57 protein-coding genes and 1 tRNA gene (2 of these 58 only partly in view) are annotated in these 55,778 nt (G+C 64.5%); 22 read left to right on the forward strand and 36 right to left on the reverse strand.

The window, feature by feature from the left end; all coding sequences use genetic code 11:
• The 3 genes in view from RAD16_RS24655 to RAD16_RS24665 are tightly spaced (at most 54 nt apart) and all read right to left on the reverse strand, a layout consistent with a single transcriptional unit that may run on beyond the window.
• Nucleotides 1-10, reverse strand: the beginning of a protein-coding gene (locus tag RAD16_RS24655; RefSeq protein ID WP_458160443.1) for a molybdopterin biosynthesis protein. Its footprint begins 1,934 nt before the window's first position; only the first 10 of its 1,944 coding nucleotides appear in the window; it begins with the start codon at nt 8-10; the stop codon falls past the left edge of the window.
• Between the two features lie 18 nt (nt 11-28).
• On the reverse strand, nt 29-1,135 hold the full coding sequence (locus RAD16_RS24660; protein WP_458160444.1) for a molybdopterin-binding protein: 1,107 nt from the start codon (nt 1,133-1,135) through the stop codon (nt 29-31).
• Nucleotides 1,136-1,189: 54 nt separating this feature from the next.
• The gene (locus RAD16_RS24665) at nt 1,190-2,023 is read right to left on the reverse strand and encodes a substrate-binding domain-containing protein (protein WP_458160445.1); all 834 of its coding nucleotides are present in this window, start codon (nt 2,021-2,023) and stop codon (nt 1,190-1,192) included.
• 393 nt (nt 2,024-2,416) lie between these two features.
• Between RAD16_RS24665 and RAD16_RS24670 the strand changes: the two genes are divergently transcribed.
• On the forward strand, nt 2,417-3,310 hold the full coding sequence (locus RAD16_RS24670) for a substrate-binding domain-containing protein (RefSeq protein ID WP_458160446.1): 894 nt from the start codon (nt 2,417-2,419) through the stop codon (nt 3,308-3,310).
• Between the two features lie 104 nt (nt 3,311-3,414).
• Nucleotides 3,415-4,629 carry an ABC transporter substrate-binding protein gene (locus RAD16_RS24675; RefSeq protein ID WP_458160447.1) on the forward strand — a complete coding sequence of 405 codons (1,215 nt, stop codon included), beginning with the start codon at nt 3,415-3,417 and terminating at the stop codon, nt 4,627-4,629.
• Nucleotides 4,630-4,700: 71 nt separating this feature from the next.
• Here RAD16_RS24675 and RAD16_RS24680 read toward each other — a convergent pair whose 3' ends face one another.
• Nucleotides 4,701-5,669, reverse strand: coding sequence for a TAXI family TRAP transporter solute-binding subunit (locus RAD16_RS24680; RefSeq protein WP_458160448.1), 969 nt, complete (start codon nt 5,667-5,669; stop codon nt 4,701-4,703).
• 107 nt (nt 5,670-5,776) lie between these two features.
• Here RAD16_RS24680 and RAD16_RS24685 point away from each other — a divergent pair, with 107 nt between their 5' ends.
• From RAD16_RS24685 to RAD16_RS24700, 4 genes are all read left to right on the forward strand, one after another.
• On the forward strand, nt 5,777-6,751 hold the full coding sequence (locus RAD16_RS24685) for a Bug family tripartite tricarboxylate transporter substrate binding protein (protein WP_458160449.1): 975 nt from the start codon (nt 5,777-5,779) through the stop codon (nt 6,749-6,751).
• A gap of 345 nt (nt 6,752-7,096) precedes the next feature.
• Nucleotides 7,097-7,172, forward strand: a tRNA-Ile gene (locus RAD16_RS24690).
• 207 nt (nt 7,173-7,379) lie between these two features.
• A complete protein-coding gene (locus RAD16_RS24695) occupies nt 7,380-9,191 on the forward strand; it encodes an amidohydrolase (protein ID WP_458160450.1) in 1,812 nt (603 codons plus the stop codon).
• An 81-nt stretch (nt 9,192-9,272) separates the two neighbouring features.
• Complete coding sequence (locus tag RAD16_RS24700) at nt 9,273-9,476, forward strand: hypothetical protein (protein ID WP_458160451.1); 204 nt, start codon at nt 9,273-9,275, stop codon at nt 9,474-9,476.
• A 108-nt stretch (nt 9,477-9,584) separates the two neighbouring features.
• Here RAD16_RS24700 and RAD16_RS24705 read toward each other — a convergent pair whose 3' ends face one another.
• Nucleotides 9,585-9,770 (reverse strand): hypothetical protein, encoded by a 186-nt coding sequence (locus RAD16_RS24705; RefSeq protein ID WP_458160452.1) that lies wholly within the window; start codon nt 9,768-9,770, stop codon nt 9,585-9,587.
• A 259-nt stretch (nt 9,771-10,029) separates the two neighbouring features.
• Between RAD16_RS24705 and RAD16_RS24710 the strand changes: the two genes are divergently transcribed.
• On the forward strand, nt 10,030-10,410 hold the full coding sequence (locus RAD16_RS24710) for a hypothetical protein (protein WP_458160453.1): 381 nt from the start codon (nt 10,030-10,032) through the stop codon (nt 10,408-10,410).
• Between the two features lie 613 nt (nt 10,411-11,023).
• Here the strand turns inward: RAD16_RS24710 and RAD16_RS24715 are convergent.
• The gene (locus RAD16_RS24715; RefSeq protein WP_458160454.1) at nt 11,024-11,290 is read right to left on the reverse strand and encodes a hypothetical protein; all 267 of its coding nucleotides are present in this window, start codon (nt 11,288-11,290) and stop codon (nt 11,024-11,026) included.
• A gap of 467 nt (nt 11,291-11,757) precedes the next feature.
• On the opposite strand from RAD16_RS24715, the gene RAD16_RS24720 reads away from it, so the two are divergent.
• Nucleotides 11,758-12,660, forward strand: a complete 903-nt coding sequence (locus RAD16_RS24720) for a polyphosphate kinase 2 family protein (protein ID WP_458160455.1) — start codon at nt 11,758-11,760, stop codon at nt 12,658-12,660.
• A 19-nt stretch (nt 12,661-12,679) separates the two neighbouring features.
• On the opposite strand, the gene RAD16_RS24725 is transcribed toward RAD16_RS24720, so the two are convergent.
• The gene (locus tag RAD16_RS24725; protein WP_458160456.1) at nt 12,680-15,430 is read right to left on the reverse strand and encodes an HAD-IC family P-type ATPase; all 2,751 of its coding nucleotides are present in this window, start codon (nt 15,428-15,430) and stop codon (nt 12,680-12,682) included.
• A gap of 470 nt (nt 15,431-15,900) precedes the next feature.
• Between RAD16_RS24725 and RAD16_RS24730 the strand changes: the two genes are divergently transcribed.
• Nucleotides 15,901-16,128, forward strand: a complete 228-nt coding sequence (locus tag RAD16_RS24730) for a hypothetical protein (RefSeq protein WP_458160457.1) — start codon at nt 15,901-15,903, stop codon at nt 16,126-16,128.
• A 156-nt stretch (nt 16,129-16,284) separates the two neighbouring features.
• Here RAD16_RS24730 and RAD16_RS24735 read toward each other — a convergent pair whose 3' ends face one another.
• The 8 genes from RAD16_RS24735 to RAD16_RS24770 form a co-directional block, all read right to left on the reverse strand.
• Nucleotides 16,285-17,082, reverse strand: a complete 798-nt coding sequence (locus RAD16_RS24735; protein ID WP_458160458.1) for an adenylate/guanylate cyclase domain-containing protein — start codon at nt 17,080-17,082, stop codon at nt 16,285-16,287.
• Nucleotides 17,083-17,183: 101 nt separating this feature from the next.
• Nucleotides 17,184-17,396: a hypothetical protein gene (locus RAD16_RS24740; RefSeq protein ID WP_458160459.1), complete on the reverse strand. Its 213-nt coding sequence runs from the start codon at nt 17,394-17,396 to the stop codon at nt 17,184-17,186.
• Between the two features lies 1 nt (nt 17,397).
• Nucleotides 17,398-17,571 (reverse strand): hypothetical protein, encoded by a 174-nt coding sequence (locus RAD16_RS24745; RefSeq protein WP_458160460.1) that lies wholly within the window; start codon nt 17,569-17,571, stop codon nt 17,398-17,400.
• Between the two features lie 78 nt (nt 17,572-17,649).
• Entirely contained in the window at nt 17,650-17,862 is a 213-nt protein-coding gene (locus RAD16_RS24750; RefSeq protein ID WP_458160461.1) for a hypothetical protein, read from the reverse strand.
• Nucleotides 17,863-18,448: 586 nt separating this feature from the next.
• A complete protein-coding gene (locus RAD16_RS24755) occupies nt 18,449-19,642 on the reverse strand; it encodes an adenylate/guanylate cyclase domain-containing protein (RefSeq protein WP_458160462.1) in 1,194 nt (397 codons plus the stop codon).
• Between the two features lie 113 nt (nt 19,643-19,755).
• On the reverse strand, nt 19,756-20,340 hold the full coding sequence (locus RAD16_RS24760) for a HutD/Ves family protein (protein WP_458160463.1): 585 nt from the start codon (nt 20,338-20,340) through the stop codon (nt 19,756-19,758).
• Nucleotides 20,341-20,384: 44 nt separating this feature from the next.
• Nucleotides 20,385-20,906, reverse strand: coding sequence for a hypothetical protein (locus RAD16_RS24765; protein ID WP_458160464.1), 522 nt, complete (start codon nt 20,904-20,906; stop codon nt 20,385-20,387).
• Nucleotides 20,907-21,169: 263 nt separating this feature from the next.
• Nucleotides 21,170-23,257: an adenylate/guanylate cyclase domain-containing protein gene (locus RAD16_RS24770; RefSeq protein WP_458160465.1), complete on the reverse strand. Its 2,088-nt coding sequence runs from the start codon at nt 23,255-23,257 to the stop codon at nt 21,170-21,172.
• A gap of 307 nt (nt 23,258-23,564) precedes the next feature.
• Here RAD16_RS24770 and RAD16_RS24775 point away from each other — a divergent pair, with 307 nt between their 5' ends.
• The 4 genes from RAD16_RS24775 to RAD16_RS24790 are packed head-to-tail and all read left to right on the forward strand — an operon-like array spanning nt 23,565 to nt 26,109.
• Nucleotides 23,565-23,870 carry a BufA1 family periplasmic bufferin-type metallophore gene (locus tag RAD16_RS24775; RefSeq protein WP_458160466.1) on the forward strand — a complete coding sequence of 102 codons (306 nt, stop codon included), beginning with the start codon at nt 23,565-23,567 and terminating at the stop codon, nt 23,868-23,870.
• A gap of 46 nt (nt 23,871-23,916) precedes the next feature.
• Complete coding sequence (bufB, locus tag RAD16_RS24780) at nt 23,917-24,834, forward strand: MNIO family bufferin maturase (RefSeq protein ID WP_458160467.1); 918 nt, start codon at nt 23,917-23,919, stop codon at nt 24,832-24,834.
• On the forward strand, nt 24,824-25,600 hold the full coding sequence (locus tag RAD16_RS24785) for an HvfC/BufC N-terminal domain-containing protein (protein WP_458160468.1): 777 nt from the start codon (nt 24,824-24,826) through the stop codon (nt 25,598-25,600). The genes bufB and RAD16_RS24785 overlap by 11 nt, the downstream gene beginning before the upstream one ends.
• Nucleotides 25,600-26,109 carry a DoxX family protein gene (locus RAD16_RS24790; protein ID WP_458160469.1) on the forward strand — a complete coding sequence of 170 codons (510 nt, stop codon included), beginning with the start codon at nt 25,600-25,602 and terminating at the stop codon, nt 26,107-26,109. The genes RAD16_RS24785 and RAD16_RS24790 overlap by 1 nt, the downstream gene beginning before the upstream one ends.
• 9 nt (nt 26,110-26,118) lie before the next feature.
• Here the strand turns inward: RAD16_RS24790 and RAD16_RS24795 are convergent, their stop codons facing one another.
• From RAD16_RS24795 to RAD16_RS24805, 3 genes are read right to left on the reverse strand one after another with little or no spacing between them, the layout of a single operon-like run.
• The gene (locus RAD16_RS24795; RefSeq protein WP_458160470.1) at nt 26,119-26,964 is read right to left on the reverse strand and encodes an SDR family NAD(P)-dependent oxidoreductase; all 846 of its coding nucleotides are present in this window, start codon (nt 26,962-26,964) and stop codon (nt 26,119-26,121) included.
• Nucleotides 26,965-26,973: 9 nt separating this feature from the next.
• Nucleotides 26,974-27,525, reverse strand: coding sequence for a carboxymuconolactone decarboxylase family protein (locus RAD16_RS24800; RefSeq protein ID WP_458160471.1), 552 nt, complete (start codon nt 27,523-27,525; stop codon nt 26,974-26,976).
• A complete protein-coding gene (locus RAD16_RS24805; RefSeq protein WP_458160472.1) occupies nt 27,503-28,198 on the reverse strand; it encodes a TetR/AcrR family transcriptional regulator in 696 nt (231 codons plus the stop codon). The genes RAD16_RS24800 and RAD16_RS24805 overlap by 23 nt, the downstream gene beginning before the upstream one ends.
• 166 nt (nt 28,199-28,364) lie before the next feature.
• Here RAD16_RS24805 and RAD16_RS24810 point away from each other — a divergent pair, with 166 nt between their 5' ends.
• The 5 genes from RAD16_RS24810 to RAD16_RS24830 all read left to right on the forward strand — a co-directional run bounded on the left by RAD16_RS24810 (nt 28,365) and on the right by RAD16_RS24830 (nt 32,920).
• Nucleotides 28,365-29,573, forward strand: a complete 1,209-nt coding sequence (locus tag RAD16_RS24810; protein WP_458160473.1) for an ABC transporter substrate-binding protein — start codon at nt 28,365-28,367, stop codon at nt 29,571-29,573.
• A 2-nt stretch (nt 29,574-29,575) separates the two neighbouring features.
• The gene (locus RAD16_RS24815) at nt 29,576-30,469 is read left to right on the forward strand and encodes an MBL fold metallo-hydrolase (RefSeq protein ID WP_458160474.1); all 894 of its coding nucleotides are present in this window, start codon (nt 29,576-29,578) and stop codon (nt 30,467-30,469) included.
• A gap of 12 nt (nt 30,470-30,481) precedes the next feature.
• Nucleotides 30,482-31,450, forward strand: coding sequence for a Bug family tripartite tricarboxylate transporter substrate binding protein (locus tag RAD16_RS24820; protein ID WP_458160475.1), 969 nt, complete (start codon nt 30,482-30,484; stop codon nt 31,448-31,450).
• A gap of 25 nt (nt 31,451-31,475) precedes the next feature.
• Nucleotides 31,476-32,012, forward strand: a complete 537-nt coding sequence (locus tag RAD16_RS24825; RefSeq protein ID WP_458160476.1) for a VOC family protein — start codon at nt 31,476-31,478, stop codon at nt 32,010-32,012.
• A gap of 95 nt (nt 32,013-32,107) precedes the next feature.
• Nucleotides 32,108-32,920, forward strand: a complete 813-nt coding sequence (locus tag RAD16_RS24830) for a class I SAM-dependent methyltransferase (protein ID WP_458160477.1) — start codon at nt 32,108-32,110, stop codon at nt 32,918-32,920.
• Nucleotides 32,921-32,945: 25 nt separating this feature from the next.
• On the opposite strand, the gene RAD16_RS24835 is transcribed toward RAD16_RS24830, so the two are convergent.
• Both RAD16_RS24835 and RAD16_RS24840 read right to left on the reverse strand, forming a co-directional pair.
• Nucleotides 32,946-34,508: a L,D-transpeptidase family protein gene (locus RAD16_RS24835; RefSeq protein WP_458160478.1), complete on the reverse strand. Its 1,563-nt coding sequence runs from the start codon at nt 34,506-34,508 to the stop codon at nt 32,946-32,948.
• 204 nt (nt 34,509-34,712) lie between these two features.
• Entirely contained in the window at nt 34,713-34,931 is a 219-nt protein-coding gene (locus tag RAD16_RS24840) for a hypothetical protein (protein WP_458160479.1), read from the reverse strand.
• Between the two features lie 140 nt (nt 34,932-35,071).
• Between RAD16_RS24840 and RAD16_RS24845 the strand changes: the two genes are divergently transcribed.
• A complete protein-coding gene (locus RAD16_RS24845; RefSeq protein ID WP_337149730.1) occupies nt 35,072-35,251 on the forward strand; it encodes a hypothetical protein in 180 nt (59 codons plus the stop codon).
• Nucleotides 35,252-35,256: 5 nt separating this feature from the next.
• Here RAD16_RS24845 and RAD16_RS24850 read toward each other — a convergent pair whose 3' ends face one another.
• The 15 genes from RAD16_RS24850 to RAD16_RS24920 form a co-directional block, all read right to left on the reverse strand.
• Nucleotides 35,257-36,450 carry a CaiB/BaiF CoA transferase family protein gene (locus tag RAD16_RS24850; protein WP_458160480.1) on the reverse strand — a complete coding sequence of 398 codons (1,194 nt, stop codon included), beginning with the start codon at nt 36,448-36,450 and terminating at the stop codon, nt 35,257-35,259.
• 89 nt (nt 36,451-36,539) lie between these two features.
• A complete protein-coding gene (locus tag RAD16_RS24855; protein WP_458160481.1) occupies nt 36,540-37,745 on the reverse strand; it encodes an ABC transporter substrate-binding protein in 1,206 nt (401 codons plus the stop codon).
• 221 nt (nt 37,746-37,966) lie between these two features.
• Complete coding sequence (locus RAD16_RS24860) at nt 37,967-38,662, reverse strand: ABC transporter ATP-binding protein (RefSeq protein WP_014497636.1); 696 nt, start codon at nt 38,660-38,662, stop codon at nt 37,967-37,969.
• Nucleotides 38,662-39,468, reverse strand: a complete 807-nt coding sequence (locus tag RAD16_RS24865) for an ABC transporter ATP-binding protein (protein WP_458160482.1) — start codon at nt 39,466-39,468, stop codon at nt 38,662-38,664. Before RAD16_RS24865 ends, RAD16_RS24860 begins: the two co-directional genes overlap by 1 nt.
• Complete coding sequence (locus RAD16_RS24870; RefSeq protein WP_458160483.1) at nt 39,465-40,757, reverse strand: branched-chain amino acid ABC transporter permease; 1,293 nt, start codon at nt 40,755-40,757, stop codon at nt 39,465-39,467. The genes RAD16_RS24865 and RAD16_RS24870 overlap by 4 nt, the downstream gene beginning before the upstream one ends.
• Nucleotides 40,754-41,701 carry a branched-chain amino acid ABC transporter permease gene (locus RAD16_RS24875; protein ID WP_458160484.1) on the reverse strand — a complete coding sequence of 316 codons (948 nt, stop codon included), beginning with the start codon at nt 41,699-41,701 and terminating at the stop codon, nt 40,754-40,756. Before RAD16_RS24875 ends, RAD16_RS24870 begins: the two co-directional genes overlap by 4 nt.
• A gap of 117 nt (nt 41,702-41,818) precedes the next feature.
• Nucleotides 41,819-43,051 carry a branched-chain amino acid ABC transporter substrate-binding protein gene (locus tag RAD16_RS24880; RefSeq protein WP_458160485.1) on the reverse strand — a complete coding sequence of 411 codons (1,233 nt, stop codon included), beginning with the start codon at nt 43,049-43,051 and terminating at the stop codon, nt 41,819-41,821.
• Between the two features lie 235 nt (nt 43,052-43,286).
• Entirely contained in the window at nt 43,287-44,411 is a 1,125-nt protein-coding gene (locus RAD16_RS24885; RefSeq protein WP_458160486.1) for a mandelate racemase/muconate lactonizing enzyme family protein, read from the reverse strand.
• A 39-nt stretch (nt 44,412-44,450) separates the two neighbouring features.
• Entirely contained in the window at nt 44,451-45,488 is a 1,038-nt protein-coding gene (locus RAD16_RS24890) for a tagatose 1,6-diphosphate aldolase (protein ID WP_458160487.1), read from the reverse strand.
• Nucleotides 45,485-46,444: a sugar kinase gene (locus RAD16_RS24895; protein ID WP_458160488.1), complete on the reverse strand. Its 960-nt coding sequence runs from the start codon at nt 46,442-46,444 to the stop codon at nt 45,485-45,487. The genes RAD16_RS24890 and RAD16_RS24895 overlap by 4 nt, the downstream gene beginning before the upstream one ends.
• Nucleotides 46,441-47,514: an ABC transporter ATP-binding protein gene (locus RAD16_RS24900; protein WP_458160489.1), complete on the reverse strand. Its 1,074-nt coding sequence runs from the start codon at nt 47,512-47,514 to the stop codon at nt 46,441-46,443. The genes RAD16_RS24895 and RAD16_RS24900 overlap by 4 nt, the downstream gene beginning before the upstream one ends.
• A 6-nt stretch (nt 47,515-47,520) precedes the next feature.
• The gene (locus RAD16_RS24905) at nt 47,521-48,525 is read right to left on the reverse strand and encodes a zinc-dependent alcohol dehydrogenase family protein (protein WP_458160490.1); all 1,005 of its coding nucleotides are present in this window, start codon (nt 48,523-48,525) and stop codon (nt 47,521-47,523) included.
• 7 nt (nt 48,526-48,532) lie between these two features.
• A complete protein-coding gene (locus RAD16_RS24910; protein ID WP_458160491.1) occupies nt 48,533-49,360 on the reverse strand; it encodes a carbohydrate ABC transporter permease in 828 nt (275 codons plus the stop codon).
• A gap of 4 nt (nt 49,361-49,364) precedes the next feature.
• On the reverse strand, nt 49,365-50,252 hold the full coding sequence (locus tag RAD16_RS24915) for a carbohydrate ABC transporter permease (protein WP_458160492.1): 888 nt from the start codon (nt 50,250-50,252) through the stop codon (nt 49,365-49,367).
• Nucleotides 50,253-50,313: 61 nt separating this feature from the next.
• A complete protein-coding gene (locus RAD16_RS24920; protein ID WP_458160493.1) occupies nt 50,314-51,612 on the reverse strand; it encodes an ABC transporter substrate-binding protein in 1,299 nt (432 codons plus the stop codon).
• Between the two features lie 192 nt (nt 51,613-51,804).
• Between RAD16_RS24920 and RAD16_RS24925 the strand changes: the two genes are divergently transcribed.
• Nucleotides 51,805-52,845, forward strand: a complete 1,041-nt coding sequence (locus RAD16_RS24925; protein ID WP_458160494.1) for a LacI family DNA-binding transcriptional regulator — start codon at nt 51,805-51,807, stop codon at nt 52,843-52,845.
• A gap of 10 nt (nt 52,846-52,855) precedes the next feature.
• Nucleotides 52,856-53,590 carry an SDR family NAD(P)-dependent oxidoreductase gene (locus tag RAD16_RS24930; protein ID WP_458160495.1) on the forward strand — a complete coding sequence of 245 codons (735 nt, stop codon included), beginning with the start codon at nt 52,856-52,858 and terminating at the stop codon, nt 53,588-53,590.
• A gap of 7 nt (nt 53,591-53,597) precedes the next feature.
• Here the strand turns inward: RAD16_RS24930 and RAD16_RS24935 are convergent, their stop codons facing one another.
• Nucleotides 53,598-55,034 (reverse strand): lipopolysaccharide biosynthesis protein, encoded by a 1,437-nt coding sequence (locus tag RAD16_RS24935; protein ID WP_458160496.1) that lies wholly within the window; start codon nt 55,032-55,034, stop codon nt 53,598-53,600.
• Between the two features lie 255 nt (nt 55,035-55,289).
• On the opposite strand from RAD16_RS24935, the gene RAD16_RS24940 reads away from it, so the two are divergent.
• Nucleotides 55,290-55,778, forward strand: the 5' portion of a protein-coding gene (locus RAD16_RS24940) for a glycosyltransferase (protein ID WP_458160497.1). Its footprint extends 597 nt past the window's final position; the window shows 489 of its 1,086 coding nt (coding positions 1-489); the start codon lies at nt 55,290-55,292; its stop codon lies off the right edge, out of view.

The following is a 55,778-nucleotide window of genomic DNA, read 5'->3' on the forward strand; positions in this document are numbered from 1 at the left end:
GCGAGATCATCGTCGTGCCAAACCCATATCACGCCCGCATCAGATAGGCATCGACCGGTGTTCCCGCCGCAAATCCCTCGTGGCTGGCGGGAATGAGCAGCCATGCATCCGCACCGGCAATGGCGTGCAATGGCCATTCGCCCACGGCAAGCGGCATCCAGGCACGATGTTCCTCGGCGAGCAGCGCGACTTCCGCGATGCCGACGCTGGATGCGATCTTGCGCGCGAGTGGCAACCTCACTTGCCGGCGTGGCCGGCGTGCCGACAGGCGGTCGATCACCGGGAGCACCAGCGCCAGCCAGACCGCCAGCGCTTGACCCGGCGAGCCCGGCAAGACGATGACCGGAACTCGTCCAAGCCGCCCGGCCGCGGCAGTGCGACCCGGCGCAAGCGCAATGCCATGAGCGATCACGTTGCCGCGCCGAGCCAGCGCAGTGACGGCAGCATCCTGCCGACCGACGCCGCTGCCGCCGACAATCAGGAGCAGATCGCAAGCGGCAACGTCGAGCGCATCCGCAACCGATGCTTCATCGCGCGTGGCAGCCTGATGCGTCTTCACATCAAGGCCGGCGCCGCGCGCGAGGCCGGCGATCAACTGCGTCGTCGCCGTCGCGCCCGGCACATTGACGATGCGCAGCCGCGGCCGCCGCACGCTCAGCCTGTCCATCGCCGCGACATCAGCAAGCAGCAGGTCGGCAGGAGCGACCGGACGTCCCTCCGCGGCGGCGGTCGTGCCGGCGGCGATATCGCTTCCGGCGCGGCGGACGCCCTGTCCCGGTACGCCCTCGGCCAGCACCTGGGCAAGCGGACCCGATATATCGACAGCGTCGGCATCGAGCACACAGTCGCAATCCGCGGGCATGGCATCGCCGGCATCGACCCAGGCCGGCGCTGTCGTCAGGGGGAGCGGTGAATAAGCGGACGCGCCGACGAGATCGTTGGCGTGCAGCGCCCAGCCGTCCGTGGCAGCGAGATCGCGCGGCGGATGGGCCGCAAGCAGCGGAGCCCGCGCCGCAATGCAACCGGCCGCTTCGGTCAACGGCAGCTCGACGGGCGCGAGCGGCGCGAGCGCGTTCAGCAGTGCTGCGAGCGCGACGTCGAGCGATGTGAGCGATGGCGGCAAGCGCTGGATCATGCACCATGATGGACCACGCATCGCCCGGTTTTGCAACCGCCGGCGACGCCGAGATCAGCCGCCCGACTGGGTCGCATTCGGAAAGAACAGCTGCTGCCCGTCGACCTTGTAGCCGGCGATCGCCGCCTGCCCGTCCGACGAGATCAGCCAGTCGACGAAGCTTTGCCCGAGCTCCCGCTTCACGTTCGGGAATTTTTCGGGGTTCACCAGCATCACGCCGTACTGGTTCAGCAACCGCTTGTCGCCTTCGACGATGATGTCGAGGTCGCCGCGCTCCTTGAAGGCGATCCAGCTGCCGCGGTCCGACAGCACATAGGCATTCGCCGTGCGCGCGGCCTCGAGCGCCGCGGCCATGCCCTGTTTGGCCTCGCGATACCAGGCGCCCTTGGCGGCGGCGATGTCGATGCCGGCGACGATCCAGAGCGCGAGCTCAGCGGCGTGGGTTCCGGAGCGGTCGCCGCGCGTCACGAACGGCGTACCCTTGGCCTCGATCGCCTTCAGCGCGGTCGCGATGTCCTTGCCCTTGACGCCGGCCGGATCGTTCTTCGGCCCGATCAGCACATAGTCGTTGTACATCACGTCAAAGCGCTTCACGGCAAAACCGTCGGCGACGAATTTCTCCTCCTGCGGCCGCGCATGAATCAGCACGACATCGGCTTCACCCTTGCGCGCCCCGTCGAGCACTTCATCGGCGCGCCGCGCGATCACCCTGACGTCGATGCCGGTCTTGTCACGGAAGATCGGCAGGAGATGATCGAGCAGGCCGGACTCCTGTGTGGATGTCGTCGTGGCCAGCACGATCGTGCGATCCTGCGCGGATGACATGGCAACGCCCGCGGCGAGACCGCAAAGAAGCGCAGATAGAGCAAGGAGGCGCCGAACGGCCATGACCGGGTTCCCGTCGATATGACGCAATCATGATAACCGATTGCGCCGCACTGATGACGCACGACGCCGATCGGCGTCCGACGGGAACAACAAAGGATTGAGCGGCAGCGACGTCACTACCAGCGGCAGATTTCGCCGCGCGCCTGCGCGGTGCGCGCGGGTACAAGCACTCGGGAAAGTTCGGCAACGCATCGACGCGCATCTCGCCTGCGATCGCAAGGTCCGCACCACTCGAGCGCTGCAGATTGTAAACCCAATGCGCAATCGCTGATCAGCATGTGTTGCAAAGCAGCGAGATGATCGGGCATGGTTCGCGCGGACCGAAATTGAACTGCAGAATTCCACCTGCGACGAACGTTCAAAAAGAAGCAAGAATTTGCATAGGAATGCAGGATGGAATTCCTGACGACCAGTGAAGCCGCTGACTACCTCCGACTTGGCGAACGCAAACTCTACGAACTCGTCACCAACGGCGCGATCCCCTGCACCAAGGTGACCGGCAAATGGCTCTTCCCGCGCCACGAGCTCGATCTCTGGGTGTTGTCGGGCATGGCGCGTCCGGCCGGCATGCTGACGGCAGAGCCGCCGCCTGTGGTGGGCGGCAGCCGGGACGAACTGCTCGACTGGAGCCTGCGCGAATCCGGCTCGGGCCTGGGCTCGATGAGCGAAGGCAGCGCGCGCGGGCTGGAGCGCCTGCAGCGTGACGAGGTGATGGCCGCGGCTGTGCACTTCCACAGCCTCGATGCCGACGGCAACCTTGCCGCCGATGCCAGTGCGACGGCGCTGCGTGACGCTCCGGACCTGCACGATGCGGTGCTGGTCGCGTTCACGCGTCGCGAGCAGGGACTCGTGCTGCCGCCGGGCAATCCGAAACGGCTGCGCGGCCTGTCCGACGTGCTCGCGCTCGGCGTCAGGATGGCGATGCGGCAACAGGGCACGGGCGCGCAGATGCTGCTCGACGTGCTGCTGACGCGGGCCGGCGCTTCGATGCGCGATCTGCGCCGGGTCGAGACGCCCGCGCTCACCGGACCGGATCTCGCCGAACTGGTTCGCGCCGGACAAGCCGATTGCGGTGTCGCCACGCGCGCGGCGGCGCGCTCGGCCGGGCTCGATTTCGTGCCGCTGGTCTGGGAGAATTTTGACCTTGCAATGCGGCAGCGCACCTACTTCCGCCCGCCGATGCAGGCGCTGATCCGGTTCCTCAACGAAAGGCGGCTGCGCCAGCGCGCCGAGGAGCTGACCGGCTACGATCCCTCCCCGGCCGGGCAGATCCGCTTCGCAGCCTGACATTGACGCCAGCCCCCTAATAGTTGCAAAAGAAACCAATTCAGCCGGGCCGTACCCGGGGAAAAGCAACACCGGCCAACGAGCCGGATCAGGGGAGGACAAGCGTGAATCCAGCGAGATTTGGACTGCCGGTCGCGGCCGCCTTGATGGCGGCGCTGCTGCCGGATGCGGCGTCGGCGCAGGTGTCCGACAACGTCGTCAAGATCGGCGTGCTCACCGACATGAACGGTCCCGCCTCCGCGCCGACCGGCCAGGGCTCGGTGACGGCGGCGCAGATGGCGATCGACGATTTCGGCGGCACCGTGCTCGGCAAGCCGATCAGCATCGTGATCGGCGACCACCAATTGAAGGCGGACGTCGGCGGCGCGATCGCGCGGCGCTGGTACGACGTCGACCAGGTCGATCTCATCGTCGACGTGCCGGTCTCCGCCGTTGGCCTTGCGGTGCAGAACATCGCCAATGAAAAGAAGCGGCTGTTCATCACCCACTCCACCGGCACTGCGGACTTCCACGGCAAGTTCTGCTCGCCTTACGCCATGCAGTGGGTATTCGACACCCGCGCGCTCGCGGTCGGCACCGCGGATGCGGTGGTCAAGCGCGGCGGCGACAGCTGGTTCTTCATCACCGACGATTACGCCTTCGGCCACTCGCTGGAGCGCGATGCGTCCAGCGTCGTCACCGCCAATGGCGGCAAGGTGCTGGGCTCGGTCAAGCCGCCGCTGGCGACGCCCGACCTCTCCTCCTTCGTGCTGCAGGCGCAGGCCTCCAAGGCCAAGATCATCGGCATTGCTGCTGGTCCCCCGAACAACATGAACGAGATCAAGACCGGCTCGGAGTTCGGCGTGTTCAAGGGCGGCCAGCAGATGGCGGCGCTGCTGGCGCTGATCACCGACATCCACGGCCTCGGCCTGCAGGCCGCGCAAGGGCTGTTGCTGACGACATCGTTCTATTGGGACATGGACGACAAGACGCGCGAATGGTCGAAGCGCTATTTCGCCAAGATGAACAAGATGCCGTCGATGTGGCAGGCCGGCGTCTACTCCAGCGTGATCCACTATCTCAACGCCATCAAGGACGCCGGCACCGACGATCCGCTCAAGGTCGCTGCGAAGATGCGGGAAAAGCCGGTCGAGGATTTCTTCGCGCGCAACGGCCACTTACGCGATGACAATCTGATGGTGCACGACCTCTGGCTGGTGCAGGTGAAGACGCCGGAGGAGAGCAAGTACCCGTGGGACTATTACAAGATCCTCACGACCATCTCGGGCGAGAAGGCGTTTGGGCCGCCGGACCCGGCGTGTTCGATGGTGAAGAAGTGACGCAGGCGAGTTGCGAGTAGAGAGTAGCGAATGGGGGACGCTCTCATTCGCTATTCGCAACTCACCATTCGCTATTTCATCACCCCGATCTCGCGAAAATACTTCACGACGCCCGGATGAATCAGCTCCGGCTTCGGCGCGGCCGCCACCGTGTTCGACGCGGTGGTCTCGCAGGCCTGCGCGAGCTGCCTGCAGAAGGTCGCTTCGACGCCGTGCAGCGTCTTCGCCAGCCGATAGGCGACATCGTCGGGCAGGTCCTCGCGCGTGAGGACAAAGCTCCAGGAGCCGAGCGAGGCGATCGGTTCGGCCTGTTTCGGATAGGAGCCGGCCGGCACGGTGAGCGGCTTGAGGAACGCATGCTTGGCGCGGATGCGCGTGATCTCTTCGGCACTGGGCGCGATGAAGCGCGCACCTGATGCGCTGGAGGCGACCGCAGCAAAGCCGGGCCAGCCGATGCCGGCGCCCCACAGCGCGGCGGCGCGGCCGTCCTCGACCATTACGGGGCCTTCGCCGGCGCGGTCGAGATAGATCGCCTTGAAGTCTTCGTCCTGCTTGAGGCCGAGGCCATCGAGCACGTAGCGCGCCAGGATCGGCAGGCCCGAGCCCTTTGCGCCGAATGCGACCGGCTGTCCGACGAGATCGCGGATGGTCTTGTAGGGACTGTCCGCCCGCACCACGAACATGCCGGGGTTGGAATAGATCGCGGTCAAAATCTTCAGCCGCACCGGCGCGCGGCCGATGCCGGCAAAGGCTTCATAGGCCGGCTCGCCTGCGACCAGCGCGAGATCGAGTTCGCCCTTCTCCAGCAGCGGAATGTTCTCGTTGCTGCCCTTGGTGTTGCGCGCAACGATGGTGGCTTGCGGATCGGCCGCGTTCATCACCTCGGCAAAGGCGTTGCCATAGAGCGGGAAGCCGCCGCCCGGCGTCGCGGTGCCCAGACTGAGTGTGGTGGTCGGAATGGCCTTGCCTCCGGTTTGAGCAGCGGCGGGGCCGATGAGCAGCAGCGCCGCACTGAAGAGAAGGGTGATTGCGAATCTCATGAATGGTCCCGGCAGGCCTGCGTCAACACCGACTTGCGACGATGTAGGCAGCGGCCCGTTTTTGTGAAAGCATGCAGCCCAACGACAATAGAACAATGGGAGGCGTCATGTTGCGAATTTTGCGTAACGGTGTTTTCGGGCTGGTTTTGCTTTTGGGTCTTTTCAGTGCCTCCCCTCCCGCCTCCGCCGGCTATCCCGACCGCCCCGTGCACTGGATGATCGGCTTCGCCGCCGGCGGTCCGGTCGACATCGTGGCGCGGATCATGGCGCAGGCGCTGTCGGATCGCCTCGGCCAGCAATTCATCGTCGAGAACCGCGCCGGCTCCGGCGGCAATATCGCGGCCGCGGCGGCGATCAACGCCGCCCCGGACGGCTATACGCTCTTGTTCGTGGCGCCCAACAACGCGATCTCGACCTCGCTGTACAAGAAGCTGCCATTCGACTTCCTGCGCGACACCGTGCCGGTGGCCAGCATCATGCAGCTCACCAACATGCTGGTCGTCTCCAACGCGTTTCCCGCGAAGACGGTCCAGGAGTTCATCGACTATTGCAAGGCCAACCCCGGCAAGATCTCCTTTGCCTCGTCCGGCAACGGCACCTCGGTGCACATGTCGGCGGAGCTGTTCAAGGCGATGACCAAGTGCGACATGATCCACGTGCCCTATCGCGGATCAGCGATCGCCTTCCCCGACATCATCTCCAACAAGGTGCAACTGATCTTCGACAATTTGCCCTCCGCGCTTGAGCAGTCGCGCGGCGGCAATGTCCGCGCGCTCGGCGTGACCTCGCCGCAGCGCTGGCCGAGCGTGCCCGACGTGCCCGCCATCGCCGAGACGGTGCCGGGCTTCGAGTCGGTCGGCTTCTACGGCATCTCCGCGCCGAAGGGCACGCCGCCCGAGATCGTCGAGACCCTCAACAAGGCCGTCGGCGACGCGCTGAAGGACCCGAAGGTGATCGCACGGCTGACCGAGAACGGCGGCATCCCCAAGCCGATGACGCCCGCCGAGTTCGGCAAGCTCGTCGCCGACGAGACCGAGAAGTGGAAGAAGGTCGTCGAGTTCGCCGGGGTCTCGGTGGATTAGGCGGCGGCGAGCCTCGAGCTTTCAGTTCGTCAACAAGGCGTTGGCGGGAGCCCGGCGGGTCCCCTCCAGCCAAAAAGTCGAAAAACAACCCCATGCACAGTAGACCAGGCCAGCAATTACAAGGGGTTACGGAAGCGACCAAGCAAGCCCCCGGCGGGCCGATTTGACTCGTCGGGCAAAACAGGACTATAAGGGCATCATCGCCAATTTCGGTTATTTAGAAATCATCCGCAATGCTGCGCCGGCGCTCCATCCCGCCAGAGTCGGCATTGCACCCCCGCCCCCATCCCTGTAAACGAACCGCGCACCGTTGCCGGCCGCACCTTGAGCGGCCGTCTCGCGGCGGGGCCTGTAGCTCAATGGTTAGAGCCGGCCGCTCATAACGGTCTGGTTGCAGGTTCGAGTCCTGCCGGGCCCACCACGCTTCGCCCTGCGGGCTACGCGTGGCGCAGCCACGCGGAGAGCGCAGAGCGAAGCGTGGTGTCCGGCGTAGCTGGCGCGCAGCGGAAGCGAAGACGGACCGTTCGCGAGCTTCGGCTCGGCAAGCCAGCGCCGCACATCAGAAGCGAAGGCTGCCGCGCCGAAGCCCAACCGGCGAAGGCGGGCTGTAAAATCAATGAGTAGGGCCATGACCGGATTTTCCGGTGGACTGGCTGATCTCCTTCGAGACATGATCAAGATCACCACACTCCACGTTGCGACACGCGACGTTCGCGCGTGCATCCGGCGGCGGGTGTGTGGCGCCGCTCCTGCCTCTCTCACGCCTGGCTCTCTCATTTCGGGACTGAACATGCGCAAGCTTCTGGCGATTTTGGTGATCTCGTGCTGGGCCAATTTGGCTTACGCACAAAAGGCCGACCTCATTGTCACGAACGCAAAAATCGTGACGCTAGATCCCGCTTCGACGATCGCGCAGGCTCTCGCGGTCCGCGAAGGCAAGATCGTTGCAGTTGGCGGCAACGATGCCATGGAAGGTCTGATCGGGTCCGCGACGCGCCGCGTCGACGCACGCGGACGCACGATCATTCCGGGATTGATCGATTCCCATATTCACGCCGTGCGCGCCGGCCTAACCTACGCAACCGAGGTCAACTGGATCGGCGCAAAAACCATCGGCGAGGCCATGGAACGCTTGCGCCAAGCGGTAAAAGCGCGCCCGACGTCGTGGATCATCGTGGCCGGTGGCTGGAGCGAGTTGCAGTTTGCGGAGAAGCGGCGGCCAACCCTGGCGGAGGTGATGTCGGCAGTGCCCGACAATCCGGCCTACATCCAGCTGTTCTATTCGGCGGTGCTGATGACGCCGAAAGCGCAGCAAGCGCTCGGAATGTCGGCGGATCAGTTGCCGGCCGGAATCACGGCCGAGCGCGCCGCATCGGGCGAAACCACGGGCTGGTTCAACGGCTCCATCGTCAGCATCTCCGCGATGTTCGATCGCCTGCCGAGGCCGAATTTCGAAGACAATGTCGCCGGGACCCGGCAGTTCTTCACCGAGCTCAATCGCCTCGGAATTACCGGGATCGTGGATCCCGGCGGCTTCAGCATTTATCCCAGCCACTACGCCGCCTTGCAAAAGCTTTGGCGCGAGAAATCACTTTCGGTGCGAGTCACCTTCAGCCTGTTCGCACAGAATGTCGGCGCGGAATTCGAGGAGTACAAGAGCCTCACGCCGTTCCTGCCGATGGGATTCGGCGACGACATGCTGCGATTCAACGGAATCGGCGAGCGGATCACCGGCGCCATGTACAACAACAACGCGCCCGACGCGGCCGCCAGGGACAAGTTCCTCGAGATCGTTCGCTGGGCAGCCAAACAAGGGCTTACCATCACCATCCACTGGCAGGAAGACAAATCCGTCCACCAACTCCTGGACCTCTATGAAGAGGTCAACAGGGAGACGCCGATCGCCCCGCTGCGCTGGTCGATCGCCCATCTCGACAACGCTTCGTCCGAAACGCTGGCGCGCATGAAGGCCCTCGGTGTCGGCTGGACCATGCAGGACGCCATGTACCTCGGAGGCGACCGTATCGTGGTGCAGGCGGGCGAAGCCGCGCGCAGCATGCCGCCAATCGTCACAGCGTTGCGCACGGGCGTCCATGTCGGAGCCGGCACGGATGCGCATCGGGTCGCATCCTACAATCCGTTCGTCGCGCTGCAATGGATGCTCGACGGCAAGACCGTCGGCGGATTATCGACGCGCGGCCCGGACGAAACACCCAGCCGCGAAGATGCCTTGCGGCTTTATACCGTAGGAAGCGCCTGGTTCTGCTTCGACGAGACGCGACGCGGCACGCTCGAAAACGGCAAGCTCGCCGACTTCGCGGTTCTTGACCGGGATTTCATGTCCGTCCCCGTCGAGCAAATCGGCGCTACGACGTCTCTGCTGACGGTCGTGGGCGGCAAGGTGGTCTACACCGCGGATGCTTTCGCGAGCGCGAAATAGGGGCTGTGCGAAACCTGCCTGGACATCTCGGATTACAATGACAGTGCACTCAATGACGCGCTTCGTGGGTTCGAAAGGCTCATGAATGAGTTGCAGCGCCACCGCAACAACAAGGTGAACCCGCCCGCCGACGCCCTCGCCATTCCTCGGTCTGGCGGCGCGAGCAGCTTCGTGAAGGTATGGCGGGTTGCTGGTCGAGCAGACACCGGCTGCCTGAAGCGCGATGAGATCAAGATGAATCGTCATCGCGCTTCAGGTCGTTGTGTAAGCATGATTTCCGCGTAAACGCGTTCCGCGTTTATCGCGAGGGAAGAAACCGCTGCGCACCTTGCGCTCGCGCGGCCCTTCGGGTCCGGATCATGCTCCGACTGGATCGATCGACGAGGCCTGCGCTCATGCCACGGCGCCAAGCCATGGCAGCCCTTGCGCCTCCACGTCGACCAGTTCATTCAGGTCCGCTTCCAAGTCCACCACGATATCGCGCAGCAACCTCGCCGCCACCGGGTCTGTCGTTTCAAGCGCCATCAAACGAAAGCGCTCGACCTCGTGCCAGCGCTCCTTCCACTCGCTGTCAGTCATGGCTCCCCCATGCGCTGATCCCCCAGCGGGCATCGGTATTGGTTCCTCAAACTGTGAAGTTATTGCGGCACGATGGGGCATAGTCCCTGCCCTAACTCCGCCGGCGGCGGCACGACGCAGCCCGTAGCCCCGATGGCCGCCTGCCTGAAGCGATCGAATCGTACCAGCCAAGTCTACCCAGGTGAGCGTTGAACCGAATTGACGCGCCGGCCGACCTATAAATTGGTGTCCAGCGGACCACCTTGGAATGAGGTGCCCGATGTCAAAAGCAAAAGAGCTTGCCGACCGAGCCCAGGCGTTTGAAAAACGCGCTGCGACGGCGATCGATCGTTTGTCACGCGAACACTATCGTGAGATGGCCGCTCACTGTCGCGCGCTTTCCATCGAGCATCGCGAAGCCGAGCAATTGCAAAGGCTTTCCCAGGCTGGATTCGAACAACTGGCAAAGAGGAGCAGCCTCCCCTCATTTCAAAATGCTGATAGACCAACCTTTCAACGCGCCATGGCGGTGGGCATCGTGCTCTGCATCGCTTTTGTCGCCGTCAGCTTCTCATTGCGGCCGCAGGCGGCTGACGATCGCGTGCTGGTGAAGGCGGATCGCCTCATGCGGACCGCTGGCGATCCGTCCAAGGTGAGATAGTTCGCCGCAAAATCGGCGGAGTAGCGGTCCGACGTCGGTGCGGCGGTCGCCGGTGGATCATTTGGCAGCGCGTTGGAAGCAATCGCTCGGGCTACCTCCCGGCAGCTCGACGATCCGGCGGCCACCAGCAAAAATATTGTTGCGAGCTGAAAGCGAAGTCAAAATTGGTGAAGCGACGCGGCTAATCGGCTTACATCGTCATGTCGAGGGTATAGGGATGGTCAAGACCCAGTGCCCAGCTTCGTCCTGCCGGGCCCACCAGCTTTCGCTCGCTTTGCGAGCTTCGGCTTGGCAAGCCTGTGCCACAAGCTGAAGGAGCGAAGGCGGCCGCGCCGGAGCCCGAAGGGCCAAGGCAGGCTATTCGGCACTCGAGCTACAGCACGGCGCCTACCCAGGTTATTGCACCAGCGGCTTCGTTCTCACAGGTCCTGCTTCAGCGGGCGACAAACGACTGCTTCAGATTCGATCTGGCCACCGTCTCCTCAAGCGATCGTAGATCGGCGGCTTGATCGCAAGAAAAGATCAACTGGCGCAGCGCTGACCTGGTGTGATGCAACAATGATCTGCGAATTGAGCGCATTGTTACCATAGTGCGCACCGCGAGGCTCGCTGTTCAACATACCATCGGGTTATCGCCATGGTCGCAAACTCCGTCCGGCTGCTCCGAGGGCGCCGGCGCAAATGCGTTGTAGGCTGGCGCGCCGATAGGCCGATCGCGCTCGATGCGAGGGATGCTCGACGTCACGCTCTCTTCGGTGTGTCGATCGTCCGCACGGTGCTCGCGCGCCTGGACCGGTGCGCTGAAGATCGCGGTGACGACCAGTGCTGTCAACAAGGTCCTGGACAGGGCTGACTGGATGCGATTTCTGAACGGTGTCATCGTGGCACTCCTTTCGATTGGGTGATCCCCCGCGAGGCAAGGGATCCGATCCACCACCGTTAGACGTGCGTTGTCCCACGCTTATTCCCAAGTCACGAAGCTTCGCATCGAACGTGAATAAGAATTCAGTCGGAACAGAGCCAGACCTCCGTCTCGCGGCGAGGCCTGTAGCTCAATGGTTAGGCGCGCAAGCTACGGCTTGGTAGGCCCGCCGGGGCACCGCGCCAGAGACGCCGCACCTCGTCGCTCGTTGCCATACTTGCGCAGTCCGCAGACTACAGTTCCACACTTGCTCGGGCTACGGTCTCTCCCCTGTCCGTAGTTCCGGCTACGTTCTCGCTGGAAGAGGCAAACGAGCCCTGTCGACATGATAGGATAACGCACGGCCCAGCACTGTCGGAGATCGGGTCAAGCCGGGCCATTGAAGAGACAGCGCGAGATTTGTCCTGAAAAACGGAGGTCACTCCATGCCGAGGAAGGAAATTCTCGACCAGATCCAGAAATACACCCACCCGTTCCGAATTACGAACGGCAAGGGTTTTCAGCTGAAAGACTTCGACCCCGGCGACACCAGAGGTCTGAAGATGGAAAAGGGCGAAGCTGCCGATCTTCTTCAACGCGGCACTCAATGGCTCGCTGAAGAACAGGACATGCTTTATGCCCAGGACCGTTGGTCGCTGCTGCTCGTATTCCAGGCCATGGATGCGGCCGGCAAAGACAGCACGATCAAACACGTCATGTCGGGAGTGAATCCGCAGGGCGTTCAGGTCTTTTCGTTCAAGCAGCCCTCGCAAGAGGAACTCGCGCATGACTTCATGTGGCGCTACGTCACGCGTCTGCCGGAGCGTGGACGGATCGGAATCTTCAATCGCTCCTATTACGAAGAGGTCCTCATCGTGCGCGTTCACGAGGAGATCCTGAAGCAGCAGAGGCTGCCGCCGTCGTTCATGGGCACGCGGATCTGGAACGAACGGCTGGCGGACATCGCGCGCTTCGAGGATTATCTGACGCGCCAGGGCGTCGTCATCCTCAAATTCTTCCTGCATTTGTCGCGGGAAAAGCAGAAGCAGCGCTTCATGAAGCGCCTCGACAACCCCGAGAAGAACTGGAAGTTCTCCGCATCGGACGTGCGTGAGCGCAGGTATTGGAACGACTATATGAGTTCGTACGAGGCGGCGATCGCGGCCACGGCGTCGGAGCAAGCGCCGTGGTACGTGGTGCCGGCAGACAACAGGTGGTTCACCCGTCTTGTCGTCGCCGCCGCAATCGTGGAGGCCGTGGAGAAGCTCGACCTTGCATATCCGAAGGTGAGCCCGGAGCAGAGGAAGGAGCTGGCGGCGTCTCGTGCGGAGCTTGCGCGCGAAGCTTGACTCCCGTGGACCGAGCCGTTCACGCGCCCGCTTCCGCGGCGACGACAAGCTTCCGCAAGGAGTCTGACGAGCGAATGACGAGCTTTTCCAGCTCGATCACGAGGAAGAACAGCAATCCGCCCGCAAGAAGCCAGGGCCACACCCAGAGCGGGATGGATTCGTTGCCGAACATCGCCTGGACCGGTGGCACGTAGGTGAAAATCAGTTGCAGGATCACGACGGCAGCGATGCCGAGCGGCAAGTACGCGTTGCCGGTGTGCGCCTTCAGGGAGAGCGACGAATCGAGCAAATAGCGGCTGTTCAGCAAATAGAAGACCTGGCCGATCGTAATGGCATTGACGGCTACGGTTCGGGCAAGCCCATCCGATGCGCCCTGCGCCTTCATCCAGAAGAACGCCAGCAAGGTGTAGCTGAGGAGCGTCAAGCCGACAAAGATGATCCGCCAGATCCCGAAGCCAGTCACGATGGGGCGGTCGACCGCACGCGGGGGCCGGCGCATCACATCGATCTCGTGCGGCTCGAAGGAGATGACGAGACCAAGCGCGACCGACGTGACCATGTTGACCCAGAGCACTTGCGGCGCCGTGATCGGCATGGTGAACCCGACAAGGATCGCGACCGCAATGACCAGCGCCTGCGCCACGTTGGTCGGCAGCATGAACAGCATGGCCTTCTCGATGTTGTTGTAGACGGTGCGCCCTTCCTTCACCGCCGCCGAGATCGAGGCGAAATTGTCGTCGGCCATGATCATTTCGGCGGCCTCCTTGGTCACCTCGGTGCCCTTGATACCCATCGCGACCCCGATGTCGGCTTTCTTGAGAGAGGGCGCGTCATTCACGCCATCGCCTGTCATCGCCACGATTTGATTGTTAGCCTGGATCGCTTTCACCAGGCGCAGCTTGTGTTCGGGGCTGGCGCGCGCGAAGACGTCGACCGCGCGGACGCGTTCCTGCAGCGTCGCGGTGTCCATGTCCTCGATTTCGGCGCCCGTGATCGCAGTCTTTCCGTCGCCGAGCCCAAGCATCTTGGCAATGGCCGCGGCGGTGATCTTGTGATCGCCGGTGATCATGGTGACGCGGATGCCACCACCCTGGCACTCCTTCACGGCCTCGATGGCCTCCTTGCGCGGCGGATCCAACAGGCCGATCAGGCCGAGCAAGACGAGCGTTCTCGGCAGGTCGGCCGCGGTGAGACTGCCGGCCTTTACATCCGGATTCTGCAGCCACGCAAACGCCAGCACGCGTTCGCCTTGGGCCGCGAGCCTATCCGATTGTTTCGAGAAGTGCTCCCGGTCGAGTGGGCTCGACTGACCGTCGGCGATCTGCTGGCGATCGCAGTGCTCGAGGATGACTTCCGGGGCGCCTTTGACGAGCAGGACCTGCTCGCCGCTCGCATCTCTCTGGAGAGTAGCCATGAACTTGTGCTCGGATTCGAACGGGATGACGTCGATCCGCGGAGACGCAGCCTGCTCCGCCTGCCGATTCATGCCGAGCTTTTCCGCAAACGGATAGAGCGCGCCTTCGGTCGGATCGCCCTCCACCTTCCAGCTGCCCTCCTCCTGGAACAGCTCCGCGTCGTTGCAGAGCAAGGACACCCGCCCCATCAGCGTGAGTACCTTGTCCTCGCTTGCGACCTGTCCATCCTTCTTGATTTCCCCCTTGGGAGAATAGCCATCGCCGGTGACCCGGTAGGCCGACTCGGCGGTGACAGCGGACACCACCATCATCTCCATGAGCGTCAGCGTGCCCGTCTTGTCCGAGCAGATCCGCGACACCGAGCCGAGCGTCTCGACCGCGGGCAACCGCCGAATGATGGCATTGCGCTGGGCCATGCGCTGGACGCCGATCGCAAGAGTGATCGTGATGAGTGCCGGCAGTCCTTCCGGGATGAGCGACACGGCAATGCCGACGACCGCCTGGAAGAGCTCCACGAAATCAATACCCTTCACCCACTTGCCGTAGGCGAAGATCAGGACGCTGATCACTCCGATCGCCGCGGTGATGGCGTAGCCGAATTTCTTGATCTGGCGCAGCAGCGGCGTCTCGAGCGGGCTGACATTGGCGAGCAGCTGGTTGATACGGCCGAGTTCCGTCTCATTGCCGGTCGCAACAACCAATCCGGTCGCGCGACCAGACACGACCATGGTGCCGGAAAATGCCATGCTTTCGCGATCCCCGATCGTCGCATTCGCAGCCACCGCGTCGGCGCTCTTGTCCGCCGGAACCGATTCGCCGGTCAGCGCTGCCTCTTCCGTCCGCAAGTTCTTCGTCTCGAAGAGCCGCAGATCCGCAGGAATCTTGTCGCCCGACTCCAGCAGCACGACGTCGCCCGGAACAAGCTGCTCCGCGGGAATCATGCGGGTCTCTCCACCGCGCACCGTCCGGGCCTCGGCGGACAGCATGTTGCGGATGGAATCAAGTGCCTTCTCGGCCTTACCCTCCTGAATGAACCCGAGTAGCGCGTTGAGAACGACCACGCCAAAGATGATTGCAGCGTCGACCCACAGGTTCAGCATCAGCTTGGTGAATCCTGCGGCGAGCAGCACGTAGACCAGGATGTTGTTGAACTGTGAGAGGAGCCTGACAAATGGGCTCCGTTTCCTCCCTTCCGGCAAACGGTTGGGCCCGAATTTCTGAAGTCGGAGCGCAGCCTCGGCCGGATCAAGGCCTCTCCCGGAGCTGGTAGAGAGGCGCTTCTCGACCTCATGCGGGGGTATCGCGTGCCAGAGCTCGACCTCGTTGGCTGTGCTCGCATTCGCTGCCATACTCATGCGCTTGCTCTACGACATGCCGACCGGTCGATAGTCCGAAACTAGCGAGGCCGGCTTACCGGGTTGGTACCTGACATTTCCTTCGGAATTCCGATGACATGGGTTGACTCTGAAAGGCTCTTGATCTGGATCAAGAAACGGAGACCGGTTAAGGGCCCACGCCGGCTTCGGAGAGTACCTCACCCGGCGATTTGGAGCATCGCGGGACGCTCTGGCGAGCCTCGCCGATTGCGATCACTTCCGCGTCAATCCTTATGCGGGAGTGCAAGACATTCCGTGGTGGTGCGATTGACCCAGCTAGAGGCCATGTTCGCAGCTTTCATCGAGCTTCGGACGGCTGTTTATGGCCGGCAGCGCTTTCCTTGCCATCCGCTCCATCGTCGGATTGCACCTCCGCCGTCCCCCCAAGAACCAAATCGCCACTCCCGCGTTATCCCCGCGCTACGGAGCCGTTTCGCGGAGGTCTGACGATGGAAGACCAGAACCGGACAACCTTAGTTCTAGCTGCGATCGCCCTGGCCGTCGCCATCGTGGTTGCATCCACGGTCACGATCGAGCGCGTCAACACGCACACGGCCAGCAACGACGCGCCTCCCGGCACGACCGGGCTTGCGAGGCCGCACCCGCCGCTGGACCGCGCGGCCGGCGAACCGATCCAGACGACCGGAACGCCGTCCAGCGCGAGGCAGCATCCCTGACTGAACACCGGCCGGGAGCAAGCGCGGCGATTGGGCCGGCATCGCGGATCGCGTCCGCCGCGAGCTGGAGTGCCATGTGCCGACGTGGCGTAGCTTCGACCGGGCGAACGGCGAACCGATCTCTGCAGTCGCAGCGTCCCCGAACCTAAGAGCCTCTCACCCCTCCACCCGGTACAGCCGCCACCGCTCCGGCACGCCCTTGAGCTGATGGCTGCCGTGATCGCGGAAGCGGATCGTGGACTGGGTCTTCATCAGATCCTTGACCGCGCTCGACACCAGAACTTCGCCGGCGCGGGCCTTGGCGGCGACGCGGGTGCCGATGTGGAAGGCGAGGCCGACCATTTCGCCGCCGCTGATGGTGTACTCGCCGGCATGCAGACCCACCCTGATCTCGAGGCCGAGCGTGCGCACCGCCTTCTGGATCGCGGTCGCGCAAGTGACGCCGGCGGCGGGCGCCTTGAACGTCGCGAGCACGCCGTCGCCGGTCGTCACCACCTCCTTGCCGCGCGAGCTCTTCAGCTCCTTGCGGACCGCGGCGTAATAGTGACCCATCACCTTGGTCCAGCGCGCATCGCCGAGCTTGGCGGCCTTGGCGGTGGAGCCGACGATGTCGACGATCAGGATGGTGGCGAGCGCCTGCTTGAGCTCGGCGCTGGGCGCGGCCGCCGGACGGCGGTTCGCGATCGATCCGGTCAGCGGCTCGTAGCGATGGTTGCGCCGCCGCACGATCGCGGATTTCGCATAGTCCTGGGCGCGCTGCGCGGAGCCGCAGCGGATCGTCTTCTCCTGCGGCGTGCGCGTCCAGTAGACTTTTCGCCCGGCGCCCGTGCCCTGGACCTCGACGGCGCCCCACTTCAGGAAGATCGTCGGGCCAACGCGCCTGACGCACCACGCCTTCGACGTGTATCCTGAAACATTCGACTGATGCAGACCGATGCGCAGGAATTTTGGCATGAACGTGCGGCCAATCGCAGAACGTTAACGACTATCTCAAGTAAAGCGTAGTCGACCATTCCCGTGTTGGCAACAGGACTCCCGAACTTCGATCCCTCTCCCTACGCGCCCCTGCGAGCTTCCTGCTTGCCGATCGTGCAGCGCCACGCCGCGAGACGTTCGGCCGGATGTTGCGCCATCCATTCGGCAAGCTGCGGCGCTCCCATCAGACAGGACTGCATCGTCACGTCTGCGAAGTCCGAGGTCGTCACGATCTGCTCGCGGCAGTCTGCCGGAGACGAAAGACTGCAGAGCACCGCAATGATCTTGATCATGTCACGAGAACTCCTTCGGCGTGCTCGGTTGCGCATGGCCGCCCGAATGGTCGGCCCGCAGCTCGCCGTCGCGACCGGCCGGCGGAAAAATGGAATCATAATTGGCGCGCGCTTGGCGGATCAGACGCGCTCGCTCGCGCTCGGCCTTTGTCACCAGTCGAACAACTTCGCCCATATCGGCCTCACGGGGTGACAGGAGAGGAAACTGGCAAGACGGCCTGGTTGCGCGACCAACTCGGCCGCGCAACCGCCATCACGGATACACTTCGTATCCGGCGCCGGTCGAACGCGACGATGACCTCGCCGCGTCGGCAGTTGATGCCTTTTCGGCGCGCCGCTGATAGTCGTTGGCAAGCATCTCGAGTCGGGCCGCGACCGCGGCGTCCGTCATGGTCCGGGCTGCGCGCAGCAGGCTCTGCGCCGTCTCCAGATATTCCTTTCCTCGTCGTGACATCTGCATGGTCATAGCGGCCTCGCGTGGTTTTCTGGAATCATCCCGAAAGCTAAAGGAGATCGGCCGACCCAGTCGCGGTCACCCTCCCGGCGCGCCGTGAAACGTTCGACGCACTTCTTGGAGCAAAGCGGCTTTCGCCAGGAGTAGTACCGGACCAGGCCAAATTTGCCGTCGCACACGGCACAGCGCCCGGTTCGACTGCGAATATCTTCGGAACAGCTTGGCATGGGCGTCTCCTCTTGTGGTCGCTTCCGGTGTGTCGATCACCCTTCTGTTGCATCAAGGCGATCGCATTGATCGTCCTCGACGAGATCCCGCGGCACCAGTGGTATCGCCGCGAGTAGAGCCAACCTAGACGTCCTGCGCGGATATATCTTTCAACAACGCGTCCGGTATTCCCCATAAGCACGACCCGCGGCCCACGGAGGGCGCGTGCGTTTGCGCGATCACCCGATCCGCAGCAGGGTCGACGCCACAGCGGTGCACGCGCGCACCGTCCGTCACGGCACATCGAGGCCGTAGCGGACGCTAGCGGTGACCGTGGTTCGGAGACTGCCGGGGTATGCGGGACGAACGAGCAGGCCGTGAGGTTTTCGCCTCACCCCTCGAACGTGAACAGCTCGATCGGATCGCTGAAGCCGCGCACCTCGTATTTTCCAACGCGCGCCAGCTCGAATTTCGGCTGCACCAGTTCGGCAAAGTCGCGCGACAGCAGCACGGGTCGTCCCACCTGCTTGGTCAGGGCTTCGAGGCGGGAGGCCATGTTGACGGCGGGGCCGATCACGGTGAAGTCGAGCCGGCTGGATGATCCGATATTGCCGTACATGACGTCGCCGACATGGACGCCGATGCCGTAGTTCAGCGGCGCGCGGCCGGTGCCGTTGTTGCGCGCGTTCAACGCGGCCATGGCCTCGCGCGCCTCGGTCACGGCATGCAGCAGGCTCTCGCAGGCATCGGGCCGGCTCAGCGGGAAGATCGCGAGCAGGCCGTCGCCGATGAATTTCAGGATCTCGCCGCCATGGCGCGCGATCGGCTCGGACATCGCGTCGAAATAGTCGTTGAGCAGGTCGATGACGTCGTCGCGCGGCCAGTTGTCGGAGATCTTCGTGAAATCGCGCAGATCGCAGATCATGATCGCGGCGCGCACCGTGGTGCCGGTGCCGCGCCGTGTGGCCCCGGCCAGGATCAGCTCGCCGGCATGGGTGCCGACATAGGTCTCCAGCAGGGTTCGCGCCAGGCGGTTCTTGATGCGGATCTCGCTGACCAGCGCCAGCACCGGCAACAGGTTCTTGAGCGCGGCGACATGCGCGTCGTCGAATCCGCCGGGACGATCGGTCGCGAAGGTGATGAGATGCTGCTTGCCGAGGGTGTGGTAGAGCGGCCAGGCGACATAATCGGTCAGGCCCTTCGCACGCATCTCGTCATAGAGCGCGTGCTTGCGGCCGAGCGCCGGATCACCTTCGAGCTTCTCGCGCACCTCGGTGGCGCCGTCCAGCATTTCGTTGGCGGGACTGCCGATGAACTCGGACCGCTCCAGCACATCGAAGTCGATCCGCGCGATCTCGGCGTCGCGCATGCCGTCGGACCACATGAAGCGCGCGCCCAGCCATTGCGGGTGCTGGATCCGGACGTGAAGCGTCGACCGCTTCAGCGGAATGCCGACCTGCTGAAGGCGGATGCACATCTGCGCAAAGATATTGTCGATGAAGCGCTCGTCGCGCGTGCCGTTGGTCAGCCAGTCGACGACGCCGTCGGACAGCGTGGCGGGACGATTTTGGTCTGGCGCGTTCATATCTGGCTTTCGGCGGCAGTCTGCATCAGGCCAGATATCGTGCGCCGGCCCGGCCGCGTCAACCTAGCCAGTTGCACGGATTGTGCGCATTCGCACGATCGGCCGAGAGTCGCCTAGCCGACGAGCCGGATCGACGCCAGCACCGCCAGCCCCGAACCGAACGCCAGCCTGGACGCCGCGGTCAGTTCGACCTTCAGCGTGCTGCCGCCGGGAACGACAAAATCCTCGTTATTGAGTCGAATGCCGCAATCGCCGAACACCGCGTAAACCAGATGCGTGCCGGCAGCCAATGGCCGCTCGCCGGGTTCCTTCAGCGCCGATAGCTCGATCTCCGCCGCACCGCGCCGGGCCATCAAATTCACGACCTCGATGGGACCCGCTTCGAGCGCGGTGACGATCTCCATCTCGCCGGTGAAGCGCACGGTCGTGAACGGCTCGCGCTCGTCGAATTCCTGCCCCGGCGCCTTCAGCACCAACCCGCGCCCGCCGATCACCATCTGCAGGCGATCGATGCCCGGCATGTAGGAGAACGGGCCGGGCGCGACGATTGGGGTCGAGGCGAAGCGCCACAACAGGCTGTCCCAATCCTTCACCGCCGCGCCCGGCCGATGCGCATCGGCGATATCGGTAAAGATGCCGCCGCCGTTCTTCCAGGGCGAGCGGGTGTAGTCTTCGGATTTCAGCAGCGTGGTTTTCATGTGTCGCGAGCGTCCCGTGGATCAGCCGCGCATCATTAACCGTCTCACGCCTTCGCGTCGAGGTTCAGCCTGGTGCTGAGCTCGTTGACGAGCGCATCCACGAACTGGTTCTGATAGGCCGAGATGCCGTTGAAATAGACGGGGCCGCCGGCCTGCACCAGCAGGCCGCCGCCGGAGACGGTTGCATCGGTGCTGCCGCCGGCCGATTTGGTGTCGAGCTTACCCATGGCGTCGTCGAGCTGCGCGGCGGTCTTGTCGTCCATCTCGCCATTGGCCTGGAGCGTGGATAGCAGGGACTGATAGGCGCTGCCGAGGTCGGCGCCCGTTGCGGTCTCCGCCGTCGCAGAGAACGTGCCGTTGGTCTTGCCGCTGTAGCTCTTGTAGGTCAGCGTCTCCGTGGTGGTGCCGTCGCCGTTGGCGTGGCTGTCGAGCATCAGCTCGAACGCGCTGCCATAGGCGCCCGTCGTCAGCATGTTCGGATCGTTCGGATTCTTGTTCCTGCTCGCGCCCGATTTGTCGGAGCCTGCGGTCCAGTTCGACGGGACGGTGTAGCTGACGCTGGTCACGGATTCATTCCTGTGGTCATTGCGCGGAAATATTCAGCAATTCTTGTGCCAGCGATGGGCAGTTGATTGTCATCGGCTTTCCCGCGCGATGTGGTCTCAACGTCGTCCCACGCTGCAAAAATTGCCCGGCAGTTTGATCCCATCGCAGGATGGAGCGGGGCTTGCGCGAGCTCGTAGCCCGGATGGAGCGCAGCGCAATCCGGGGCAGCTCGCGCGTTGAGACGAGATCCCGGATATCGCTCCGCTCATCCGGTCCAGCGTCGCTATTTCGACGTCAATGCCGCCACCGGCCGCCAGGCGGTATCGGGCGCGGTTGCTGCCAGCTGCCGACAGCGTTCGCGCAACAGCTCGGCCGGGCGATCGTGGCCGCGCTGCTTCAACACGGTGTCGAAATCGGCAAGCGCCGCGGCAAACCGGCGCGCGCGATAATTGGCGAGGCCGCGCTCGTAGTCGGCGATCCAGCCGGCCGCGACCACACCGTCGTCCGCCATTCCGACCAGTTCATGGACGGAGAGCCCCTCCTCCCGTCCGTAAACCGCGATGCTGTCGACCTCGCGCGTGATGACGGCACCGCGCGCCAGGCGTTCGGTCGTGTCGCCGATCAGGATCTGCGTGCCGTAGGATTTGTTGGCGCCTTCGAGCCGGCTGGCGACGTTCACGGCGTCGCCGATCACGGTGTAGTTCAGCCGCAGCTCCGAGCCGATATTGCCGACCAGCATACGGCCTGAATTGATGCCGATCCGGATCTGGAGCGGCTGGCCGAGATCGTCGGCAAGACCTGACTGTTCGATCGCCCTGCGGCAGGCGAGCGCCGCGCGGCAGCATCGCGCGGCGTGATCGTCCTGCGGCTGCGGCGCGCCCCAGAACGCCATCACGGCGTCGCCGATGAACTTGTCGATGGTCCCGCCATTGGCGACGATGATCCCGGATGTGACGTCGAGATAGCGTGACAGCAACGGCACGACGCGATCGCCGAGCCGCTCGGACAACCCGGTGAAGCCGGCAATGTCGATGAACATTACGCTGAGCTCCTGGATACTGCCGCCGGGCCTTGCCTCCACGCCCTGGCGCAGCAAGGCGCGGACGAGATCGGCCGGGATGAACTTGCGGAACGCGGACAGGCCGGCCGCCATCTCGGCGATCGCACCCGACAGGCTTGCGATCTCCTTGAGCCGCGACGGATGGCGGCGCACCTGTTCCAGCGCGAAGGCTTCGACATGGCGAAGCTCACCGACGACGCGTGACAGCGGCGCCGCAATGACGGATCGCGCCAGTACCGCCGACGCCAGTGCCGCGAGCATGGCGCCGACGGCAAGGCCCATGATGAGGTGCCGCAGCGTCGTCTCGACCGGGCCGAGAAACTCGGCCTCGGGGATCACCGTCGCCAGCGACCAGCCGGGAAACGGCAACGGCGTGAGCGCGACTTCATAGGCCGCCCCCTTCGAGGTGAGCCGGCTTCGCCAGGCCTCCTTGCGGCCGGCCTCGCCCGCTTTCGCGAGCGCGGTCTGCGCAAGCGGCAACAGCGCGGTATCTCCCTTCGCGGGATGTAGCTCGTCGGCATCCTTATCGGGCGCAGCAACAAGCTCCCCGCTGTCATCGATGATGAAAGCCGTTCCGGTGCGCCCGACCTCGAGCTGCGACAGGAAGCGCGCAAGCCTGGTATATTCGATGATGACGGCAAGAACGCCCTGACGCTCCTGATAGACGTCGATTGGACCCGCAAAGGCAATCGACGCCCGCTCGCCGGTCGGATGGTCCATCACCCTGAACCATTGCGGGTCGTCAGCGGTGAGACCGGCCTTGAACCAGGCCTGATCGGCAACGTGGAATCCGGTCGGCTCGAAACGACGATTGGCGAACTCGATGTCGCCCGGCACCACGTCATATTCATCGACGCGGCGCTCGCCCGGATGATCGGTCAGCGAAATCTCCATCATCTCCAGCCGGCGATCGCCGAGCTTGTGCGCCGCGAAGAACGAGCCATCGGGCCAGCCGAACGCAACCCAGGAGATCGTTGCCTGCGATTGCAGTTGCGACAGGAACACGAACTCGCGCTTGTCGGCTTCGCGGGTGTCGAGCACGTTCTGGAGGAACAGGGTGCGAATCGCGATATGCGCGGCGCGCGCCTCGTCGACGATGGCCGCGACCTCCTTGCGCACAGCCGCCACGATCTGCTCGTTGATCGTGGATGCAAGCTGCCGGCTGGTCGCCTCCGCCGTCCGCCACCACAACAGGCTGGAGAAGGCGGCCGTCAGCAGGATCGCGGCCAGCACCAGTGCCGACACGGCGAGACGGATGCTGACCGTCAGCCTTGCGATCGCCTGAAGCCGCCGTCCGTGATCGCCGTTCATCGTGTTCCGCCCTCGGACCGAGGCATGGTTCCTGACAACGCTCTACGCGGCCCGCCGCCATTCGTTACGTCTGGCAGGCCTGATTGGCGACCGCCAATGCCCTGCCGCTAACGTCTCGATAGCGCCAAGGCATTGGATTTGTCGGGCCGCTTGCCCGTTAATCCCGGCCCAAGCGCACGGCCCGTGCGTCTCACCCACGGTCTCACGGACTCGTGAGCAGCCCGGCGGTAACGCCGGTTGCGGTCGAGCCGAACGAGATAATGCGCGTTTCGCTTGCCAAGCGATCCGACCTCAAAAGGAGAACCCGATGTCTGCCAAACTTGCCATCACCACGCTCGCTCTCGCCGGCGCCATGTCGACTGCCCTTGCGACACTGGCCACGGCTGCTCCGCTGACCAAGGCCGAGGCCGATGCGGCCGTCGCCGCCAAGAAGGAGAAGTGCTTTGGCGTCGCGCTGAAGGGTCAGAACGACTGCGCCGCCGGGCCGGGCACGACCTGCCAGGGCACCTCGACCACCGACTTCCAGGGCAACGCCTGGAAATTCGTGCAGGGCGGCACCTGCACCAGCATCGACCTGCCGGGCGGCAAGAAGGGCTCGCTCAAGCCGGTCTGAGGCTCCGAACCAGCACATCGCCAAACAGGGAAAGCGGAGGAACAACATGAATGCAGCGATCGGGCTTGTCCCGTCCACACCCATGCCCCTCCGCTTTCCGATTCCGGTCGGCGCCGTCGCCGGAACCAGCTTCAAGCACGAGCACCTCGCAGCGATTCTCGCCGACGGTCTGCACCGCGGCTTCTTCGAGGTCCATGCCGAGAATTACATGGGCGCGGGCGGACCGCCGCACCGCGCGCTGGAGGCGATCCGCCGCGACCATCCGATCTCGCTGCACGGCGTCTGCATGTCGATCGGCGGACCGCAGCCGCTCGACAAGGCGCACCTGGCGCGTTTCCGCGGCCTGGTCGCGCGCTACCAGCCGGCCATGGTGTCCGAGCATCTCGCCTGGTCGACGCATGAGACCAGCTTCTTCAACGATCTGCTGCCGCTGCCCTACACCGAGGCGACGCTGGGCCACGTCTGCGACCACATCGACCAGATGCACGAGGCGATCCGGCGTCCGATCCTGCTGGAAAACCCGTCGACCTATCTGGCTTTCACCGAGACGACGATGAGCGAGACCGACTTCATCCGCGGCGTTGCGAAGCGCACCGGATGCGGCCTGCTGCTCGACATCAACAACGTGTTCGTGTCGGCGACCAATCACGGATTTTCGGCACTCGACTATCTCGCCGATTTCCCGCTGGCACGCATCGGCGAGATTCATTTGGCCGGGCACGACGCGCAGGCCGACGACGACGGGGAGCCGCTTCTGATCGACAGCCACGACGGCCCGGTCGCTGACGCCGTGTGGAAACTCTACGAGATCGTCATCGAACGCTGCGGCGGCGTGCCGACGCTGATCGAATGGGACTCGAAGATTCCGGATTGGCCCGTGCTGCAGGCAGAAGCCGCCGCTGCGCAGGCGATCCTCGATCGCCGCGCGAGGCCCGAACTGGCGGGAGACCGTCATGCCGCCTGAGCCGGTGTCCTTTGCCGCAGCCTTCGTGCCGGCCCTGCTGGATCCCATGCGTACCGCGCCGCCGGTCGTGACCGGGCCGAACGGCAGGGCAGCCGGAAAGCGCTACGATGTCTATCGCAACAACGTCACGGTGAGCCTGATCGACGCGCTCGCTGCGATCTATCCGGCGGTGCAGCGCATCACCGGCCCCGACTTCTTTCGTGCGATGGCGCGCTTCCATGTCCGTAGCCACCCGCCGACATCGCCGCTGCTGTTCGACTATGGTCGCGGCTTTCCGGCATTCATCGAGACATATGAGCACGCACGCGCGCTGCCCTGGCTCGCCGACGTCGCCCGGATCGAGCGCGCCTGGCTCGACGCCTACCACGCGCGCGACGCGGCGCCGCTGGCACCGGCGCAACTCGCATCGATCGCGCCGGAGCGATTGGCCGACCTCGTTTTCACACCGCACCCCGCAGCACGGATCGTGCGCTCGGAATATTCCGCGGTGACGATCTTTGCCGGCAACCGCGATGGCGCACCTGCGAGCCGGATCGACGCCTCGACGCCCGAAGACGGACTGATCACGCGGCCCGAATTCGATGTCGTCGTGCGGCACCTCCCCGCCGGCGGCGCGGTCTTCGCGACCTCTTTGATAGAGGGACAGCCGCTCGGCGAGGCCGCGACGGCGGCACTGGACGCCTCGCCCGACTTCGATATCGCCACAGGCATCGCCGGCCTGATCGAGGCCGGCGCATTCACCTCGATTGCCTTCGGAGACGCATGATGATCACGGACCAACGCATGTCGGCAGATGGCAGCCTGGCGCCGCTCGGACTGCTCGTCGAGAGAGCCAATCATCTGGTGCAGACGATTGCCGCGCCATCGCTGGTTCAGCTCGTGCTGCGCGTGGCGCTGGCGGTGCCGTTCTGGCGCTCCGGCATTCTGAAATGGGGCGGCTTCCTCAAGCTGAACGACACCGCGGTGACGCTGTTCAGCGATGAGTTCATGCTGCATTTGCCGGGCGGCCCCTATCACTTTCCAGCGCCGATGGTGATGGCGTTCCTGTCAGGCTGCGGCGAGATCATGTTTCCGGTCCTGCTGGTTCTGGGGCTCGGCACGCGGTTCGCTGCGCTGGGGCTGCTGTTCATGACGTTGATCGTCGAGCTCACCGTACCGGATGGCTGGCCGATCCATATCACCTGGGCGGCGATGGCGCTCGCCATCATGGCTTACGGGCCGGGGCGCGTCTCGCTCGATTATCTGATCGGCCGCGCGCTATCGTCCGAGCGATAGTGCCGTCACCTACATCCCGCTCAAGCCGCTATCCACCGCAAGCGTCTGCGCGGTGACGTAGACGCTTTCGTCCGACAGGAAGAACAGCACGGCGTACGCGATCTCCCAGGCGGTCGCCTGGCGGCCGAAGGGGACGTGGCCCTTGCCGCGGTTGGGGCGGCCGGCGCCGGCTTCGCGGCCGTTGGGGGTGTCGACGAGGCCGGGATAGACGAGATTGGCGCGGATGCCGCGGCGCGATCCGAGATGGGCGATGTTGCGCATCAGGCCGCCGAGCGCGGCTTTCGAGGAATCATAGACCGCCATCTGCGATCCCGCCTTCAGCGCGGCGATGGACGAGATGAAAACGATCGCGCCGCCATTATCGAACTTCGGCAAGCCTGTGCGGCAGCACAGCATGGGTCCGCGGACGTTGACGTCGTAAATCTTGTTCCATTCTTCCGGGCTGACATTGTCGAGCCCGGTCTTGCCGAAGGTGCCGATGTTCAGCACCATGCCGTCGAGACCGCCCATGGCGCGGTGCGCCTCGTCGATCATGCTGATGACGTCGGCCTCGCGCGTGACGTCGGCGGCGATGGCAAAGCCCTCGCCGCCTTCATCGGTGATGTGCTTGACGGTCTGCTGCGCGGAGGTGTGATTGAGATCGGCCACCGCAACCTTCGCACCCTCGCGCGCGCAGAGGATACTCATGGCACGGCCGTTGCCGATCGGATCTGTAGCCGCGTCGAACACGCGCTGACCGCCGCCGACAATCAGGATGCGGCGGCCCTTGAGGCGTCCCCTGCCCGACGCTTCGCCCAAGGACTCCGCGCTTGGCGGACGGATATAGCGTTCCGGCTTGCTGTCGGTGTCGGTCATCTCGGCCGCCTATTTCTTGCCGCCGTCATAGACCTTCATGCCGGCCGCGGGATCGAGATCGGTTTCGGTCGCTTCGGTGAGGCGCGCCATCATCATGTAGAAGCCCAGCGCGACGATGGATTCGACGATCTCCTGGTCGCTGAAATGCTTTCGCACGGCAGAGAAGATGGCCTCGGGAACGCGGATATTCTCGACCACCTCGCGGCCGAACTTCAGCAGCGCGCGCTCGGCGTCGTTCAACGCGGCGGCATCGTAGTCGCTCCGCTCCATCGCATCGATCTGACTCTGCGTGCAGCCGACGCCGAGCGCGATCGGCACGTGCTGGCGCCATTCATAGGCGCCGCCTTCGAGCTGGGCAGCCTGGAGGATCAGCAGCTCGCGGTTGACGGCGGAGAGCTTCTGCTTGTGCAGGATCGAATTGCCGAGCCGCATCGCCGGGATCATGTTGGCCTCGGCATGGGCCATCATGCGGAAGATGTTGAGCTTGACCGGCATGCGATCGAACGAGGCGCGGATGTCGCCGCTCGTCGTCTCCGGATCAATCAGGGGCAGCCTTGCCACGGTTCTCTCCCTTGGTTTTTCGTTTCTTGTTGTCGTCGTCACCTGCCGCGATCAGCGACAGGAAGAAGGACAGATAGCGGTCGATCGCCTCGATCACCTTCGGCCGCGGCGATGGCACGGCGCCCATCACGTAATGCTCGAGGCGGATATAGATGAGGCCCGCTGCGAACAGCCGCGCGGTCTCGCGCGGATCCGGCGTCGAGACGAGACCGGCGAGCGCAAAGCCGCGAAAATAGTCCGTCATCATGCTCTGCTCGCGCGCGTAAAAATGGTCGGCGAATTTGGCGCGTATGCCGGGCACGCGGTTGCGCTCGGCGGTGATGACCTTCTGGAACTGGTGCTCGCGCGGGTCGGACCATTGCTCGACGAGGTCCAGTGCGAACTGCCGGCAGAACGCGGCGGGCTGACGCGCGAGTTGCTTGTAGCGCGGCTCCTCCAGCCGGCTCGCCGAACTTGCCGGGCCATGCTCGCTGACGATCGCTTCCAGGATCGCCGCCTTGCCGGAGAAATGATTGTAGAGGCTGCTCTCGCGGATGCCGACGCGGCGCGCGAGCTCGCGCATCGAGGCGCCGCCATAGCCGCTCTGCGCGAACAGATCGAGCGCCTCGGTGAGGATGCGCTCGCGGGTGGTGGGCGCGACCGCTTCTGCCGCGCTTGTGGTGTGGACAGCCATGTAGCTTGACTAACGAACGATCGTTCGCTAGTCAACCATACGAACGATCGTTCGTTTCGCCAGTCTGGCGGCAACGGTCGCCGGCCGCAAGCTCGCTTGCGCCCTGTTCTCGCGTTTCAACTCCGCGCCTTCGAGAAGCGGAGAGTAATTCTGGGGAGACGACCTCATGGCGCGCTTTGCCCGCCTTCGCTTTGCCGCGGCCTGTGTTCTGCCGCTGCTCGCAGCTCACGCCGTTCAAGCCCAAAGCGCAAAATACGATTCCGGCGCCGACGACAAGACGATCAGGATCGGGACCACCGCCCCGCTGAGCGGCCCGGTCTCGGCCTTCGCGCAGATCGCGAAATCGGCGGAGGCCTATTTCCGCAAGGTGAACGACGACGGCGGCGTCAACGGCCGGCGCATCCGGATGATTATTGCGGACGATGCCTACAGCCCGCCGAAAACGGTGGAGCAGACGCGCAAGCTGGTTGAGAGCGACGAGGTGCTGCTGATCTTCGGCGGCGTCGGCACGCCGACCAACAGCGCCGTGCACAAATATCTCAACGACCGCAAGGTGCCGCAGCTGTTTCTGGGCTCGGGCGCCGCGAAGTGGGACGATCCGAAGAACTTTCCGTGGACGGTCGGCTGGCAGCCGACCTATCGCGACGAGGCGATCGCCTACGCCAAATACATCAAGGCGAGCCACGCCAATGCGAAGATCGGCGTGCTCTACCAGAACGACGACCTCGGCAAGGACTATCTGAAGGCGCTGGAAGAAGGGCTCGGCAGCGGCGCGGCGATCGCCGCGCGCGCCGCTTATGAGACTTCCGCGCCGACCGTCGACACCCAGATCCTGCAATTGAAGACCGCCGGTGCCGACGTCGTGCTGGTGGCGGCGACGCCCAAGTTTGCCGCGCAAGCGATCCGCAAGATCGGCGAGCTCGGCTGGAAGCCCACCACCATCATCTCCAACGTCTCGGCCTCGATCAGCGGCGTGCTGGAGCCCGCAGGCAAGGACAATTCCGCCGGCGTGATCTCCAGCCAGTATCTGAAGGACGCGACCGATCCCGCAAACAAGGATGACCCCGGCACCAAGGAATGGGTCGCCTTCATGGACAAGTATCTGCCCGACGCCAACAAGAACGACTGGCTCAACGTCTATGGCTATACCATCGCGCAGACGCTGGTGACGGTGCTGAAGGCCGCCGGAAACGACCTCACCCGCGCCAATGTGATGAAGCAGGCGACGACGCTGAAGAACGTGCATCTGCCGATGCTGATCAACGGCACCACGGTGAACAATTCGCCTGAGCGCTACACGCCGATGACGAGCCTCCAGCTCATCCGCTTCGACGGCACGCGCTGGGTGCCGTTCGGCGACCTCCTGAAGAACTAAGCATGCGGCAGGTGACAATCGGCAGCATGCGGGTGGATCTCGTCAGCGAGATCCCTTCGCTTGCCTTCGACAAAAAGTGGCTGTTCGCCAACGTCACCGACGAGGTGATCGTGGAGAACCGGAGCTGGCTCGATCACCGCTATATCGAGCCGGAGACCGGCCGTTTCATCCTCAGCCACCACTCCTATCTGGTCCGCACGCCGCGCTGGACCGCCATCGTCGACACCTGCTGCGGCAATCACAAGCACCGGCCGCGCGTGCCGGCGTGGAACGATCTCAACCAGCCCTACCTCGAAAACATGCGGGCGCTGGCCGTTGCGCCGGAAGAAGTCGACTTCGTGATGTGCACGCATCTGCATGTCGATCACGTCGGCTGGAACACGCGCCTCCTCGACGGCCGCTGGGTGCCGACCTTCCCCAACGCGCGCTATCTGATGGGGCGCGAGGAGTACCGGCACTTCGAAGCCGCGCACAATGCGGCGCCGAAGAGCCCGGTGAACCACGGCTCGTTCGAGGATTCCGTGCTGCCCGTGGTCGCCGCTGGCCTCGCCGAACTGGTCGAGACCGACCATCGCCTGTTCGACGATCGCGATGCGGCCTTGCGCTTCGCGCCGGCGCCCGGCCACACCGCCGGCAACATGCAGATCCATCTCAATGGCGACCATGATCACGCGGTGATGTCGGGCGACGTGATCCATCATCCGATCCAGTGCGCGGCGCCGTGGCTGTCCAATGCCGCCGATGTCGATCCGGCCGCGGCGGTCGCGACCCGAATGGCGCTGCTGGAGGAACTCGCGGATACGCCGAGCTATCTGCTCACCGGCCATTTTCCGGCGCCGACCGCGGGCCGCGTGATCCGCCACGGCGACGCCTACAGATTTCGTTTCGAGGATTAGGGGAATGCCATCATGATGCTGCGTACCGTCACGCTTTCATTGCTCGCCTTGCTGTCGGCGACCGCGCCGAGCCGGGCCGAAGATCCCGCCGCCTATCCCACCCACAAGATCCGCATGCTGCTGCCCTATGCGGCCGGCGGCGGCGGCGACGTGGTCGGGCGGCTGCTCGCCGACAAGATGGGCAAGACGCTCGGGCAAAGCATCTATATCGAGAACCACACCGGCGCTGCCGGCACACTCGGCACGCAGATGGTCGCGACGTCGCCGAATGACGGCTACACCATCACCGTCGGCGGCATGACCACGCATGTGCTGGCGCCGGCGATCTATCCAAAACTGCCCTACGATTCGATCAAGGATTTCACGACGATCGGCCGCGTCGGCGTCTCCGCGATCATCCTGGTGGCGACCAAGGATTTTGCCGCCAATGACATCAAGGGCCTGATCGCGCTCGCCAAGAAGGGCGAGCCGATCCAGTATGGAAGCTGGGGCATCGGCTCGACCGGGCAGTTCTGCGCCGAAATCCTGATGCAGCAGACCGGCATCAAGATGGAGCACGTCCCGTTCAACGGCATCGCGAAGCTGGCCGGCGACCTGCTCGGCGGCCACATCTCGCTGGCGACGCTTGACGTCGCGACCGCAACACCGCTGGTGAAGGACGGCTCGATCAAGGCGCTGGCCGCCTGCGGCGAGCGCTCGCCGAGCCTGCCCGATGTCGCGAGCTACAAGGAGCAGGGCGTGCCGTTCGACCGCAGCCTGTCCTGGGCGATGTATGCGCCCGCGGGCATCGCGCCGCCGATCGCGGAAAAATTGTCCGCGGCACTGAAGGACGCGCTCGGCGATACCGTGGTGAAGGAGAAGCTGCTGGGCCTCGGCATCACGCCGCAATTCGTGCCCGGCGACGAGCAGCGCGATATCAACGCCCGCGACATCGCGGCCTGGAAGCAGGTTGCCAAGGACGCAGGCATCGAGGTCAAGTGAGCAGTTTGGGAAGAGGAGCGCGGGCATGAGCCGCATCTTCGGCGCGGTGCGCCAGAACGGATATGTGGTGCGGGACATCCAAGCCGCGATGAAACACTGGATCGAGGTGATGGGCGTCGGTCCCTGGTACTACATGGATCGCGTCAAGACCGACTGGTTCCGCCATCGGGGCCAGGAGTCCGCCGTCGAGATGAGCATTGCGCTGGCCAATACCGGCGATCTCCAGATCGAGCTGATCCAGCAGCGCAATGATGCACCATCGCTGTACCGGGAATTTCTCGACGCCGGCCACGAAGGCCTGCAGCACATGTCCTACTGGAGCCACGACTATCAGGCGCTCTACGACAAGGCGATCGGGCTCGGCTACAGGATCGGCCATGAGGGCCAGATCGGCGGCGACAAGGGGCGCTTTGCCTATTTCGACACCCAAGCGCATCCCGGAACCATCATTGAGATCTCCGACATCAGCGGCACCAAGGGGCCGTTCTTCGAAAAAGTCCGGCAGGCGGCTTTGAGCTGGGACGGGTCGCGGCCGATCCGTGAGGTCGTCACAAAACCGTAGGCGCTATCGTCAACTGAGTTCACCTCGCTGCTGGCGCGGTCGCCGACAATCCGTGTAACATCAGCCTCGCGTCCGAACCTTCAGCGAGGCAAGGCATGTCCAGCTCTGACAAGGTTTTCGCCGGGTCGATCCCCAAACTCTACGACGAATATCTGGTCCCGATGATCTTCTCCGTCTACGCGGAGGACATCGCAAGGCGCGTCGCGGCACGCTCGCCCTCCACGCTGCTCGAGATCGCGGCCGGCACCGGTGCTGTGACGCGCGCCGTGGCGGCGGCGTTGCCGCGCAACGTTCGTTATGTCGCGACCGACCTCAACGAGCCGATGCTCGCGGTCGCGGCGCAGCGCCAGAAGGACGATGATCGCATCATTTGGCGCCAGGCGGACGGAATGGCGCTGCCGTTCGGCGATGCCGAGTTCGACGTGGTCTGCTGCCAGTTCGGCGCGATGTTCTTTCCGGATCGCGTCAAAGCCTACGGCGAGGTCAAGCGCGTGCTGAAGCCGGACGGCACGTTCGTGTTCAACGTCTGGGATCGCATCGAGGACAATTTGGTCACGCATGAGGCGACGATTGCGCTCGGCAAGATGTTTCCCGACGATCCGCCCCGCTTCATGATCCGCACACCGCACGGCTATCATGACAAGGCGCTGATCCGGTCCGACCTCGAACGCGCCGGCTTCCGCGACATCTCGATCGAGACGCGCGCCGAGATCAGCCACGCGCCGTCGGCCGACTATGCCGCGACCGCGCTTTGCCAGGGCACGCCGCTGCGCAGCGAGATCGAGGCCAGGGACGCCAGCAAGCTGCAGGCTGCAACGGATCTCGTTGCCGAGGCACTGCGCGCGAGCCATGGCTCCGGCGCCTGCGACGGCAAGATCCAGGCGATCGTGATCGAGGCGCGCCGGTAGTCAGCCCGGCGCGCAGGCCGCAAGCCTACCAGAAGCTCCGCTGCATCGGCTGCGCCGGCTGATAATACCGGTACTGGCCGCCGCGGCGCGGATTGACCGGCTGCGGGTTCGGATCGCGTTGCTGGAAGAAGAAGCCAAAACCGTTGCCGCCCCAGCCGCCGTCGTCGCTCGCCATTTCCATTGGCGAAGGCGCGGTCGGCTTGCGCGTGATGAAGCCGCCCTGCGGATGGTTGCTCAGCACGGCGACGAACTCCGTGCGGTAGTTGGTCTCGGCGCTCAGCGGCTCGTCCGAGATGATGATCGACGAGCGCGGCAATGCGGTCGGTCCGATGCGATCCCACACTTCCTGCGGGATCGTGATGCGGTCGAGCGCGTCCTTGGCCTCGTCGCCGTTATCGATCGTGACCACGCTCCAGCGCAGGCCGGTATCGGTCTTCGCCATTGCGGTGAAGATGTGCGTGCCGAGCGGCTGGTCGGGATTGCGGATGGTGACGGGCACCTCGATGCTGGTGTCGAACACCTCGCCGCCGCCATCCGGCGCCGGCTTGTGCGTGTTCCGCCGCACATAAAGCTTTTGCGTCGCGCGGCTGATGTAGACCGAGACCGGCTCGAGCGCGAGCTTCGCGTCCGTCGCAGCCGTCACCGCCTCGGCCTTTTTGGCGGCGGCCACCTTGGCGGCTTCCTTCGTCGCAGCGACGGCGTCGCGCTTGGGCTGCGCTGCGGCCTTGGCGGCATCCAGCTGGGTTGCCGCGTCGGCAGCCTTGGTGGCGGCCTTCTGCTTCTGCTCTTCGGCCTGCGCGCGCGCCTGATCGGTCTTGGCATTCGCGAGCTTCTTGTCGGCGAAGGCGAGCTCGGAATCGGCCTTGGCCTTCTGCTGCTCCAGCTTGCGCAGCGATGCGGGCAGCGAGGCGGCGTCCTTCGCGGCCGCGGCCGCAGCCTTCTTGGCCTCGGCGGCGGCCAAGGTCGCCTCCTCGGCCTCGGCGGAGAGCTTGTCGGCCCGGCTCGGCACGGCCGCGATGGCCTCGCGCTTCGGCACGAACAGCGAAGGGTGAGAGAAATCGATCGGCGCGGCATCGTTTGGCGAGATGATCACCCGCATCCCGATCTGGGTCTTGTCGAACAGGCCCTCGGCGAAGCCGAACGGCATCCGCACGCAGCCATGCGAGGCGGCATAGCCGGGCAGCGGTCCGCCATGCAGCGCAATGCCGTTCCAGGTGATGCGCTGCATGTTGGGCATCCAGGCATCGTCGTACATGGTCGAGTGGTGGTCCTTGTCCTTCTCGACGACGGCGAAGACGCCCGCGGGCGTCTCGCGCCCCGTGGTGCCGGTCGAGACCGGCGCGCGCAGGATCCAGCCGTCGGCATCGTAGAATGTGACCTGCTGGCTCTTGATCGACACGATCGCCATGATCGGCTCCCCGGCCTCGCGCGGCGCCACCGCCTCGACCGGCTGGCGCGCCTGCTTGGCTGCGTCGGCACCGCCGGTTAGCGCCGTCAGGGCGGCGAGCGTCGCAAGCGCAACAAGTCCGGGAGGCCGCCAACGCCGCATTGCCGTGGTGGATTGCGCCGTCGTCATCAGGTCTTTCATGCCATTCCCCGGTCCAGTACCAGTCCTCGATCAGATTGCGATCTTTGGATTAAGAAATCGCAGCCACCTTGTGTTCCCTATCCGGCAATATTCGGGACGATCCGGCAGCAACCTCTCATATACGAGGGCACGTGCAGGCGGAAGGTGGCGCTGGGCCGGGGCTGGCCTGGGGCTGGCGGCAGATTGCTGTGGCACAATGTCCAGCTAACGGGCGCGGCGCCCGATCAACAGCGTCATTGCAGCGCCGAACAGGCCAAAGATCGCAAAAAACATCAGCGGCAGGGCGCGCAAGGCCGCCTGCCCGACCGGCTCATGCTCCATGACCAGCAGGACGCAGAATACCGTAAGGCTCAGGAGGACGCATATGAACGCGGCGGCAAGACCCAGCTTGCGCATGACGAAAGCAAAGTCGGTGGTGGTCATGACGGGATCCGGAACGAAGATGAACAGACCTACGCTAGGCCCGCCGGGGAATAAGGCGATGTGACGGTCATCACAGAGAGTTGTGTCACGCGCCCGTAATGTCAGGCCTACCCTGGCACGGCATATCGGAGCGCGAGCGGATGTCCCACACTCTCTCCCAGATTGCTTCGGTCGTGGCCGGACTCGCGCTTCTCGTGAACGGCCTCATCCTCTTCCCCGAGAGCTGGATCAAAGGCCTGGCCAAGAGCGTCGCCGTGTCGATCTCACTGGCGCTGTTTGCGACCGTCCTGATCGCGTTGGTCCGCAATTACGGTTCCTGAACGGCTCAGGACGCGACGCCGACCGCCTTGCTGTCAATGGCCGCCTGGATTTCCGCCTCGCTCAAGCCGGCCTCGCGCAGCACCTCGTGCGAATGCTCGCCGAGGCGCGGCGCCATGCGATGGATCCCGGCCGGGCTTTCGGAGAATTTCGTCGCCGGGCGCGCCTGCCTGATACGTCCCTCCGAGGGATGATCGATATCGGCAAAGAGCTCGACGGCGGCGAGATGCGGCTGCTCGCCGATCTCGGTGAGCCGGGCGAAGGCGGTGTGCGGTACGTCCAATCGCAGCAGCAGTTCCTCCCACTCCGCCGTGGTGCGGGTCGGTCCGATCTCGCTCATGCGGTCGTAGATCTTGTCGATGTTCTGCGAGCGCAGCACCGGATCGCGCACGCCGAGCTCGTCACTCAATTCGGGGCGGCCGACCGCCTCGAAGAAGGCGCACCAATTGTCCCCTGAATAGGGCAGCATGGTCAGCCAGCCGTCCCTGGTCTGGACCGGGCGCCGGTTCTTCATCCGCTTGTAGCCGGTCGGGCCGATCGGCGGATCGAAGGCGTGGCCGCCGAGCATCTCGATGCTGTTGAAGCCCGCGATCGTCTCCAGCATCGGCACCTCGACCATTTGGCCCTGCCCGGTTCGCTCGCGCCGGAACAGCGCCGCCGACACAGCGCCGACCATCGCCATGGCGCAGATCTTGTCGCCGATCAGGCTCGGCACGAATTCCGGCTTCTCGTCCGATCCGATCGATGACGCGAGGCCCGAGGCGGCCTGGATGATCTCGTCGAAGGCGGGGCGCTTCGCCCACGGGCCGTCCTGGCCGAAGCCGGTGGCCGCAGCATAGATCAGGCGTGGATTGAGTTTCGCGCAGGCCTCGTAACCGAAGCCGAGCCGCGCCATCGCGGCGGGGCGCACATTGGTGACGAGTGCATCGACCGTCGGGATCAGCCTCGCCAGCGCCGCCTTGCCGTCCGGATGTTTCAAGTCGAGCGCGAGGCTGCGCTTGTTGCGATTGACCGCCATGAACTGGCCGCTCATGCCGCGGTTGCGAAACACGCCGGTGTAACGCCAGGTGTCGCCTGCGGGCGGCTCGACCTTGATGACGTCGGCGCCCCAGTCGCCGAGCATCTGCGCGGCATAGGGGCCGAACAGCACGCTCGTCAGATCGAGCACGCGGATACCGCTGAGAGGACCGGTGGGTGTCATCGTCGTTTCACTGTGGCTGGAGGAAGCGATCATCGCGGGACGCCAAAGGCGGGCAAGGCTGGCGCCCTGCCCGCCCGCATGTGTCGATCCTATTCGCCGATCACGTCGCCGAACAGCTCCCAGGATTTTCCGTTGAAGCGCGCCATCTGCAGCTGGCGGATCGGCGTCACCTGCTCGGCCGAGGTGTTGAGCTTGATGCCCGGCAGCAGCATCGGCAGCTCGACGTCCTTGAACGACTGCGTCTGCTTCATCAGGTTCGCGCGCGTCAGGTCATTGCCGGCGCGCTGCAACACCAGCTCCATGATCTGCGCCATGGTGTAGCCTGTGACGTTGAAGATGTCGGCGGGATCGGCGCCGGCATTGTAGGTCTTCATCCATTCGCGCCAGGCCTTCATGCCGGCGTCGTTCTCCCAGCGTGGATCGCCGGGGTCCTTCTGGAAGGCGCCGGTGACGATGCCGACGGAATTGTCGAGCCCGGCCGGCACCAGCACGGAGCCGACCGAATTGGACACGGCGGGAAGGATGATCTGCGGCTTCCACCCGAGCTCGGCGATTTTCTTGATCGCCTGCGCCGCGAATTTCGGCGTGCACTCGTTGAAAACGACGTCGGCGCTCGCGGCCTTGAACTTCACGATCTGGGAGTCGACGGTCGGGTCCGACGTCTCGTAGACGGCTTCCGACACGATCTGGTTGACGTGCTCGCCTAACCCTTCCTTGAAGCCCGCGAGATAGTCGCGACCGGGATCCTCGTTCGGCGTGATGACGGCGATCCTGGCGTCCGGCTTGTTCGCGAGAATCCACTTGGCGTAGATGCGCCCTTCGGTCCTGTAGGTCGGCTGCGAGCCGGTGGTCCAGGGAAAATGCTGCGGATCGTTCCAGCGACTGGCGCCGCTCGACGGGAACAGCTGTGGGATCTTCTTGGCGTTGAGATATTTCTGCGCCGCGATGTTCGGCCCGGTGCCGAGCATCGAGAACATCGCCAGCACCTCGTCGCTCTCGGCGAGACGCCTGACCTGCTCGACCGTCTTCGACGGCGAATAGCCGTCATCCATGCTGAGCAGCTCGACCTTGCGGCCGTTGATGCCGCCTTTGTCATTGAGCATCTTGAAATAGGCGATCTCGGCGCGGCCGATCGCGGAATAGGCGGAAGCCGGTCCCGAATAGGGCATGGTCTGCCCGAGCTTGATCGACGTGTCGGTCGCGCCGGTGTCGTAATTTCCGGCGAATGCGGCTGAAGCAGCCCCGACGATTGCCAATAGAGCAACAGCTCCACGGATCAGTTGAATTCGCGGCATGCTCGGCATCTCCTTCCCGGATAAGGCGCGACGCGCGTGCGCACAGGCCGCCGTCAGCGCCCTCCATTTTCTTCTTGGTTGTCATCGGCCGCATCGATCACGATGTCGGCGCATGCGACGATACAACGATTATGAAGCGTGAGATGTGGCCTAGAATTCAGACGCGTATGCACGGCTTGCAGCCGTTCGATTGACGCGCACGTCACTCGGCAATGTCAGCGTCAGACTTCGAGCCATTCCTGCCGCACGGCGGCATTGGCCTTGAGCTCGTCCGGCGTGCCTTCGAATACGACGCGGCCGTGACCCATGATGTAGACGCGCTTGGAGATGCGCATCGCGATCGAGAGCTTTTGCTCGACGAGGAGAATTGCGACGCCGGCTTGCGCGATACGCGCAATGAGATCGCCGACCTGCTGCACGATCAACGGCGCGAGACCTTCGGTCGGCTCGTCGATCATGATCAGATCCGGATCACCCATCAGCGTGCGGCAGGTCGTGAGCATCTGCTTCTCGCCGCCGGACAGCACGCCTGCAGCCGTATCGGCGCGCGCGGCGAGATTGGGGAACATGTCGAGCATGTCCTGGAGCCGCCACTTGCCGGGACGTCGCGTGTCCTTGACGCCGAGCAGGAGATTCTGCCGGACCGTCAGGCTCGGGAAGATGTCGCGATGCTCGGGCACATAGCCGAGGCCGAGGCGCGCGATCTTGTAGCTGGGCAGCCCGGCAATATCCTTGCCCTTGAAGCGGATCGTGCCTTGCGGCGCGACTTCGCCCATGATCGCCTTCACCGTGGTGGAGCGGCCGACGCCGTTGCGGCCGAGCAGGCTGACGACCTCGCCGGCGGCAACGTCGAGATCGACGCCCTGAAGGATGTGGCTCTTGCCGTAATAGGCGTGGAGATCCCTGACCTCGAGCATCAGTGCGCTTCCTCGCCGAGATAGGCTTCCTTGACCTTCGGATCGCGCCGGATCTCTTCCGGCGTGCCCGAGGCGATGATGTGGCCGTAGACCAGCACCGAGATGCGGTCGGCGAGGCCGAACACGACGCTCATGTCGTGCTCGACGATGACGAGCGTCTTGCCCTCGGTCAGCCGACGGATCAGCGACACCGCGCGGTCGGTTTCGGCATGGCTCATGCCCGCGGTCGGCTCGTCCAGCATCACGACGGTGGCGCCGCTCGCGATGGTGATGCCGATCTCGAGCTCGCGCTGCTCGGCATAAGTGAGCAGGCCGGCCGGAACGTCGCGCCGGTGTGTCAGGTGGATGTCATCCAGGATCTGCGCGGTGCGCTCGCGCACCTCGGGCAGACTGTCGACGTTCTTCCAGAAGGCGTAGCGATGTCCGGTGGCCCACAGCACGGCGCAGCGGACGTTCTCCCACACCGACATGCGCGCGAACACGTTGGTGACCTGGAACGAGCGCGACAGGCCGCGGCGGTTGATCTCGAATGGCCTGAGGCCGGAGATCACGTCGCCGTTCAGCTTGACCTCGCCGGACGTCGGCTTGATGTGGCCGCTGATCAGGTTGAACGTCGTGGACTTGCCGGCGCCGTTCGGGCCGATGACGGCGTGACGCTCACCTTGCGCGACGCTCAGATTGAGGTCGCGGATGATGCCGACATTGCCGAAACGCTTTTCGACGGCGCGGACTTCGATGGCTGCGCGCTTCTCCGCTCCGCTGGTGCCAGATACCGCTCCGCTGGTGCCAGATACCGCTCCGCTCATGCCAGATACCCCCGGTCACGGGCGACCGTCGCAGCCCTGTCCCACGCATCCGCGATCCGCCGCCAGGTCAGCCGCGCGACGAACGCGCCGCCGATCACGAGGACTGCCGCCGCAATCCATGTCACCGGTGACGTCGGCTTGAAGCCGAGGCCGAACAGGTTGATGACTTCCCCGCTCGAATAGCGGGCGACCGTCTCGATGGTCAGGATCACGCCGCAGGCGAGCGCCAGGGTCGGGACGACAGCGACGAGATAGGACGGGATCACGGTCCACAGCGTACCCGCGCGAACCAGCGGCCGATGCATCATCAGGAGACCGGCGATACCGCCGGGCGAGAACATCACGATGCCGATGAAGATGATGCCGAAATAGAGCTGCCAGACACTGGTGACACTGGTCAGCCCGAGTTGCAGGTAAGTCACCAGGATGGCGCCGAGGATCGGGCCGAAGAAATAGGCGGTGCCGCCGACGAAGGTCGAGAACAGCACGAGGCCCGACTGGATCGCGCCGAGATAGGCGGAGTTGGCGATCTCGAAATTGATCGCGGCAAGCCCGCCCGCGACGCCGGCAAAGAAGCCGGCAAAGCAGAAGGCGAGATAGCGGACGACGTGCGGATCGTAGCCGATGAACTGGACGCGTTCCGGATTGTCGCGGACGGCATTGCTGATCCGGCCGAGCGGCGTGCGGGTCAGCGCGTACATCGCGATGGCCGACAGCACCAGCCAGAACGCGATGAGGTAATAGACCTGAAGCTGCGGGCCGAACGACCAGCCGAACATTTTTGGCAGCGCGGTACGGTCCGTGGTGATACCGGCCTCGCCGCCGAACACCGAGCGCAGGATCAGCGAGGACGACGCCACCAGCTCGCCGATGCCGAGCGAGATCATCGCGAACACGGTGCCGGCCCGCTTGGTCATCACCCAGCCGATGATGATCGCGAAGACGAGACCGCCGAGCCCGCCGAACAGCGGGATGAACGGCAGCGGGATCGGCCAGCCATGCGACACCACCGCATTCATCATGTGGCAGGCCGCGAAGCCGCCGAGGCCGTAGTGAACGGCGTGGCCGAACGACAAGAGGCCGGTCTGGCCGAGCAGGATGTTGTAGGAGAGCGCGAAGACGATCGCGATACCGATCAGGCTGAACGAGGTCAGCGAGCCGCCGGAGGAGAAGACCAGCGGCAGGACGACCAGCGCGGCGATGCCGGTCAGCCAGACGCCGTAGAAGCGCAGGCCATCGCCGGCGGGCTTGTCAGCCATCTTCGAGGTCGAAGTCGTGGTGGCGTTCATGACTCGCGCGTCCCCATCAGGCCCATGGGGCGTACGATCAGAATGATCACCAGCAGAAGATAAGGCACGATCGGCGCGACCTGGGCGATCGTGACGTTCCAGATGTCGGTGAGGACGGACGGGCCCGCCGACGGATCGAGCGGGCCGAAGGCGCTGGCGAGCGAGCCGTCGAGCGCCACCGCAAAGGTCTGGACAAGTCCGATCACCAGCGACGCGATGAAGGCGCCCGGCAGGGAGCCGAGGCCGCCGAACACGATGACCACGAACAGGATGGGTCCAAGCGAGGCGGCCATGTCGGACTGCGTCACCAGCGCGGGACCCGCAATGACGCCGGCGAGACCGGCCAGCGCGCTGCCGACCCCGAACACGGCCATGAACACGCGCCCGACATTGTGGCCGAGATGGCCGACCATGTGCGGATGCGTCAGCGCCGCCTGCACAATGAGGCCGACACGGGTGCGCTTGAGCACGATCAGCAGCGCCACGAAGATCACGACCGAAACGGCCAGCATGAAGATCTTGTAGGCGGGATAATTGGTGGAGAAGATGGTGAAGGCAGGGAAGTCGAGCAGCGTCGGCACGCGATAGTCGACCGGGCTCTTGCCCCAGATCATCGACACGATCTCTTCGATCGCGAACGCCAGACCGAACGTCAGCAACAATTCGGCGACATGGCCGTGCTTGTGGGTGTTGCGCAGGCCGTAGCGCTCCACCGCCATGCCGATGGCGCCGACCAGCAGCGGCGCCAGCACCAGCGCCGGCCAGAAGCCGATCCATCTGGTGAGCTGGAAGCCGAAGAAAGCGCCGAGCATGTAGAAGCTGGCATGGGCGAAGTTGAGCACGCCCATCATGCTGAAAATGACGGTGAGCCCGCTCGACAGCAGGAAGAGCAGCATGCCGAACAGCACACCGTTCAGGGTCGAAATGACAATGAGTTCAAGCACAGCGCACTCGTCTCTGGCCGGGGCCTGATGGTCCCGGTGAACATCGCCCAATCAAGGATCGTCCGGCTGCCGTCACCCCGCAACCCAATGGCCAGGGGGCAACGACAGACGTCGTGATTACGGCCGCGCCATCTTGCAGGTCGTGGAGACCATAGCCTGCGGCGTGTCGATCTTGGAGACCAGATGCCAGCCCCAACCAGTGCTCTCCTCGTCGAACGGCTCGCTCTCGGTCAACTTGCCGAAGGAGGAGATGTAGATCGGCTGCAAGAACTGATGATCGTCCTTGCGCATGATGCCCTGGCCACCATCGAGAACCTCGAACTTCAGGTCCTCGAGCGCCGCCGCCACCTTCACGGGGTCGATCGAATTGGCCTTCTCGGCCGCGGCCTTGAACATGCGCATCTCGTTGACCGCGCGCGGATACCACAGCGACAGATTGACCTTGGCGCGGAACGCCTTCTCGTAGTCCATCGCAGCCTTGTTGCCGGAATTCGCAAAGCCCTCGGTGATCTGGAAGACCTGATGATCCAGACCCGTCTGCTTGACGGCCGTGGGACCACCGGCGCCGCCGGCATAATAGGTGTACCAGTTGACCTTCAGACCGGCATCGGCCGCGGCCTTGAGCAGCAGCGCGAAATCCTGGCCCCAATTGCCGGTGACGACGCTGTCGGCGCCGGACGCCTTGATCTTGGCGATGTAGGGCGAGAAATCGGTGACCTTCAGCAGCGGATGCAGCTCGTCGCCGACGATCTGGATGTCAGGCCGCTTGGCCCCGAGCATCTTGCGCGCATCTGATCGCACCGACTGGCCGAACGAATAGTCCTGGTTGATCAGGTACACCTTCTTGATGGAGGCGGTGTCCTTCATGTAGTTCGTCAGCGCTTCCATCTTGATGTCGGAACTCGCATCCCAGCGGAAATGCCAATAGCTGCACTTCTCGTTGGTCAGGCTCGGATCGACGGCCGCATAGTTGAAGTAGAGGACTTCCTTGCCGGGATTGCGCGAATTGTTCTTGGTGACGAAGTCGGAAAGAGCCGCGCCGACGGACGAACCGTTACCCTGCGTGATGTAGTGGACCCCGGCGTCGATCGCCTTCTGGGCCTGCACCAGGCTCTCCTGCGGATTGGTCTTGTTGTCGAGCGGGATGATCTCGATCTTGTGGCCAAGGATGCCGCCCTTGGCGTTGAGCTCGTCGGCCAGATACTGGAAGGTCTTCAAGCCCCCCTCGCCGACGCTGGCGCCGCCGCCGGAGAGCGGATCGATGTAGCCGATCTTGATGGTGTCCTCGGCCGACGCGGCATGACCGAGCATCGGGGCAATCACGGCAATGGCCAAAGTGAGCTTGCGCATAATGTGTTTCCTCGCTGGCTATCGACTTTAGTCGATGGGCTTTTTTTTGCGCATGTTGCAGCGCAATTTCAGTCCTCTAACAAGCAGAACGAACTACGCTTTTCAAGCGCAACAGGACATGGCTCCAGCGCGCGCCATGAAATGTGATGCGGCTGTCCATCTCTTCCTGAGCATTCCGCGACAAGGAATAGAACGCAAGCGGAAACTCGCACGACGCGCGTCGTCTCAGTGCCTTCTACAAGCTCCGATAGCCCGCGATCCCCGACAGATCGGGCTTGAAACCAAGCCCGGGCTCGTCGCCGAGGACGATCGTACCATCGGTCACATTGGCGACGGCGCCGCAGAACAGATCGCGCAGCGGATTGTCGTTGGCGTCGACCTCGAGCCAGCCGTCACCGCCGATGCCGGCGAGCAGATGCGCCGAAGCAAGCAGCCCGATTCCGCCACCGAGATAATGCGGACAGAATGTCTTGCCCGCCTTTAGAACGTCGCGCGCGATGCCGGCACAGGCGCTGAGCCCGCCCCATTTCGCGATATCGGGCTGGACGACGCCGAGCACGTCTTCGGCCAGCACGTCCTTGAAATCTTCGACGCTGGAGATATTCTCACCTGCGGCGATCGGCATCTTCGCGGCTGCCCGCAGCCTGCGCCATTCCTCGCGCGGCCGGTCAGCGCGGATCGGCTCCTCCAGCCAGCGCAGATCGAACGCGGCAAGCCGCGGCAGCATCTCGAGCGCCTGATGCACCGACCAGCCCTGGTTGGCGTCGGCAGCAAGCATGCCGGCGCCGACGACCGCACGCAGCGCGGAGAGGTTTGCAAGGTCGGTCTCGGCACCGAACCCAACCTTCAGCTTCAACGCGCGATGGCCACGCTCGAGCGCGGCTTCCGCCGTCTGCGCGGCGCCGCCGGGATTGATGCCGCTGGCATAGACCTTGATCTTGCCCGACTGGCCGCCGAGCAACCGCCACAGCGGCAAACGCTGGCGGCGCGCAAAAAGATCCCACAGCGCGAGATCGATACCTGAAATCGCCTGTGCGAACGGGCCGGGCTCGCCGCATTGAAGCGCCAGCACCTCGGTGCCTTTGCTCAGGGTCTCGAAAGCCTGAGCGGGATTGTCGAGCTTGCGTCCGACAAGGCCGGGCGCAAGCACTTCGTTGACAAGCCGGGTGCGATGCTCCGCGCCCGGTGCGGGGAAGTTGGACCAGGCTTCACCCCATCCCTCGACGCCGTCTTCGTCGACTATGCGAACGAAGACGGCGGGACGGTTGAGCATCTTGCCGAACGACGTCACCACCGGCGTTGCCAGCGGATAACGATAGCAGAACGCCTCAATCGAACGGAGGGTGAAGCTGTCAGTCACGTTGCAGATCCTGCGAGATGACGCGGAGCCACCAATATCTCAGTAGGCGCGCGCGAAGTCACCTTCCTGCTTGATGTCAGCGAACACCGGGAAGCGCGCCTTCCAGCGCGTGCCCTTGGCCGTGGTCAGCTTGTTGAGCCGCTCGAGCACGTTGAGGCCATCCTTGCGCAGGCTGGCCGACACCGCGGCGCGGTCCGGGAAATTCTTCAGCACCGCATCGAGCCAGATGGTGCGGCCCGCCAGGAAGCCGCTTGCGCCCGCGGCATAGGAGTAATCGAGCACGCGCTCGAACTTTTCCGGCGCGGCGCCGCCCGACAGCAGCACCCAGGGGATGCTCCGCTCGCGGCAGATATCGCCGATCGCATCGAACTCCTTCTGGGCGGCCTTCGCCTCAGCGCTGCCGTCGCGGGCCGGCAGGCCGTTGGCCGCCAGTGGGCTCTCCAGCTTGAGGAGATCGACGCCGTATTCCGGCTTGGCAAATTCGCGCACGCTGTCGATCACGAGGGCGGGCAGCTTGCCGGGCGATTCCACGTAGTCGGCGGTGTGATTGGCGCTGCCGAGGAACGGATAGACCAGCAGTTCGAGCACGTAAGGAATGTCGTGGCGGGCACAGTCCTCGCCGATCTCGCGCACGAATTTCTTCTGGTGCTCGTTCACAGCGGCATCGGCGTCCGGCCGGTACCAGGCCAGCACCTTGACGGCATCGCCGCCCATGGCGCGGATCTTGTCGACGTTCCAATTGGTGATCGCACGCGACTTCCGGCCGCCCGCGGTTTCCTCGACGCGATGCTCCTCCAGCGTCATGATCAGGCCGCAGCGCGGCGGCAGCAGATCGATCGCGGCGGGCACCGCGAAGTTCGGATCGAACAGCATCGAGCTGCAGTGCGGCGCGAGGTTCTCGACCAGGAGGCGCTTCGCCGCAGTCACATCGGAATATTCGACCTGATCCCGCGTGATGCCCTTTGCTTTCGCGATGGCATCGAACAAAGGCGGCCGCTGATCCAGCGCGACCATGCGAAAGTGGCCATCCGCGTCAGCGAGCCGTGCCAGGCCGCGGTTCTTTCCAATCGTTCTCATGGCTTCGTCCTCATAAATACAAGACACTCGTTGATGGTGGGGATTCCATTGCGGCCGCCGGCATGGCGGCATTTCATGGCGGCCGAGGCCGCCGAAAACGCCATGGCGGCGCGCACATCGAGGCCGGCGCCGATCGCCAGCGCGTAGGCACCGTGGAAGACGTCGCCTGCGCCGGTGGTGTCGACGACGTCGACGGCATAAGCGGCCTGCCGGTGCAGCTCGCCGTTCTCGTACCAGCTGACGCCGCCCTCGCCGCGCGTCACCGCGGTCACGCGGCAGCCGAAGCGCACAAGCGCTGCGAGGGATTCATCCTTGGCCGAGCCGGCAAAGGCGGTGAGCGCGGGCTCGGAAAAGATCGCGTGGTCGGTCAGCGGCAGCAGCCGCTCGAACACCTCGGCGTCGGCCATGTCGCCATCAAGCACCGTCGCAATGCCCTGCGCCCGCGCCTCGCGGAACAGCGTCGCCGCACCCTCGACCCAGCGCGGATCCGCCAGCACGGAGGAGGCGCGCGCAACCGCTTTGAGCGGAAGCCAATCCGCGGCTTCGGGATAGAGGCCGCGGAAATTCACGATCTGGCGTTCGCCTGAACTGTCCACGATGATCCCGGACACGGACGAGCGGCCCTCGGGAAACAGCCGAAAATTCTCGACGTCAACACCTGCGGTGGTGAAGGCGGACTTCATCTCATGGCCGGCGGCGTCGTTCCCAGCCCGCCCCCAGAATGCAACCGACGCGCCAAGCTCGGCTACCGCCACGCTCGCATTGGCGGCCATGCCGCCGCCGAGCGTGCCGTATTCGACGGCCTTGATCTTCTCGCTTCCACCCGCAAACGGGCGATCGACCCGCCAGACCTGGTCGAGCGCGGACAGTCCCAGGCAGATCACGTGCACAGGCTTCGCCCTGGATGCGACATCCGCCAGCGCCGAGAGATCGGCAATGTTGATCGACACGCTCACCGCAAGACCTGTCCGTTAGCGGCATCGAACAGATGCGTCTTGCCTGGCTGCGGACGCAGACTGATGCGATCGCCGACCTTCGGCCGCAGCGACGGGTCGACCCGCGCGATGGCCGAGACGCCAGCAAGATCGAAATGGATCAACGTGTCCGAACCGAGCGGCTCGACCAGCTTGACGTTGATCGCGATGCCATCGGCGGCATCGGTCGCGACGGCAAAATGTTCGGGACGAATGCCCAGCACGGCATTGCCGGCCTTGCTCAGGCGGGCTGCGGGCTCGCCGTCCAGCGGCACCACCGTTCCACCTTGCGAGAGGACGGCACGCTCCTGGCGCCATTCGACCGGAAAGAAGTTCATGGCGGGTGAGCCGATGAACCCGGCGACGAACTGATTGGCCGGTCGCTCATAGACCGTCTCCGGCGTGTCGTATTGCTGGATCGTGCCGTTCTGGAGCACCACGATCCTGTCGGCCATGGTCATGGCCTCGATCTGGTCGTGGGTGACGAAGACCATGGTGGTCTTCAATTCCTGCGACAGCGCCTTGATCTCGGCGCGGACCTGCCCGCGCAGCTTGGCGTCGAGATTGGACAGCGGCTCGTCGAACAGGAACGCCTTGGGATTACGCACGATGGCGCGGCCCATGGCGACGCGCTGGCGTTGACCGCCGGACAGCTCTTTCGGTTTGCGATTGAGATAAGGCTCGATGTGCAACAGGGCCGCGGCGCGCTTCACCCGCCCGTCGATTTCCGCCTTCGGCGTGCCCCGCAGCTCCAGCGCGAACGACATGTTGTCGTAGACGCTCATATGCGGATAGAGCGCGTAATCCTGGAATACCATGGCGATGTCGCGCTGCGCGGCCTGCACGCCGTTGACGCGCTTGTCGCCGATATAGAGGTCGCCCGACGAGATCGGCTCGAGGCCCGCGATGATCCGCAGCAGGGTCGACTTGCCGCAGCCGGACGGGCCAACGAATACGACGAACTCATGGTCCGCGATCTCCAGGTTGAGATCAGGGATCACGGTGAAATTGCCGTAGCGCTTGGTAAGGTTGCGGATGGAGATCGAGGCCATGATCGCTCAGTCCAGCGCCAGCACAGGCTTGATCAGCTCGCCTTTGGCGAAGCGGGCGAAATTGTCCGGGAGAGCGGACAGGCCGAACTCGCCGTCGACGAGGACGCGGTACTCGTCCTTGTACTTGCGCAGCAGCTCGACATTCGGCTCGAAATCCGAGACCGGGAAGTAGAAGGTCCGGATCATGTAGAAGTCCTTGCGGCGGAAGACCTTGCCTTCCTCGATGGTCCAAGGCGCGGCGTTCTCGCCGACCAGCACCAGCGCGCCGCGCGGCAGGACGAGCTCGATGCCGAGGTTACGCGCCGCGTGCGCGCCCGAGCATTCCATGATGAGGGCGAAGCGCTTCGAGGTATCGCCGACGGGGTGCGCCTTCGCGCCGAAGGATTGCGCGATCTTCAGACGCGCCGCATTGGGATCGGCGACGTAGATATCGTCGTAGCCGAGCGCGCGGAGCGCCAGCACGACCCCGAGGCCGACGGGGCCCGCGCCCATCACGAGAACAGGTCCGGCCTCACTCGCCGGCACCACCCGGCTGACGAAGCGCACGGCATGGCCTGACGTACCGATCGTGTCGAGCAGCAGCGGGGCGAGGCTGTCCTCGATGTCATCAGGCACCGGCAGCAGGCAGTTCTCCGGCACCGGCACATATTCGGCATAGCCGCCCGGCCTGTTCCAGCCGATCAGGCTGGAGACTTCGAGGCACATTTGAGTGTCGCCGCGCTTGCAGGCGGCGCAGTGGCCGCAGTGCAGCGGGATATAAACGGCGCAGCGGCGGCCATGCAGGCGGTGGCCCGGCTGCTCGACGACGCCGAAGATCTCGTGGCCGGCGGTGAACTCGGCGCCCTTGTGCCAGAGCTTGAAGTCGGAGCCGCATAACGCCGTGCGCGAGACACGGACCAGTACTTCGCCGGCACCGACATCGGGCATCGCTACGCGCTCAATGGTGATGCGGTCGTTGCCGTGGAAGACCGCGGCCTGCATGATCGAATTCGGACGGGATGATATGTTCATCAGTTACCTAGCCTTTCACCGCGCCGAGCGTCAGTCCCGACACCAGCCAGCGCTGAACCAGGGCGGCCAGCACCAGCGGCGGCAACGCGATCAGCGTCGCCGCAGCCATGAGTGCGCCCCATTGCGTCGAGCCTTCGCCGATGAAGTTGAAAGCCGCCGCGATCAGCGTCTTGGTGTCGCCATTGGAGAGCACCAGCGCAAACAGGAAGTAGTTCCACGAGAATACGAAGGCGAGGATCGCCGAGACCGCGACACCGGAAGCCACCAGCGGCAGCGCGATGCGCCAGAGGATGCGCGTGACGCTGCATCCGTCCACCTGTGCGGCCTCGAACACGCTGCGCGGAATGCCGTCGAAGGACGGCAGCAGAACCCAGATCACAATCGGCAGCGTGATCACGGCATGACTGAGAATCAGCGCGGTGTAGGAGCCGATCATGCCGATCTGCCGGAACATGACGTACCAGGGCAGCAGGAACAGCGTGCCGGGCGCCATGCGCGCCGCAAGTGTCAGGATCGCCGGCCACGAAATCCGCGTCCAGGAGACGGCGAACGCGGCGGGGATTCCAAACAGAAGACCGAGCGCGGTCGAGCCGACGGTGACGATGAGGCTGTTGAGCGCGTAGCTCAGGAACGGCGTGGTCCTGGTCAGCTCGACATAGTTGTCGAGCGTCGGCGAGAAGATCAGCGTGGGCGGATAGGCGGTGACCTCGAAGGACGGCTTGAACGAGGACAGCACCATCCAGACCGTCGGCGCCATGATGAGCACGCCGGCGAGCACGAGTTGCACGGTGTTGAGCCAGCGGATCCAGCGGTCGGTGTTGGCGGCATCGGTCATGACATCACCACGTCACTGCGCCGCGCAGGCGGTTGAAGGCGAGCACGGCCCCGAACACGATCGCCGTCAGCGTCAGCATCAGCGCACTGGCATAGCCGATGTTGAAGAACTCGAAGCCGACCCGGAAGCCGTAGATGTTGAGCGTGTTCGAGGCGTTGCCCGGCCCGCCCTGGGTGGTGATGTAGATGATGTCGAAGAAGCGCAGGAGATCGACGCTGCGCAGGATCGCCGCGGTGACGATGGTCGGCAGCAGCAACGGCAGCGTGATGCGCTGGAAGGTCTTGAACGGGGACGCGCCGTCGATCTGCGCAGCCTCGTAGACGCTCGGCGGCAGGGACTGCAATCCGCCCAGCACGATCAGGGCGACGTAGGGCGTCCACTGCCAGCTGTCGATCAGCGCCACCGTCGGAATCACCCATATCGGCGAGGCCAGCCAGTCCGACGGCGGCAGGCCGAGCGACTGGAGGATGAAATTGGCGGCACCCAGCGAGGGATCGAGGATCACCAGCCACATCATGCCGGCCACGACAGGCGGCATCATGAAGGGCGAGATGAACAGCGAGCGCACAATCCCCGGCAGTCGCTTTGCATGGAACAGCACCAGCGCGAGCCAGATGCCGAAGACGAGCTGGAGCGCCAGCGACAGCACGAACAGCGCGATGGTGACCCACAGCCCGTGCCAGAACTCGACGTCGGAGATCAGCTTCGAATAATTGGCGAGACCCGCAAAGGACTGCTTGCCGGTCGAGGAGAACGTCTGGAAGCTGAGCCAGATCGTGTAGATGACCGGAAACGCGATCATCGCGACCGTGAAGACCACGGCCGGCGCCGAGAGCGCCGCCATCTCCAGCTTCTGCCGGTCCTGCGTGAGTGTCGCAGCCGTGTCCGACATGTGCTCCTGTCCTCGATCGGGTTAGGTGCCGGCAGGCAGCAAGCCGGCCGGCATCGGGCGGTCAGTTCAGCGCGATCAGCGCGTCCAGCGCCTTGTCGGCATCGGCGCAAGCCTGGTCGATCGGCTTCTGCTTCAGGATCAGATCCTGCACCGCCTGCCCGATGAACTCGCGCGATTGCGGATTGGCGACGATGGGATAGCCGACTTCGGACGAGCCCTTGGTGGCGAGCACGTCGAGCGCAGCCTGCCACTCCTTCCGCACCGGCTCCTCATCGATCCACTTGCGATATTCGGGATCGTTGGCAACCGACGGGCGCGGCGGGGCGATACCCTGCAGCGCCATCTTTTTCTGCACCTCCGGGCTGGTCGCCCATTGCACGAAGTACCAGGCCGCATCCGGCTGCTTGCTGTGCGAGGACACCGCCATGCCCCAGCCGATCGTGGTCGGCACCTGGCCGGCATCGCCCGCCGGGAACGGCAGCAGACCGGTGTCCTTGAGCCGCGCGCCGCCTTCCATCACGGTGCGCAGTTCATTCGAGGATTCGAACGCCATCGCGGCGCGACCGCCGCGATACAATGCGGAAATCTGCTGGAAGCTGTAGTTGACGACGCCGGGCGGGCCGAAATCGCGCAGCAGCCGGCTATAGATATCGAGCGCCTCCTTGCCCTTCGCCGAACAGAGGTTCGACTTGCCATTGGCGATGTAACTGCCGCCGATATTATGCAGCATGTTGCTGAAGGTGTAGGCGACCGCGGGCTTGAGGCCGCGCGAGACGAACGGCGTCACCGTGCTGTCGCATGCCTTGATCTTCTCGGCCGCAGTCTCGACATCCTTGATCGTTTTCGGTGCCTCGAGACCGCACTTCTTGAAGATGTCGGTGCGGTAATAGAAGATCGGACCTTCGAGATTCATCGGCATGCTGGTCAGCTTGCCGCCGAAGGTCGCCGCCTTGAGCAGAGCCTGGCTCAGCCCCGCAGGATCGTAGTCCTTCGCGACCTCGTTCTTGGCCATCGCGGTGAGATCGCCGTACCAGCCGGCAGCGGCGAACTGCTCGCCCTCGCGCGAGGGCAGCGTCATGAACACATCGACCTCGTCGCTGTTCGCGTTCATGACCGTGACCAGACGCTGGCGCATCTGCTGTTCCTGATAGCCGTCGACCTTCAGGGTCATGCCGGTCAGCTTCTCGAAATCAGCCTTGTAGGTCAGCAGCGCCTGCGAGACCGGATTGTTGTTGGCGAGAAAGGTGACGGTCTTGCCCTTGAACTTCATCCAGTCGAAATCGGCCGCGCGCGCCTGCGCGCTGACGGCCATCGCGAGAACGGGCAGCGCGACATGGGTCGCGAGCATCCTGGCCTTCATCGAACTCTCCTCCCGGCTGGCCGCCTTAAGCTGGCGGACCATTTTGAACACGTTTGAGCACCATCTGAAAACGGTTACAAAATAGACCGCCCATCCGCCGTGTCAAGCGATGGACAAGCCGCACGATCTGCGGCAGATTTACGACATTCCCGTTAGCACGCCGCTCGCGGCACAGGATGTAACGTTACATTCATGGGACTGACCAACGCCAAGTCTGTGAAACAGGGCATCCGCGCCGTCGCAGCCCGGGCCGGCGTTTCGACCGCATCGGTCTCGCGTGCTCTCAACAATCCCGACGCGGTGAGTCCGTCCCTGCGCGCACGCATCGAGCAGGCCATCGACGCGCTCGGCTACATCCCCCATGCGCCGGCGCGCATCCTGTCGTCACGGCGTTCGCGCACGCTTGGCGCGATCGTGCCGACGATCGACAACACGATGTTCGCGCGCGGCATCGCCTCGCTACAGCAATATCTCTCCTCGGTCGGATACATGCTGTTCCTCACCACCAGCGGATACGATCTCGATATCGAATTGCAGCAGGCGCGCAATCTGATCAGCCGCGGCGTCGACGGCCTCGTGCTGCGCGGCGACTGCCATCACGACGGCCTGCGAAAACTGCTCGCCGACAACGCCGTACCCTTCATCAATGTCGGCATCTACCAGCCTGACAGGCCCTACCCCTGCGTCGGCACCGACAACGAAGCCGCGGCCCATCGCGCGGCCGCGCATGTCATCGAGCTCGGCCATCGCCGTATCGGCATCGTCTCGGCGCTCCAGCGCAACAACGACCGCGCCAGCGCCCGCGTCGCCGGCTTTCGCCGTGCGCTCGCCGAGAACGGCATCGAGCTTCCGCCGCAATGGCATGTCGAGGTGCCCTATACGCTGGACGACGCGCGCGAGGCGGCACGCTATCTCCTGAATCTGAAAGACCGTCCGACGGCCGTGGTGTGCGGCAACGACGTCATCGCCTATGGCGTGCTGCTCGAGGCGGAGCGCGACGGGTTCTCCGTGCCGCGCGACCTGTCCGTCATCGGCTTCGACGACCTCGACTGGAGCAGGCATTTGCGGCCGAGCCTGACCACGATCCATGTTCCGACCGGAGAAACCTGGCAGCGCGCCGGCGAATACCTGGTGCGCAGCCTCGCCGGCGAGCAGACCATCATGCATCGCGAGATCGACTTCTCGCTGGTGGTGCGCGAGTCGACAGCTCCGCCTCCGAAATCCCTGAAGTGAGACCCTGCCCATGAGTTCGAATTTTTCTCTCGCACCCGGCTTTCATGCCGTCGTGATCGGCGGCGCCGGCGACATCGGCGCTGCGATCAGCAACCAGTTTTGTGATCTCGGCGCGACCGTCACGGCAACCGGCGCCAACGACGCCGATCTTGCCCGCACGCTGCTCAAGCCGCGCGCGAGCCTCGCGCTCGCGACGCTCGATGTCACCGACGATGCGGCCGTGACGTCCTTCGCCCGGAAGCAGAAGCGTGTCGACGCCCTGGTCAATTGCGCCGGGATTCTCGCACGCGACAAGGAATTCGAGATCGAGACCTTCATGAAGGTGATCGACGTCAACCTCACCGGCACGTTCCGGACCTGCATGGCGTTCCACCCGCTGCTCGCGGAGACGAGGGGCTCGATCGTCAACATCGCCTCGATGAATGCGACGCTGGCGCTGCCGCGAATCTCGGCCTATTGCGCCAGCAAGGGCGGTGTCGTGATGCTGACCAAGGCGCTCGCCCTGAAATGGGCCGAGGAAGGCATCCGCGTCAACGCGGTTGCGCCCGGCTATATCGAAACCGCAATCAACGCCGCCGGCCGCACTGACCTTGCGCATTATCAGCGCATCGCCGACCGCACAGCGTTCAAGCGCTGGGGAAAGCCGGAAGACATTGCCGGCGCGGTGGCCTTCCTTTGCATGCCGGCGTCGCAATACGCGACCGGCACCGTCGTTGCCGTGGATGGAGGATTCCTGGCGGGGTAGCGCAGGCCTAGACGCCCAGCGCCTTGCGGTTGAAGGTCCGCAGGAAACGGAGCGACAGCGTCCGCACATTCGCGACGTTGAGCAGCCAGGCCGCGGCGACGTAAGCAAGACCGCCGGCGAGGCTGACGACAATCAGCGCCACGAGGCCGGTGCCGTTGACCTGCGACCGCGCGACAAGGGTCGCGCCCGCCATTGCGGCAGCCGACGCCGCAACGCCCGCGAGCCGGTTGAAATCGAACGGCACGGGCTGGGCACGGTGCATCAGGACGACGGCGACGACGAAGCCGATCGCCTCGGTCGCGAACGTTGCCAGCGCAGCGCCGTAGAGGCCGTAGCCTGCCACCAGCGCGAACATCAGGGCGACGCTCACCACCAGCGTGAGGAAGGACTGCGCCGCCAGCATGAAGGGACGCTCGGCGAGCTGAAAGCTGATCTGGACGTAGAACTGGTTGGCGATACCGAAGAAGCGGGCAAGCACCAGGGTCGGCAGCAGCGCCGACACGCCGGCACGGAAATCGACGCCGACGAGCGTGCCCGCAACCTGGTCGGCGGCGAGCGCCAGCCAGATCGCGACCGGCGCGACGACGACGAGAAGCAGCTCGAGGCTCTCGGTCAGCCGCTCGCGCGTGATCTCCTTGTTGTTCTCCGACAGCGACCGGAACACCAGCGGCACGGTCGCAGCGGCAACGCTGGAGGCGATCATCACCATGAACTGGCGCGGCAGATCGGCGGCGACGCCGAAGATGCCGGCGGCGTCCTTGCCGAGGAGATAAGCGACGATGAGACGGTCGCAGGTCGAGTACAGCGCGACCGAGAGGCCGGCCAGCGTCAGCGGCAGGCCATAGCGCGCGAGCTGCATGAACTGGCTGCGCTGGAAGCGCGCGATCCTGGTGCGATCACCGACGAGATTAAGGATGATGCCGGTGAGCGATCCCAGGCCGAAGGCCGCGAGCAGGCCCATGCCGCCCCAGCCGAGCCAGATCCCGAGCAGGCCGAAGCCGACGCTCGATACGCTGCGCACGATCGAGATGGCCGCGAAGCGATAGGGCCGCAGCTTGGCGCGCTCGAACTCCTGGCCGACATCGACCGCGTTGGCCATGATCGCGACGAACATGCTGGCGAGCAGCAGCTCGATGCTGACGTCGCTGCGGAACAGGAAAACCAATGGAGTCGTGGCGCAGAGCACCGCAACCGTGAGACCAAAGGCGACCATCGCCGTGCCGCGAAAGTCCACCTCCGCCGACATCGCCTGATAGCGCGACACCGACAGCTTGATCCAGGCGAAGAAGATCGCGCCGAGAATGCCCGCAAGGCTGATGCCGACGACATAGACGCCGTATTCCGCAGGCGTGAGCAGCCGTGTGTAGGCGGTGACCGCGAAGAAGCCCACCGCCGCAGGCAGGATGTAGGCCACGAGATAGATCGAGAAATGGCGGTTCAGCATGCGAGCACGGGACCGGCAGCGCGATGGAGACGGCCGTTCATTAATTGGACCTTGGTGTGGCGGATCGGACTGCGCCGCAGCATCCCCGAAGAGTGTCACATAAGTCTGGAAATCGGCCCGCGAATGGGGCGTCGAGGCGGATTTCGCGCGTTAGCGTTAAATTTGCCCTTTCCTTGAACCGGCCGCCGCAATCACGGAAAAGAAACCATGATTTCAGGTCGTCACCCGAAATCCTGGCAATGCGTGGACGTGACTATGGAAGTTGTCGAGCGTATCCGGGCAAACCTGGCCGATCTGCCGCATGGCGACCTCGATGCTCCCCTGGTTCCGGCGGCCCCTGCCGGCGGCGAGCGGATGACGCTCAACCTGTTCTTCGAGGAACGGGACGACCGCTGGTTTCCGGGCGACCGCCACATCCGGCCGCTGCTGCGGCGCATGCTGCTCGGCAAGTCGTGGATCAGCGGCCAGCGGCGCGTGTTCCTCAATCTCTGCGCCGGGCTCGACCGTCTCGGTATCCCCTATCGCGTCAACGATTACGGCTACATCCGCAAGCATCCGGACGAGCTCGCCTGCATCATCGGGCGGCCGTTCGTGCTGGACTGGTTCGACTGGAAGAACCCGCTGCTGCTCGGCGTTGCCATGTACAACCACCCGGTGGAAGCGCCCGAGCATCTGCACGATTTGCACACCAGGACCATCCTGGTGCCCTGCGTCTGGTACGCCGACATGTGCCGTCCTTATTGG

The sequence above is a fragment of the Bradyrhizobium sp. 18BD genome (genome assembly GCF_054185225.1).

Bases quoted from the DNA above. Each gene is read 5' to 3' on its own strand.
- RAD16_RS24660 (WP_458160444.1), bottom strand. From the start codon at position 1,135: ATGATCCAGCGCTTGCCGCCATCGCTCACATCGCTCGACGTCGCGCTC.
- RAD16_RS24665 (WP_458160445.1), bottom strand. From the start codon at position 2,023: ATGGCCGTTCGGCGCCTCCTTGCTCTATCTGCGCTTCTTTGCGGTCTC.
- RAD16_RS24670 (WP_458160446.1), top strand. From the start codon at position 2,417: ATGGAATTCCTGACGACCAGTGAAGCCGCTGACTACCTCCGACTTGGC.
- RAD16_RS24680 (WP_458160448.1), bottom strand. From the start codon at position 5,669: ATGAGATTCGCAATCACCCTTCTCTTCAGTGCGGCGCTGCTGCTCATC.
- RAD16_RS24685 (WP_458160449.1), top strand. From the start codon at position 5,777: ATGTTGCGAATTTTGCGTAACGGTGTTTTCGGGCTGGTTTTGCTTTTG.
- RAD16_RS24695 (WP_458160450.1), top strand. From the start codon at position 7,380: ATGACCGGATTTTCCGGTGGACTGGCTGATCTCCTTCGAGACATGATC.
- RAD16_RS24700 (WP_458160451.1), top strand. From the start codon at position 9,273: ATGAATGAGTTGCAGCGCCACCGCAACAACAAGGTGAACCCGCCCGCC.
- RAD16_RS24705 (WP_458160452.1), bottom strand. From the start codon at position 9,770: ATGACTGACAGCGAGTGGAAGGAGCGCTGGCACGAGGTCGAGCGCTTT.
- RAD16_RS24710 (WP_458160453.1), top strand. From the start codon at position 10,030: ATGTCAAAAGCAAAAGAGCTTGCCGACCGAGCCCAGGCGTTTGAAAAA.
- RAD16_RS24715 (WP_458160454.1), bottom strand. From the start codon at position 11,290: ATGACACCGTTCAGAAATCGCATCCAGTCAGCCCTGTCCAGGACCTTG.
- RAD16_RS24720 (WP_458160455.1), top strand. From the start codon at position 11,758: ATGCCGAGGAAGGAAATTCTCGACCAGATCCAGAAATACACCCACCCG.
- RAD16_RS24725 (WP_458160456.1), bottom strand. From the start codon at position 15,430: ATGAGTATGGCAGCGAATGCGAGCACAGCCAACGAGGTCGAGCTCTGG.
- RAD16_RS24730 (WP_458160457.1), top strand. From the start codon at position 15,901: ATGGAAGACCAGAACCGGACAACCTTAGTTCTAGCTGCGATCGCCCTG.
- RAD16_RS24735 (WP_458160458.1), bottom strand. From the start codon at position 17,082: ATGCCAAAATTCCTGCGCATCGGTCTGCATCAGTCGAATGTTTCAGGA.
- RAD16_RS24740 (WP_458160459.1), bottom strand. From the start codon at position 17,396: ATGATCAAGATCATTGCGGTGCTCTGCAGTCTTTCGTCTCCGGCAGAC.
- RAD16_RS24745 (WP_458160460.1), bottom strand. From the start codon at position 17,571: ATGGGCGAAGTTGTTCGACTGGTGACAAAGGCCGAGCGCGAGCGAGCG.
- RAD16_RS24750 (WP_458160461.1), bottom strand. From the start codon at position 17,862: ATGACCATGCAGATGTCACGACGAGGAAAGGAATATCTGGAGACGGCG.
- RAD16_RS24755 (WP_458160462.1), bottom strand. From the start codon at position 19,642: ATGAACGCGCCAGACCAAAATCGTCCCGCCACGCTGTCCGACGGCGTC.
- RAD16_RS24760 (WP_458160463.1), bottom strand. From the start codon at position 20,340: ATGAAAACCACGCTGCTGAAATCCGAAGACTACACCCGCTCGCCCTGG.
- RAD16_RS24770 (WP_458160465.1), bottom strand. From the start codon at position 23,257: ATGAACGGCGATCACGGACGGCGGCTTCAGGCGATCGCAAGGCTGACG.
- RAD16_RS24775 (WP_458160466.1), top strand. From the start codon at position 23,565: ATGTCTGCCAAACTTGCCATCACCACGCTCGCTCTCGCCGGCGCCATG.
- bufB (WP_458160467.1), top strand. From the start codon at position 23,917: ATGAATGCAGCGATCGGGCTTGTCCCGTCCACACCCATGCCCCTCCGC.
- RAD16_RS24785 (WP_458160468.1), top strand. From the start codon at position 24,824: ATGCCGCCTGAGCCGGTGTCCTTTGCCGCAGCCTTCGTGCCGGCCCTG.
- RAD16_RS24790 (WP_458160469.1), top strand. From the start codon at position 25,600: ATGATCACGGACCAACGCATGTCGGCAGATGGCAGCCTGGCGCCGCTC.
- RAD16_RS24795 (WP_458160470.1), bottom strand. From the start codon at position 26,964: ATGACCGACACCGACAGCAAGCCGGAACGCTATATCCGTCCGCCAAGC.
- RAD16_RS24805 (WP_458160472.1), bottom strand. From the start codon at position 28,198: ATGGCTGTCCACACCACAAGCGCGGCAGAAGCGGTCGCGCCCACCACC.
- RAD16_RS24810 (WP_458160473.1), top strand. From the start codon at position 28,365: ATGGCGCGCTTTGCCCGCCTTCGCTTTGCCGCGGCCTGTGTTCTGCCG.
- RAD16_RS24815 (WP_458160474.1), top strand. From the start codon at position 29,576: ATGCGGCAGGTGACAATCGGCAGCATGCGGGTGGATCTCGTCAGCGAG.
- RAD16_RS24820 (WP_458160475.1), top strand. From the start codon at position 30,482: ATGATGCTGCGTACCGTCACGCTTTCATTGCTCGCCTTGCTGTCGGCG.
- RAD16_RS24825 (WP_458160476.1), top strand. From the start codon at position 31,476: ATGAGCCGCATCTTCGGCGCGGTGCGCCAGAACGGATATGTGGTGCGG.
- RAD16_RS24830 (WP_458160477.1), top strand. From the start codon at position 32,108: ATGTCCAGCTCTGACAAGGTTTTCGCCGGGTCGATCCCCAAACTCTAC.
- RAD16_RS24835 (WP_458160478.1), bottom strand. From the start codon at position 34,508: ATGAAAGACCTGATGACGACGGCGCAATCCACCACGGCAATGCGGCGT.
- RAD16_RS24840 (WP_458160479.1), bottom strand. From the start codon at position 34,931: ATGACCACCACCGACTTTGCTTTCGTCATGCGCAAGCTGGGTCTTGCC.
- RAD16_RS24845 (WP_337149730.1), top strand. From the start codon at position 35,072: ATGTCCCACACTCTCTCCCAGATTGCTTCGGTCGTGGCCGGACTCGCG.
- RAD16_RS24850 (WP_458160480.1), bottom strand. From the start codon at position 36,450: ATGACACCCACCGGTCCTCTCAGCGGTATCCGCGTGCTCGATCTGACG.
- RAD16_RS24855 (WP_458160481.1), bottom strand. From the start codon at position 37,745: ATGCCGCGAATTCAACTGATCCGTGGAGCTGTTGCTCTATTGGCAATC.
- RAD16_RS24860 (WP_014497636.1), bottom strand. From the start codon at position 38,662: ATGCTCGAGGTCAGGGATCTCCACGCCTATTACGGCAAGAGCCACATC.
- RAD16_RS24865 (WP_458160482.1), bottom strand. From the start codon at position 39,468: ATGAGCGGAGCGGTATCTGGCACCAGCGGAGCGGTATCTGGCACCAGC.
- RAD16_RS24870 (WP_458160483.1), bottom strand. From the start codon at position 40,757: ATGAACGCCACCACGACTTCGACCTCGAAGATGGCTGACAAGCCCGCC.
- RAD16_RS24880 (WP_458160485.1), bottom strand. From the start codon at position 43,051: ATGCGCAAGCTCACTTTGGCCATTGCCGTGATTGCCCCGATGCTCGGT.
- RAD16_RS24890 (WP_458160487.1), bottom strand. From the start codon at position 45,488: ATGAGAACGATTGGAAAGAACCGCGGCCTGGCACGGCTCGCTGACGCG.
- RAD16_RS24900 (WP_458160489.1), bottom strand. From the start codon at position 47,514: ATGGCCTCGATCTCCATCCGCAACCTTACCAAGCGCTACGGCAATTTC.
- RAD16_RS24905 (WP_458160490.1), bottom strand. From the start codon at position 48,525: ATGAACATATCATCCCGTCCGAATTCGATCATGCAGGCCGCGGTCTTC.
- RAD16_RS24910 (WP_458160491.1), bottom strand. From the start codon at position 49,360: ATGACCGATGCCGCCAACACCGACCGCTGGATCCGCTGGCTCAACACC.
- RAD16_RS24915 (WP_458160492.1), bottom strand. From the start codon at position 50,252: ATGTCGGACACGGCTGCGACACTCACGCAGGACCGGCAGAAGCTGGAG.
- RAD16_RS24920 (WP_458160493.1), bottom strand. From the start codon at position 51,612: ATGAAGGCCAGGATGCTCGCGACCCATGTCGCGCTGCCCGTTCTCGCG.
- RAD16_RS24925 (WP_458160494.1), top strand. From the start codon at position 51,805: ATGGGACTGACCAACGCCAAGTCTGTGAAACAGGGCATCCGCGCCGTC.
- RAD16_RS24930 (WP_458160495.1), top strand. From the start codon at position 52,856: ATGAGTTCGAATTTTTCTCTCGCACCCGGCTTTCATGCCGTCGTGATC.
- RAD16_RS24935 (WP_458160496.1), bottom strand. From the start codon at position 55,034: ATGCTGAACCGCCATTTCTCGATCTATCTCGTGGCCTACATCCTGCCT.